Below are 57,671 nucleotides of genomic sequence, written 5' to 3' on the forward strand. Positions count from 1 at the left end.
ACCGACCGGGAACGCACCGAGCTGTACCGGGCCCGCGCCGGGCGGGAGCGGTTCGCCGCCACGTTCGACTCCGCGGCCGACTACCTGCACGAGCTGAAGTTGCGGGTCAGCGTCCGGGACGTCGACGCGCACAGCCTGCCCCGGGTCGCGCAGCTCGGGCTACGCACCAACCAGTTCACGATGGCCGAACGGGCGCACACCGAGGCGCAGACCCGGGCCCGCGCCGACTCCCCCGACCACCTGGTGCTCACCGTCGAGGTGGCCGACCGGTTCGGCGCGGAAGGGCTGGTCGGCGGCCTGTGGCTGGACCGGACCGATCCGGACGCCTGGGTGATCGAGAACTTCGTGCTGAGCTGCCGGGTGTTCTCCCGGGGCGTTGAGCAGGCGGCCCTGCACCGGGTGACGGAGCTGGCCCGCTCGGCCGGCGCGACCCGGCTGGAGGCGCTGTTCCGGCCCACCGCCCGCAACAAGCCCGGCGGGGCCGTCTGGCCGTCCGCCGGCTTCACCGTGGCCTCCGTCGAGGACGGCACCACCCGGCACGTGCTGCCACTGCACCCCCCGCCCCGGCTGCTGCCGGCGTGGATCGCCCTGGAGGAGGGAGACATCCGTGCCTGACCTGTTCACCACCGTCGCGGGCCTCATCGAGCAGGTCGCGGACGTACCGGCCGAGGAGATCACGCCCGACGTCCGGTTCGCGTCGTTGGCCCACTGGACCAGCCTGGAGGCGCTGCGGCTGCTCTCCGCGCTGGAGGACGACCTCGGCGTACGCCTGGACCTGCGGGCGTACCTGGCGGTGACCGCCGTCGGCGAGCTGGTCGACCTGGTCGCCGCCGAGCGGGACGGGGTCGTCCGGTGACCGCCACCCGCACCGAGGTGGCGCCCACCGCGCCGACCCGGCTCACCGACGCCGACCTGGACCTGCTGCTGCTCATCCGGCACTTCGAGCTGGCGCTGCTGGACATGTTCGGCCGGGGCGAGCTGCACGGCACCACGCACACCTGCCTGGGCCAGGAGTACGTGCCGGTGGCGCTGCGCCCGCTGCTCGACGACGACGACTTCGTGTTCAGCAACCACCGGGGCCACGGCCACTACCTGGCCCGGTTCGACGACCCGCACGGCCTGCTCGCCGAGGTGATGGGCCGCGACGGCGCGGTGTGCCACGGTGTCGGCGGCAGCCAGCACATCCTGCGCGAGCGCTACCTGTCGACCGGGGTGCAGGGCGAGAGCGCGCCGGTGGCCGCCGGGGTCGCGCTGCACCTCAAGCGCACCGAACCCGGCCGCCTGGCGCTGGTCTACCTGGGCGACGGCACGTGGGGCGAGGGCGCCGTCTACGAGGCGCTGAACATGGCCGCGCTGTGGGGCCTGCCGCTGGTGCTGGTCGTAGAGAACAACGGCATCGCCCAGTCCACGCCGACGACCGCGCAGCTCGCCGGCAGCATCGGCGGCCGGGCGCGGGCCTTCGGGGTGGACCACCTCCGGATCACCTCCACCGACACCGAGGTCGTCCGCGCCGCGCTGACACCGGCGCTGCGCCGGGTCCGCGAGCGGTCCACGCCGTACGTGGTGGAGCTGCTCACCCACCGGGTGGGGCCGCACAGCAAGGGGGACGACAGCCGTCGCCCCGAGGAGATCGCGCACGCGCGGGCGCACGACTGGTACGCGCGTTACGCGCGGGCGTACCCGGAGGAGTTCGACGCGCGCGACGAACGCCAACGGGCGTACGTGGCCCAGGTCGTCGCCGACGTCGCCGGCCGCCCGGCGAGCCGCTGGACGGAGGAGAACCGTGGCTGAGCGGGTGGTGGAGAACCTCAACCAGGCCCTGCACGCGCTGCTGGCCGACGACCCCACGCTGAGCGTGCTCGGCGAGGACCTCGTCGACCCGTACGGCGGGGCGTTCAAGGTGACCCGGGGACTGTCGGCGCGCTGGCCGGATCGGGTGCTGTCCACCCCGCTGAGCGAGGGCGGGATCGTCGGCGTGGCCGGTGGGCTGGCCCTGGCCGGGCAGAGCGCGATCGTCGAGATCATGTTCAGTGACTTCGTGGCGCTGGCGTTCGACCAGATCCTCAACTTCGCCAGCAAGTCCACCGCCATGTACGGCCGGCGGGTGCCGATGCGGCTCGTGGTGCGCTGCCCCAGCGGTGGCAACCGCGGGTACGGCCCGACGCACAGCCAGAGCCCGCTGAAGCACTTCATCGGCATCCCCGGCCTGAGCGTGCACGAGGTGTCGCCCTTCCACGACAACCGGGCGGTGCTCGCCGGGATGCTCGCCTCCGGCCGGCCGGGACTGCTCTTCGAGGACAAGGTCCTCTACACCACCCGCATGTACGCCGACGGCGTCGTGGACGAGCTGTTCCGCTACGACCTGATCGGCCCGGACGCCGACGTCGCCCGGGTTCGGGTGGACGAGGAGGAGCAGGCCGACTGCGTGCTTGTCGTACCCGGCGGGTTGGCCGCCCGGGCCGTGTCGGTGGCCCGGGAGCTGCTGCTGCGCGACGACGTCGTCTGCCAGGTGCTGGTGCCCTCGCGGCTCTGGCCGCTGGACACCGACGCCCTGCTGCCGCCGATCGCGCGGGCCGGACGGGTCGTGGTGGCCGAGGAGAGCACCGCCGGCGGCACCTGGGGCGCGGAACTGGCGCAGGTCGTGCACCGGCGGCTCTGGGGATCGCTGCGCGCGCCGGTACGTCTCGTGCACTCCGCGGACAGCGTCATCCCGACCGCCGCGCACCTCGAACGCACCGTGCTGGTGCAGGACGCCGACATCCACCAGGCCGTGAAGGAGGTCGTCAGTGGTGACTGACCTGGTCGTCCCCAAGCTCAACAACAACGACACGACGTACGTCCTGCTCGACTGGCTGGCCGAGGACGGCGAGCGGATCCGCGCCGGCGAGCCGGTCGCCGAGGTGGAGACGTCCAAGGCGGCCGAGGAGCTGCTCAGCGACGGCGACGGCGTGCTGCACCGGCTCGTCGAGGTCAACCAGGAGTGCGCCCCGGGCGACGTCATCGGGCACGTCTTCGACGACGAGGAGGCGCGGCAGCGGTTCCTCGCCGCAGCGGTCACCGCGGCCGCCCCGACGCCCGACACCCGACCGGGTGGGCCCGTACTCACCGACTCGGCCCGGGAACTCGCCACCGCGCACGGCCTGGGCGACGACGAGTTGCGCGGGCTCGGCAAGGCGGTCGTGCGGCGTACCGACGTGGAACGCCTGCTGGCCGACCGGTCGGCGGCGCCCACGGCCGCGACCGAGCCGGTGGTGGTGGCCGCGGCCGCCGCGCTGGCGGCCGGCGACGGCCCGGAGCCGGACGACCCGCGCCCGGTGCACACGCTCTCCCGCGCCCAGCGCGCGGTGGCCGCCGTGGTCACCGAGTCGCACCGCGAGGTGCCGGCGGCGCTCGCGGTGATCAAGGTACGGGCCGACGCCGCCCTCGCGGTCGCCCGGCAGCTCACCCGCGCCACCCGCACCCTGGTCGGCCTGCCGGAACTGCTGGTCAAGGTGATCGGCGGGCTGCGCGAGGACCACCCGTTGCTGTTCGCCTCCCCCGGCGACGGCAGCAGCGTACGGCTGGCCGAGGCGGCCCACGTCGGCGTCACCATCGACGTCGGGACGGGCCTGTTCATCCCGGTGGTCCGCGACGTCGAGGAGCTGACCTGCGCGGAGATCGCCGAGACGCTGATGGACTTCCGCAGCCGGGCCGGCGGCGAGGGCTTCCGGGCCGGCGAGCTGGCCGGCGGGACCATCGTCGTGTCCCTGCACACCGATCCCGACGTGGTGCTCGCCGGGCCGATCGTCTTTCCCGGTCAGACCTGCGTGGTGGCGATCGGCGGGACCCAGGACGAGCTGGCGCTGGACGCGGACGGTCGGGTGGTGACCCGCCGGTTCGTCAACCTGAGCGCCGTCTACGACCACCGGGTCGTCAACGGACGGGAGGCGGTCGCCTTCCTGCAGGCGGTGAAGGCCGCCCTGGAGTCCCCCGACCACCTCGCCGAGGAGTGACGCGCCGGTCAGCCGAAGAGCTTCTCGTCGCACACCTGCCAGCCGACCTCCGACTCCAGCCGTAGGTCGAGCCGCAAGGTCTGACCGTTCCGGCCGGTCAGTTCGACGGTCACCGAGGCGCTGTTGCCGGCCTCGTTGGTGAAGGCGGCCCGGCCCATGGTGTGCGACACGGGCCGGCCGAGGCGCTGCACCGCCGAGGTGAACGCCGCCAGGTCGGTCCGCTCCCTGATCTCCTGGCACAGGGATTCGTGGGCGGCGGCGTCGTCGTTGCGCTCCAGCCGATGGACGAACTGGTCGGCCGCCGCGCGCGGCTCGTCCACGTCCGGTCCGGCGTACATCCACAGGAGAAAGCCGCCGACCGGCACGGCGAGCGCCGCCAGGCACCCGAAGATGATGGCGCCCGCGACGATCCATCCCGTACGCGAGGCCCTGGGCGGTGGGTCAACCGACGGGGGGTGCGGTGACAGGGCTGGGCGCATGGCGAAAGGCTAATTCCGGCGGGTACCTGACCGACGACGGTACGGCCACGAATCGATCTCGCTGTCCGTGGAGCCCGCCGGTCAGCCGGTCACGCAGGTCTGCCGGTCGTGATCGTTGGCCGCCGAGCAGCGGCGTGGACGGCGTGTCGTGATGCTGAGCCGCCAACGATTACGAGCGGCGGCGGCGGTGGCAAGCACGCACAGCGCGGCGGCGCCGAGCAGGGGTGGACGTCCGCCCAGGTGGACGGCCGCCGAGCCGAGCGGGATCGCCAGGACGAGCGGCCCGAACATCGCGGTGTTGGCCGTCGCGGCGACCCGGCCGAGCAGCGCCGCAGGGGTGTGCGTCTGCACGGCGGTCACCGCCGCGACCACGGTCCACGGCAGTCCGACGCCGACGGTCGCCGCGCCCGCCACCGTGACCGGCCACCAGGGCAGACACCGGGCCAGACAACCCGTCGCGAACAGCACCGTTCCAGCGACCCCGACGGCCACGGGACCCCGTCGGGTGAGGAGCCGACCGACGACGAGTCCGCCCAGGATGGAGCCGGCGCCCTGGGCGCTGGCGAGCACCCCCAGAAAGCTCGTTGGCAGGCGCAGTTCCGTGACGACGATCGCGTAGAGAGCGGCGGTCACGAAGCCGGACATGGCGATCGACACTCCGGCGAGCAGGACCGGAACGCGGATGGTCCGCTGTCCGGCCAGGACTGCCAGTCCGGTACGGAGGCTGTGAGCCCGCCTCGTCGGTCGCCCGGATGGCGGCCGGTTCAGGCGGACCACCAGGTAGAGGAGGGCGACCAGAATCGGCATCACCGCGCTCAGCGCGGCCACCGCGTGCCCGCCCTGCCAGGCGTAGAGGCCCGCGCCGACCAGCGGCGCGACGAGCTTCATGCCCTCCTGGGCGCTGGAGCGCCACCCGTTGACGTCGCCGAGTTCCGCTGCCGACAGCGCGGACGGCAGCAGCGCAGTCTCGCCCGCGTCGATGAGTACGTAGCTGACACCGTAGGCGCACGAGACGGCGAAGACGAGCCAGGTCTGCCCCGGCCCACGGACGGCGAGGAGCGAGAACAGGGCGGCGGCCAGCGCGAGGTTGACGGCGATCACCAGTGGTCGCCGGGACGCCCGGTCGAGTAGGCCGCCGAGCCACGGGCCGGCGAGGACCGGGGCGTACACGCAGAGCCCGGTGAGCGCGGCGACGGCGGTCGAGCCGGTGAGGTCGAGGACCCAGAGGCCGGCCACCAGCGACATGGCGCTGCTGCCGAAGCCGGACAGCATGGAGATCGCCACGAACAGGTAGGCGTTGCGCCGCATTCAACCCTCCAGGTTGAGCCGAGTTCACTCACATCCTGTTGGGTTGAGCCTCGATCAGGCAATGCTGGCAGTGCGGTGTCAATGCAACATTGACAAGGCGGTGTCGAGGGCGTCCGCCACCGTGTGCACCGGCTGCGGCAGTCGGTCGCCCGCCTGGTCGAGGTCGGCGCGCAGATGCAGGGCCAGCGCGTAGAGCGACCCCGGGTCGGCGTCCAGAGCCGCGTCGACCGTGCTCCGCACCAGTGTCGCCCGACGGAAGCGGGAGTCCCACCGCCGGTCCGTCGCGATCCACCGCCCCAACTCGGCCACCGCGGCCCGCAACGCCACAATCCGCGGCGAGTAGCCCCGGTCCAGGTCCTGCCGCCGCGCACGCCGTGCCACGGCCAGGCGCTGCCGGCGCTGCTCGGCCGCCTGCCGGCTGCCGAGGCCCAGGGCCGTCGCGATCTGCGCCCAGGTGACGCCATCGTGGCGGGCCCGGTCGATCAGCTCGGCCTCGCGCTCATCCAGACGGGTACGAGCGGCACGGACCTCAGCCAGACCGGCCAGCGGCGTCGTCACCGTGTCAACATTACATTGACAGCTCGACGTTGCGAGGGTGCGGCAGTGCAGGGCTCAGGCGAGTCGCGGTCTGCGATCTGCGGTCCCGGCCGGACAGCTGCCTGTTGCCACGGTTTCCCGGCGGGCGGGGTGGCCCCCACTATCCGACGACGCTGTCGAGCTGCCCCATCTCTGGGATGGCCGAACGCTGGCGAGCTGCCCCACCCACAGGACGACCGAACGCTGGCCGGCTGCCCTACTTCTGGTACCACATGGGGCTGTGGGGCTGCCCCACTTCTGGGGCAGCTCGACAGGCAGCACGGACACTTACCTCCGTCGACCGGGCTCACCGCCCAGGCCGGGCCCAGACCAACGCCGAGACTGAGCCAGCGCTGAGGCCGGGCCAGCGTCGGGCTGGCGGACGGCTTCGCGCGGCGAGGCGGTGACCGGCCGTCAGCTCGCGGCGAGGTGTTCGCGGACGCTGCGGGGGCGCATGTCGGTCCAGGTGCGCGTGACGAAGTCCAGGCACTCCTGGCGGCTGCCGGCGCAGCCCGCGTCGCGCCATCCGTCCGGCGCCTCCCGGTGCCGGGGCCACAGGGCGTACTGCTCCTCGTCGTTGACCACCACGCGGTGTTCGTCAGCCATCAGGGTTGCCTTCCTCGTGTCGGGCCAGGTGCAGCTCACGGGCGAGACTCTCGGGCGAGAGCGCCCGGATCTCCGCGAGCAGGTCGGTGAGGTCCCCGTCCGGTACGGCGGGAGCCGGCCGGGCCAGGTCGGCGACGGTACGCGCCAGCGCGGCGGGGGTGGGTGACTCGAAGATCGCGGCGGGCGGCAGGTCGACGCCGAACGCGTCGCGCAGCCGCGCCACCACCCGGGTGCCGAGCAGCGAGTGGCCGCCCAGCTCGAAGAAGTCGTCGTCGGGACCGACCTCGTCCACCCCGAGCAGGTCCACCCAGATCCGCCGCACCACCTCGTACGGATCGTCGGTTGGCGCGACGGCAGTGTCCGGGGTGGTCGGTGGTGGGGCGGCGGTGACCGGCGCGCTCTCGCCGAGAGTGACCGGACCGGGCCGGTACGCGTCGACCCAGTGCCGCTCGCGGGCGAACGGGTACGTGGGCAGGGGCACCCGCCGTCGTCCGGTGGGCCAGTCGACGGGCGCCCCGGCGAGCCAGAGCCGACCGACGGCCAGCGCGACCGTCTCGTCCTCCCCGGCCGGGGTGCGGTCGGCGGGCAGGCTGGTCAGCACCGTCGTACCGCGGGCCGCCCCGTGCTGACGGACGAGGGTGGCCAGGGTGCGGCCCGGTCCGGCCTCCAGCAGCGCGTACCGCTCGCCCAGCAGCAGTTCGGCGGTGGCGGCGAAGTTGACCGGGCGGCGGAGCTGCCGCACCCAGTAGGCGGGGTCGGTGGCCTCGTCGTCGGTGAGCCAGCGTCCGGTCACGTTCGACACGATCGGCACGGCGGGCGGGCTGAGCGGAACCTCGCGCAGGTGCGCGGCGAAGCCGGCCAGGGCGGGCTCCATCATGGCCGAGTGGAACGCGTGCGAGGTACGCACCTCGCGGCAGGCCACTCCGCGCCCCCGCAGGTCGGCGGCGAACGCGGCGACGGCGGCCGTCGCGCCGGAGACGGTGACGAGGCGCGGCGCGTTGGCGGCGGCCACCTCCACGCCGTCGGGCAGCAGCGCCGTCACCTCGTCGACGCCGAGCGCCACCGACAGCATCGAGCCGGGGCTCTGCGCCTGCATGAGCCGACCGCGTACGGCGACGGTGGCGAGCGCGTCGGGCAGCGTGAAAACGCCGGCCAGGCAGGCGGCCACGTACTCGCCGAGGCTGTGTCCCGCCATCGCGACCGGACGTACGCCACGGTGCCGCAGCAACTCGGCGAGGGCGTACTCGACGGCGAACAGGGCCGGCTGGGTGAGTCGGGTCTCGTCCAGCTCCGGTACGGGCGGGACCGGTTCGCCGGGTGGGCAGAGCAGCGTGCGCAGGTCCACGTCGAGGTGCGGGCGCAGCAGTTCGGCGCAGCGGTCGAAGGCCGCCCGGTAGACCGGCTCGGCGCGGTACAGGGTGCGGCCCATCCCCGCGTACTGCGCGCCCTGGCCGGGGAAGATCAGCGCCACACCGGCCGGCGTACCGGTGGCAACGCCGGTGCGGACCAGCGACGAGCCGTGGTCGGCGAGCCGGGCGGCGGCGGTGCGGGCGTCCGGGGCAACGGCGACCAGGCGGTGACCGAACGCCCGTCGCGTGTGGGCCAGGGTGTACGCGGCGTCGGCCAGCGGCACGTCCGGGTTCGCCTCCAGGTGGGTGGCGAGCTGGCTACGGGCCTCAGCGAGCCCGTCGGCGTCCCGGGCGGAGAGCACCAGCACGTGCGCGGACCGCTCGTCGTCGGGGAGTTGCCGCGCCGGTTCGGCGGCCTGGAGCACGACGTGGGCGTTGGTGCCCCCGATGCCGAAGGAGCTGACCGCCGCGCGGGGCGGTCCGCCCAGGTCGGGCCAGGGCTGCGGCGCGGTGGGCACCCGGAACGGGCCGCCGGCCAGCTCGGGGTGCGGCTCGGTGCAGTACGGGCTGGGTGGTACCACCCGGTGGTGCAGCGCCAACGCGGCCTTGATCAGCCCGGTGACGCCGGCGGCGACGTCGAGGTGACCGACGATCGACTTGACCGAGCCGAGCGCACACCGACCCCCGCCAGCGCCCCGACCCTCAGCGCCCCGACCCCCGACCGCGTGCTGGAACGCCTCGGTCAGGGCGCGTAGCTCGATCTGGTCGCCCAGCTCGGTGCCGGTGCCGTGCGCCTCGACGTAGCCGATGGTGGCGGGGTCGACCTCGGCCACCTCCTGGGCGGCCCGGATCGCGGCCAGCTGACCGTCCACCCCGGGCGCGGTGAACCCGACCTTCACCCGGCCGTCGTTGTTGATGGCGGAGCCCCGGATGACGGCGTACACCGTGTCGCCGTCGTCGCGGGCGTCCGCCAGCCGGCGCAGGACGACCACGGCGGCGCCGTCGCCTCCCACGGTTCCGGTGGCGCGTACGTCGAAGGGCCGGCAGTGCCCGTCGCGGGACATGATGCCGCCGACCTCGTGGCGGTAGCCGGTGCCGGTGGGCAGCAGGATGTGCGCCGCGCCGGCGAGCGCGACGTCGCATTCGCGGGCGAGCAGCGCCTGCGCGGCGAGGTGTACGGCGACGAGCGACGACGAGCAGGCCGTCTGCACGGCCACGGCGGGTCCCCGCAGGTCCAGGTGGTACGCCACCCGGGTGGGCAGCGAGTCCTTGTCGTTGGCGAGCATCAGCTCGTACTCGGAGACCGAGTCGAGCCGTGGATTGCGGAACAGGTGGTGCAGGAGGTAGCCGCTGGCCGCCGCGGCGGCGTACACGCCGACCAGCCGGTCGGGGTCCCCGGCGAGGTGACCGGCGCGTTCCAGGGCGGTCCAGGCCGTTTGGAGGAAGAGCCGCTGTTGCGGGTCGAGCAGCCGTGCGTCGCGGGGCGAGTAGCCGAAGAAGCCGGCGTCGAAGCGGTCGACGTCCGGCAGCGCGCCGTGCGCCGGCACGTGGTCGGGGTGCCGCCGCTCCTGTTCGCTCAGCCCGTTGGCGGCCAACTCCGCGTCCGTGAACCGGGTGATGGTCTCCTGTCCGGCGAGGACCCGACGCCACAGTTCGTCGACGTCGGCCGCGCCCGGAAAGCGGCCGGCCATCCCGACGATGGCGATCTCCAGTCCGGTCTCCTGCTCGCTCACGCTCGTCCCTCCCCCGCCGGCACCGGGCGGGCCCGGCGGGCCCGGTCGGCCAGCGCCTGCTTGCGTTCGTCCCGTCGGCGGCCGCCGGTCGGCGTCGCCGTGGGCGCGGACCCGCCGTCGAGGAAGCGGGCCAGCTGCGCGACGGTCGGGTAGCGGAACAGCTCCACCGCCGGAACCGGTCGGCCCAGCCGGTCGGCGAGGCGGGTCTGCACCCGTGCCAGCAGCAGGGACGTGCCCCCGAGGTCGAAGAAGTTGTCGTCCGCACCGACGTCGTCCAGCCCGAGCACCTGTCGCCAGGTGTCGGCGATGGCCCGTTCGACGGCCCCGTCGGGCGCCACGTACGCGGCGCCGAGATCGGCGCGGGCCACGGCGGGGGCCGGCAGGCGGGACGCGTCGAGTTTGCCGCTGGACGTGAACGGCAGGTCGGGCACCACCACGAACGCGCTCGGCACGAGGTAGCGGGGCAGCCGCCGGAGCAGGCTCTGGCGTAGCTCGTCCACCGCCAACCCGTCGCCCACGAGGTAGCCGACGAGTCGTCGGCCACCGGGCGAGTCGGTCCGCACCACGGCGGCGGCGCGGCGTACGCCCGGGTGCTGCCGCAGGTGGGCTTCCACCTCACCCAGCTCGATCCGGAAACCGTTGATCTTGACTTGGTTGTCCGCCCGGCCGAGGAAGACGAGTTGTCCGTCGGCACGCCAGCGGACCAGGTCACCGGTGGCGTACATGCGCGCCCCCGGCGTCGGCGCGTACGGGTCGGGCAGGAAGCGTCCGGCCGTGAGCGCGGCGTCGCCGTGGTAGCCGCGGGCCACGCCGAGGCCGCCGAGATGCAGCTCGCCGGGCACCCCGGGCGGTACCGGCCGCAGCTCGGTGTCGAGGACGTAGGCGCGTACCCCGGTCAGCGGGCGACCGATCGGCAGCTCGCTGTCGGTGGGCGCGCAGTGGGCGGCCGTGGCGGTGACGGTGGCCTCGGTGGGGCCGTACCCGTTGATCAGGAGCCGGCCGCGCGACCAGGCGGCGGCGACGTCCGGCGCGCAGGGTTCCCCACCCACGGTGAGTACCCGCAGGTCGGGCAGGGCGGTGGGGTCCAACGCGTCGAGGACCACCGGCGGCAGGTCGGCGACCGTGACGCGGTGCCGGACGAGCGCGGCGGCCAGGTCGGGGCCGGGTGTGCGCTCGTCCGGGCCGAGCAGGCGCAGGGTCGCGCCGACGGTGAGCGTGGTGACCACGTCGGACAGCGCGACGTCGAACCCGATCGAGTGGAACTGCAGGACCCGGTCGCCGGCCTGGACGCCGACCAGCCGGGCCTGCGCCTCGGCGAGGTTGGCCAGCCCCCGGTGGGTGCCGATGACGCCCTTCGGCAGCCCGGTCGAACCGGACGTGTAGATCAGGTAGGCGGCGGCGTCGGGGTGGACGGCCGCCGGGAGCGTGGCGTCGACGGCCGGCGGTTGCTCGTCGAGGCGCAGCAGCGGCACGTCGGTGGTCGGCAGCGCCAACTGCGCGTCGGCGGTGGTGACCACCAGCGCGGCGACCGAGTCGGCGAGCAGGTGCGCCAGCCGGGCCGCCGGTAGCTGCGGGTCCAGGGGCAGGTACATCCCACCCGATCGGAGTACGGCCAAGAAGGTGACCACCCAGTCGGGGCCGGCGGGCAGGCAGACGCCGACGGTCGTCTCGTCCCGCACACCCCGGGCGGCGAAGGTCCGGGCCAGGCGGTCGGCCCGGGCGTCCAGGTCCCGGTAGGTGACAGCCTGATCGCGGTACGCCACCGCCACCGCGTCCGGGTTCGTCCTCGCCTGGCGGGCGACCAGTTCGCCCAGGCTCGGCTGCTCGGGTGACGCGGGCGCGGCGGCGGCCCAGCGGTCGACCAGGTCCCGACCGGCGGCCGGGTCGAGCAGCGGCAGCCGGTCGACCGGGGTGTCCGGGGCGGCGAGCGCGGCCATGAGCAGGGTGTCGAGCTGGTCGGCGAGCGCGCGGGCGGTGGACTCGTCGAAGAGTCTCATCCGGTACTCGATCCGCCCGTCGATTCGCCCCTCGTGTGCGACGACGGTCAACGTCAGGTCGAACATGGACGTACCGGTGTGCGTCTCGCCGCTGGTCAGCACGGTCACCCCGGGCAACGTCAGCCGCTGTTCCCAGCCGTCCTCGACGGCGAACATGACCTGAGCGAGGGGATGACGGCCGGGATCGCGGACCGGGCGCAGCTCCTGCACCAGGGCGTCGAAGGGCACCGGATCGGTCAGCGCGGTCAGCGCCGAGTCGCGGAGCCGGTCCAGCAGCGCGGCGAACGTCAGTCCACCGTCGACCCGACTGCGCAGCACCAGCGTGTTGACGAAGAAACCGACGGCGGTCTCGCTGTCGATCGTCTGACGGTTGGCCACCGGCGTGGCGATGAGCAGGTCCGACTGCTGGCTGCGCCGGTGCAGCAACGCCGCCCAGGCCGCCGCGAAGATCATGTACGGGGTCGCGCCGGTGCGTCGTTGCGCCTCGGCCACCCGGTCGGCCAACGCGGGAGGCCAGGAGAATTCGATCTCGTGGCCGGCGTCCTCCAGCTCCACCGGACGGGGCCGGTCGGTGGGCAGGTCGAGACCGGGCGGCGCGCCGGCCAGCGCGTCACGCCACCAGTCGAGCCGCCGGGCCAGCTCGGTCGGGCCGAGCAGCCGGTCCTGGGCCAGCGCCGCCGGCACGTCCCGGGGGACCGTCGGCAACGCCACGGCACGGCCGTCCCGCAGGGCCGCGTACGCCGCCGACAACTCCTCGAAGAGCAGACCCATGCTCCAGCCGTCGCAGACCACGTGGTGCAGGGTGAGCAGCAGCGAGAAGTCATCCGGGCCGGTGCGGCACAGGGTGGCGCGCACCAGTGGCCCCCGGGACAGGTCGAACGGGCGTACCGCCTCGGCGGCGGCGTACCCGTCGATCCGCTCCGGCGCGACGTCCACCACCGTGAGCGGCAGACCGGTCGCCGGCAGGACCAGCTGGTACGACTGGCCGTCCAGCGGCACGAAGACCGTGCGCAGCGCCTCGTGCCGCGCCACGATCTCGTCGAGCGCGCCGCGTAACGCGGCCACGTCCAGGTCACCGCGCAGGTCCACCCGGTACGGCACGTGGTAGGCGGGGCTGTCCGGTCGGAGCTGGGCCAGCAGGAGCATCCACTCCTGGGCGGCGGTGAGCGGGTGGATGCCGTACCGGTCGCCGTCCGCGCGGATCGCCGCGAGGAACGTCCGCCGCCGCTCGGGTGGCAGGGCCTCCACGCGCTGGCGCAACTGGGCGGGGGTGAGCGCGCCGATCATCGGGCGGCGTCCTGTTCGAGCTGGTCGAGCAGGCCCGCGAGATCGGCGGGGGGCGGCCCGTCCAGCACGACCGGCGCGACCGGATCGGCGGACTCGGCGGGCGTGCCACCGATCTCGTCCAACGCGGCGGCCAGCGCGGCAACCGTCGGGTGGTCGAAGATCAGCCGCAACGGCACCTCCGCGCCGATCGCGGCGGCGAGCCGGGAGCGGACCCGGGTCGCCTTGAGGGACCGTCCACCCAGGTCGAAGAAGTCGTCGGCGCGGCGGCGCACCGGCACGCCGAGGACGTCCTGCCAGATCTCGGTCACCGCCCGCTCGGTGGGCGTACGGGGAGCGTCGTCGTCGGCTGCCGGGGTGGCGTCGGGGGCGGGCAGCGCCGCGACGTCCACCTTGCCGTTGCGGTTGAGCGGCAGCCGGGGCAGCACCACGAACACGGCCGGCACCAGGTGGTCGGGCAGTTGCTCGCGGGCCCGTTCCCGGATCGCCTCGACGCCCACTTCCTCGTCGGGCACGACGTACGCGACCAGCCGGGCGTCACCGGCGGCGTCGCGATCGGCGCGCACGATCGCGTCGCGAACCAGCCCGCCGCGGCGCAGCGCCTCGGTCACCTCCCCCGGCTCGACCCGGTACCCACGAATCTTCACCTGGTGGTCGGACCGGCCGACGAACTCGATCAACCCGTCCGGGCGCTGCCGGACCACGTCCCCGGTGCGGTAGAGCCGGCCCCCGGCGCGGGGGCCGAACGGGTCGGGCACGAACGTCTCGGCCGTCGCGTCGGGGCGGCCGAGGTAGCCTCGGGCCACCCCGTCGCCGCCGATGCACAGCTCGCCCAGCACGCCGGGCGGTACCGGTCGCAGGAGACGGTCCAGCACGTACACCCGGGTGTTGGCGATCGGACCGCCGATCGGCACGACCGGGTCCGCGGCGGTGAGCCGGGCGCAGTCGTACGTGGTGCTGTAGGTGGTCGCCTCGGTCGGGCCGTACCCGTTGACGAGCGTCGTGTCCGGGCACGCCGCCCGCAGCCGCTCCACGGCGGTCCGGTCGGCCTGTTCGCCACCGAAGGTCAGGTAGCGCAGCGCGGCCAGGGCGTCCGGCGCCTCGGTCGCCACCTGCCGGGCCACGGAGGTGGCCAGGAACATCATCGTCACGCCGGTGTCGCGCAGCCGGGCGCGGAGCCGGTCCGGCACGATCACGTCGTTGATGTCCAGGTCCGCGAGGCAGGCGCCGTTGAGCAGCGCGCCCCAGACCTCCAGCGTGGCCGCGTCGAACGACATCGTGGCGGCCTGCCCCATCACGTCGTCGGGGCGCACGTCGATGAAGGTGGTGTCGCGGACCAGCCGGACGATGTTGCGGTGGCTGACGCCGGTGCCCTTGGGGCGGCCGGTGGATCCCGACGTGTACATGACGTACGCGAGTTGGTCGGGGTGAACCGTCACCGCCGGGGGCTGGGCCGGGCCGTCGTCGGTCGGCAGGCGGTCCACAGCGATCCGGGGCGTGCCGTCGTCGGGAAGCCGGTCGGCCAGCGCGGCGGCGTGCAGGATGACGCCCGGCGCGGCGTCCTGGCACATCAGCGCCAGCCGCTCCGGCGGGTAACCCGGGTCCAGCGGCAGGTACGCGGCGCCCACCTTGAGCGTCGCCAGGGCGGCGACCACCCAGGTCGTGGTGTCGGCGAGGCAGATCCCGACGATCGTCTCGGCGCCGATGCCGCGCCGGAGCAGACGCCCGGCCAGGTGGTTGGCGCGCCGGTCCACCTCGCGGTAGTCGAGCCTCTGGTTGTCGTCGCGCAGCGCGGGCGCGTCCGGGGTTCGCCGGGCCCACTCGGCGAACAGCGCGGGCACCGACGACTCGCGCGGATAGGCGGTGTCGGTGGCGTTCCAGTCACGCACCACCCGCCGTTCGGTCGCCGGGTCGAGCAGCGGTAGGTCGGACAGCCGCGCCCCGGGGCGTTCCCGCGCCCGGTCGAGCAGGACGGCAAGGGCCGCCGCGATCGACGCGACGTGCGGGTGTCCGGCCACCGTGGCCGTCGGCCGTTCGTCGGCGTCGTCGATCAGCAGCCGCAACACACCACGATTACCGGGCGGCGGTTGATCGGAGCCAATCGATACCACCGGCCGATAGCCGAGAGGAGTTTCGGGCAATTCCCTGTCATGCGCCCGGGCTTCACGTAGCGCCGTTCGGACCAGGTCCCGCAGCTCGGTCCAGGTGGGATCCTCGGGCAGCCGAACCCGGACCGGCAGCCAGCGTCCACCGTCGGTCGGGGCGGCCGGCGTCGCGGCGAGCAGATCCCGACCACCGACCCAGCGGTGCAGCAGCGCGAACAGGCCGGCCAACACGCTGACCTGCGGCTCGACCTCCTCGCCCAGGTCAACTCGGGCGTCGCCGGGCGGGTCTGCCGTCGGCGGGAAGGGCAGGTCCGGCGGGTCCGGGAGGGCGGCGAGCTGCCGCTCCCAGAAGGCGGAAAGGACAGGAAGAATTGTCTGTTCGGTCATCGGATCTCAGCTCCGATCGGCGGGTGACACGCAATGACCGAGAGTCTGGCCCGCGCCCGTGCCAGTTGCTTGTACGGACAGTTCGGGTGCCGTTGCGGCGACCTGAGGGAAACCTGAGCGCGGCTTTATGCCGATAGCGCATTGCAGTCAGTAAGTACACCGACTCTTTTGGTTATGGCGATGCCGCTCGATGAAGGCAATGATCGTGCCGGGGGGAAGCCACGCCGGGTGACGACTCGCAGGGCCCGGTTGTCTCTTCGCTCGCCTGAGCCTCCACGAGAGAACACAGGAGCGGTGCATGTCCGGAGACCTTGTCAACCATGCCTGGCGCGCGTCGCCGCCGGCTCGCAGCGAAGGTGGAGGCGACGCATCGACAGCAGAACGACAACCCACGAGTGGTGATCCGGGGCGGACGCTGCGCCACCTCGCCGCCGCCGGTGACCGCAGGGCGGCGCACCTGTGGCTCGCCACCCAGACCGACCTGCTCGCCGTACGCCCTGAAGACGCCGACGTCCCGGTCGCCCAGATCTGGCGCACGGCGCTGCGGCACCACCTCGCCGGGGAACCACACCTGGCGACAGCCCTCCTGGCGACCGCGCCGATCGGCGCGACCGGGCCGCACGCCGTGCAGATGTACTGCCACGCCGCGGTGCACCACCTGCTCGACGACGACATCGAGCGGGCCAGCGCCGACGTCGAGGAGGCGGCCCGCGCCGCCCACGCGTGCGGCGTACCGACCGCCCACCAGGCGTACGCCCGGGTGGTCGTGCTGCTCGCCGCCGCCACCGGCGACCCGACGGCGACCCTCGGGCGGGCGGAGGCGACCGACGGGCTGCGCCGCGCCGACGCCAACCTGTTCCGGCTGATGGTCCACCTGGACCTGGCCGGCCACCTGCTGCGGGCCGGCGACGCCGCCGACGCGCTGCGGCAGGCCGAGGCCGCCGTACGACTGACCGAGGTGGCGGGTGACTCCGGCTACGAGCCGTACGCGCTGACCCTGGCCGCCGTGGCGAAGTGCCAGCTCGGACGGTTGGAGGAGGCGCTCGCCGACGGCGCCGCCGGGCTTCGCCTGCGGGAGCTGGCGGGCGTCACCGCCGACGAGGCGTTCTCGCTGGCCGCCCTCGGCATGGTGCACCGCCGACGGCGCGAGCCACGCCAGGCCCGGCAGGCGTTGGAGGGCGCCCTGAGCGCCATGGCCACGTCTCCGTCACGCCCCACCTCGCCGGCCTGGGTGCTCGCCGAGCTGGCGCGGATCCGCGCCGCCGACGACCTGGCCGCCGCGCAGGACCTCGCCGACCGGGCGGTCACCCTGGCCCGGGAGCTCGAACGGCCGTACGCCCTGCTGGCGCGCGGCTGGGTGGCGCTGCTGCGGGGCGACACCGCCGCCGCCCACTTCGACGCCGCCGAAGCCCGTACCGGGGCCACCGTCGGGCGGCGACGCGCCACCCTCATCGAGGCGCTTCAGCTCACCGTGCTCGCGGCGGACGACCCACGCGCGTCCGCCGGGCTGCTCGACGACGCGGCGGCGCTCTGCCGAGAGCTGGGCGACCCGGCCGAGGAGGCCACCGTCCGGCTGATCGCCGCACGCCTGCAGGGTCGGCAGGCCCGTCGCGGCGCCGAGGGCGCCGAACAGAAACTGCGCCGCTGCGGGGTACGCCTCGACCCGGGCGTCGCCGACGGGCTCAGCGCGATCACACTGCGCGTACCGGCGGTGGTCATCCACACCCTCGGCGACTTCCGGGTGTTCCGGGCCGGCGCCGTCGTCCCGTACGGCGAGTGGCAGTCCAAGAAGGCCCGGGACCTGCTGAAGATCCTCGTCGCGCACCGGGGCCGCGCCGTGCCCCGGGCCCGGCTGATGGAGCTGCTCTGGCCGGACGAGTCACCGTCGCGCACCGCGAACCGACTGTCGGTGCTGCTGTCCACGCTGCGTCGGGTGCTCAGCACCGGGCATCGCACCAGCGGTCGGGGGGCAGTCCTGGCCGACCGGGGTTCGGTGGCGATCGACCTCGACGTGATCGACGTGGACGTCGAGACGTTCCTCACCGCGGCCGAGGAGGCACAGGCCGCCCTACGGGCCGGGCACCCCGACACGTCCCGCGCGCTGATGCGCGCCGACGAGTTGTACGGCGGGGACTTCCTCTCCGACGACCCGTACGAGGACTGGGCCCAGCCGCTGCGGGAGGAGGCGCAGGCCGCCCACACCAGTGTGCTGCGGGCCCTGGCCCAGCACACCCCGGACACCGACCAGAAGCTCGTCTACCTGATGCGGCTGGTGCACCGCGACCCGTACGACGAGGACGCCCACCTGGAGTTGGTGCAGGTGCTGCGCTCGGCCGGGCGGCACGGCGAGGCGCAACGCCGCTACCGCACGTACGTCGAGCGGATGCGGGAGCTGGGCATCGCCCCGGCGGGCTGCCCGGGGACGGGCGCCGACACCGGGCAGCACGCGGACTCGGCGGCTGCGCCGGAGGCGCGGGTCGCCCGGTGGCGGACTCCCGACGCGCAGCCCCCGTGGACGGCAGAGGTGGACGCGGGCCGTCCGGCCGGTGTCCCGGCGCAGCGGACGTCGAGGAGGCTCATCGAGCATCCAGCCTGACCGGCGCTCGTGGGTGACCCTGCGGGCTCACCGCGAGCAGGTCCAGGCGGGTTCCGGCGATGACACGTATGGGGGTCCCTTCTCCGTGATGTCACCTGTCACAGAGTGGGATGCCCCGACCCGGTGGCGGTTCGCGGATCGGGGCAGACCCGATCAGTGGCGGGGCTGGTAGCTCTTGGGCAGGCGCATGCCACGCTCGGCCATGATCGCCCGCACCCGGTTGGGATAGTTGGTGATGATCCCGTCGACACCCATGTCCATCAGCGCGGACACGGTGGCCGGGTCGTCGCAGGTCCACGGGATGACCTTCAGGCCACGGGCGTGCGCCTCCGCGATCATGGTGGCGTCGGGGTAGAAGCGGAAGTTCGGGTCGGCGATGGTGCCGTTCTGCGGGAAACCGTAGTTCGGCGACAGGGCGGTGACGCCGGGGATGGCGGCGGCCGCCTTGACGAAGTCACCGTCGTAGTCGTCGGCGTCGATCCCACCGAGCCAGGGGGACGCGCCGGGCTTGCCGACCTGGAGGAAGTCGTAGTTCGTCAGGGCCACCAGCGGCCACTTCGGCGCGAGCCGGTGCATTTCCTTCAACGCGCCCCAGTCGAACGACTGGATGGTGACCTGCTTCTCGAGGCCGGAGGCGTGGATCTCCTCGAAGACGCGCCGGACGAACAGCTCTCGGGGCGCGGTCTGCTCGGGTGCTCCCGCCTCGACCTTCGTCTCGATGTTGAGGGTGACCTGCTTCGCCCGGTAGCTCTTGACGAGGTCGAGGACGTCCCTCAACTCGACCATCCGGAAGCCCTTGACCTGCTCCTGCTCGGGAAAGCCCGGGAGCTGCTGGTAGCCGCAGTCCATGGTCTTGACCTGGGCGAGGGTGAGGTCCTTGAGGTACTTGCCGACGTACGGGTACATCGGGTCGCCGGCCGTGACCGGCGCGGTGTCGGCGCACTTCTGCGCGCTGACCTGGCGGTCGTGGTTGACCACGACCTTCTGGTCCTTGGTGATCTGGGTGTCCATCTCCAGGGTGGTGACACCGAGGCGCAGGGCCTTGGCGAAGCCCTCCAGCGACTCCTCGGTGGTCATGCCGATGCCACCGCGGTGCGCCTGGAGGTCGAAGTGGGTCTTCTGCGGGAGCAGCGCGTTGGCACTGTCGACGGTCGACGCGTGCGCGGCCACCGGAACGGCGAGCGCGGGCAGGACGACGAGGCCCGCCAGAATGTGACGCAGGGACATGGTACGAGAACCTCAGCTCTTCAGGTGCAGATGCGCCGGCCACGCTAGGTGGGAGACGGTCGGCCCCGATGACCTCGCCGCGTGCGGAACGTGAACGCTCGCCGAACCTCAGAAGCATCTGCCGTTCGCCGACGGCCACCCTGTCGATGCGGTGACCGTCGGCGAACGCCCCACGGCTAACCGCCGAGGGTGACGTGCAGGACGCGCTCGTTGCTGTTGTTCGGGGTGCTGTCCTTGTCACCGGTGTTGGTGGTGGTCAGCCACAGACCCCCGCCCGGGGCCGGCTCCACGGTGCGCAGCCGACCGTAGGTGCCGCTGAAGTACGTCTGCACATTCGTCAGGCTGCTGCCGCTGATCACGGCGCGGTACATCCGCGCGCCACGAGCGCAGGCGACGTAGAGGGCGTCGCGCACGATCGTGATGCCGGAGCAGGAGCCCTCGGCGGTCGGGTAGGTGCGCGCCGGCGCGAGGTAACCGGCGGTGCCGCAGGTGCCGCTGGTGCCCTCGCAGGCCGGCCAGCCGTAGTTCCCACCCTTGGTGATCAGGTTCGTCTCGTCCATGATCGAGTTACCGAACTCCTGCTCCCACAGGCGGCCCTGCGAGTCGAACGCGAGCCCCTGCGGATTGCGGTGCCCGTAGCTCCACACGTGGTTGCCGAACGGGTTGTCACTCGGGACGCTGCCGTCCGGGTTGAGGCGAAGGATCTTGCCCTCCAGAGCGGCACGATCCTGGGCGTACGCGCCGTTCTGCGCGTCGCCGGTGCTCGCGTAGAGCTTGCCGTCCGGGCCGAACCGCAGCCGACCACCGTTGTGGTACTTGTTACGCCGGATCCCGCTCAGCAGGACCTGTTCGCCGGAGGTGGTGAGCCTGCCGTTCTCCAGCTTGATCCGCACGATCCGGTTGTCGCTCGGCGAGGTGTGCATGATGTAGAGCCACCGGTCGCTGGCGAAGCTCGACGAGATCGCGAGGCCCATCAGTCCACCCTCGCCGTCGGTGCTCTGCACGTTCGGCACGGTGCCGACGGTGGTCTTCGCCCCCGTGGCCGGGTCGAGCTGGATGATGTCGTGCGCGTCGCGACGGTTGTACAGGACGGTCCCGTCCGGCAGCGTCACCAGCCCCCACGGAACGTCGCTGTCGGTCGTGACCTGGCGCACCGTGCACACCGGGTTGGCGCAGGTGGCACCGGTGCTCACCGCGACGGAGGCGCTGCGCGAGGAGGCGTTGTCCTGCCCGTCGCGGGCCGCTACCTGGTACTGGTAGGTGGTGTTCGCCGCCAGGCCGCTGTCGGTGAAGGTGGTCACCGGCGGAGCGCCCGTCACGGCGCCGATCTTCACGCCACCGCGGTAGATGTCGTACGCCCGGACCCCGACGTTGTCGCTGGACGCGGTCCAGCGCAGGGTGACGGTGGTGCCCGAGGCGCTGCCCGTGAGCTGCGTCGGCGTGCTCGGCGGCACCGTGTCGGCCTGGCACTGCGGCGGGGTGATCGTCACGGTGGAGCTGGCCTGCGACACGTTGCCGGCGGCGTCCCGCGCGTTGACGTAGAGGCCCCAGGTCGCGCCGGGCACGACGGTGAGGTTGGCGGACAGGGTGCTTGCGCTCACCGACGTCATCAGCTGGCCGTCGTGGTAGATGTCGTAGTACGCCACCGCCACGTTGTCCGTCGAGGCGTTCCAGGCGAACGTCACCGAGTTGCAGGTCAGACCGCTGACCCGGGCGTTGCCGGGCGGCGTGGGTGGCTGACTGTCGGCGCTGCCGAACGACGACGTCCAGCGCTGGTTGGCCTGCCCGTTACAGGTCCAGAGGCCGACCATCGTGCTGTTGGCGGTGCCGCCACCCGTCACGTCCAGGCAGAGTCCCGACTGGACGCCGACGATGGTCCCGTTGGTGTTGATCTGCCAGCGCTGGTTCGCCCCGCCGGTGCAGCCGTAGATCTGCACGGCAGCCGGCGCGGTGGTGTCCTGCCCGACGACGTCCAGGCACATCGTCGCGTCGTAGACCCGCAACTCGCCGGCCGCGGTGAGGGTCCACGCCTGGTTGGCCTGTCCGCCGCAGTCATAGATATTGATCCCGGTGCCGGCGGTCCGGCCGCCGCCCACCACGTCCAGGCATCGGCCGGACGCCGCGCCGACGATCGTCGACGGACCGGCCGCCGACGCCGGCACGCCGAGCGTCACGGCCACCAGCACCGCCACGGTCACCGGCGGCAGGAGCCGTCGTGGTCTGAGCCGCGCGAAAATGCTCATCCGTCCTCCAAGGTCGGGGCATCGACCGGCCCGACCCGACGCCGGGCGACCCAGCGCCCGACCAGACCGACGAGAAGGCAACATCGACCATCAAAGATGGATTCCCGACACATGTCAACGATCTCGTTCGATCGAGGACAAACCGCGTCAACAAAGCCGGCTCTCCACGGATCGGCCTTCATGCGGCGTAATGGTGTAGCGACACGGTGTGGCGAGGCCCGTGCGGCGGTGCGGCGTGGCGGGGCCTGCTCGCGGCGGCGTGGTGTGGTGGGCCGGCATGGCGGCGCGGCGTGGCGCGGCGGCCCAGCAACCGCCGCGCCACCAGCGCCTGTCGGCGCCGAGCCGGACCGCCCGGTCCGCCGCTCCGGGCGGCCCCGCAGCGCAGTCTCCACCCGACCGGGCGGGCCTCCCGGCGGATGGATCCCTGCGCGTACCGACGTCGTGCGCCGCGATGGCGTCGGCCGACCCGCCCCGCCAACAGCGGCCGGCGCTCGGGTCGCCGTGGACGACCTTGATCGACGCTCATCGAGGTCCGTCGGTGGCGAAAGTATTGGTACGGCGGAACTGCGATGTCAACGTTTCTCGGAAAGTTTGCGAAAGGTCAGACGGCACGCGGGTGCCAACCAATAGCCGTCTTCGCTGGCCCTGACACTGGCCAGGAGATTGAACTCACAACCGACGTTGCAGAACCTCGCCAGGCGATCTGATTGACGCCGATAGTTCCGATGAATTTCCGGATCACCGTGATCGACGCTCGGCCTTCGGCAGCCGACGCGCCTGCGGTCCGCGCATCGCCGCAGGTGGATCGCCACTGCTCGGCACCAGGATGACCGCGCTGCGACGGCCCTGCGGCGCTATCGGAGGACTTCCGGAACTTATTGACGGCCTCGAATTTGCGCTGCGATACTCCGATCCACCGTGATCGATGCACCCGGTGTCCGTGGGGTAGCCGTCGATCTCCCACCCACCACCAACCACGTCCGGACCGTGCTCTCCTTCCACACCGGGACGGGACCGGGCCGGTAGAAGGGGCACAGATGAGCACTGTCTCCGCTGGCACGCTCGTACGGTCCAGGCCACTACGGGCGGCGCTGTCCATCCTCGTCACCGCCGCCGCGGCGTGCGCCGTCGTCGCGGCCACCGCCACCCCGTCGAACGCCGCCACCTGCAACGGCTACGTCGGCCTCACCTTCGATGACGGCCCGACCGGCAGCACCAGCGCTCTGCTGAATGTGCTGCGGGCCAACGGCGTACGGGCCACCATGTTCAACGTCGGGCAGAACGTGCAGAACAACCGGTCGGCGGCGCAGGCGCAGGTGTCCGCCGGCATGTGGGTCGGTAACCACAGCTGGAACCACGCCCACATGACGTCGATGAGTCAGTCCCAGATGCAGTCCGACCTGTCCCAGACGAGTTCGGCCATCCAGTCGGCGACCGGCGTCCGACCCCAGTTGTTCCGGCCTCCGTACGGGGAGACCAACTCCACCCTTCAGTCGGTCGCCTCCTCGCTCGGGATGCGGCAGGTGATCTGGGACGTCGACTCCCAGGACTGGAACGGCGCCAGCGTCAGCCAGATCGTGTCGAACGCCAGCCGCCTCCAGGCTGGTCAGGTCATCCTCATGCACGACGGCATCCAGAACACCCGGGACGCCATCGGGCAGATCATGGCCAACCTGACCAGCCGCAACCTCTGCCCGGGCATGATCTCGCCGTCCACCGGCCGGGCGGTCGCGCCCGACGGGGCCACCCCGCCGCCGAGCGGCACCACGCCGCCCCCCAGCGCGACGACCCCACCGCCCAGCGGCGGATCCTGCACCGCCACCGCGTCGACCCCCAACGTGTGGGGCGACCGGTACAACACCTCGGTGACGGTCAGCGGCAGCAACACCTGGACCGTGGTCATCGCCCTCACCTCGCCGCAGCGCGTCTCCACCGTCTGGAACGGCAACGCCAGCTGGGACAGCAGCGGCACGGTGATGACCGTGCGGTCCAACGGCAGCGGCAACACCTTCGGCTTCACCACGATGTTCAACGGCAACAGCAGCGCCCGACCACAGATCCGCTCCTGTAGCGCCGGCTGACACCCCGGACGCGTCCCGCGTGGCGGCCACGGCAGCGCCACGCGGGACACGTCCCCTGACCGCGGCCCACGCCGCCGCCGCGACCCCGGTCCGATCCGGAAGTGGCGGGAACCACACCGGCCGATGTCGCGACTACCAGACATGTCACTGACCGAGCTGTCCGGCACGCCGACGCCGGAGGAGTCCATCCCGGCGGAACCCCCGACCCAGCCGACCCGGCGCACCTCGCCGTTCGGTGCGCTGCTGGTCCGGCTGCACTTCTACGCCGGCATCCTCGTCGCGCCGTTCCTCGTGGTCGCCGCGCTGACCGGGCTCGCCTACACGGTCGCGCCGCAACTGGACGGCGCGCTCTACGGCGACCAGTTGACCGTGGCCGCGCGGGGTGACCGTCCACTCCCCCTCGCCGACCAGATCGCCGCCGCCCGCGCCGCGCACCCCACCGGCACCATCGCCACCGTCCAGCCCGGGGACGGCGACCGGACCACCCGGGTGGCGTTCTCCCTGCCCGAGCTCGGCGAGAAGGTGCACACCGTCTACGTCGACCCGTACACCGCCGAGGTCCGAGGTCAGCTCACCACCTGGTTCGGCTCCACGCCGGCCACCACCTGGCTGGACGACCTGCACCGCAACCTGCACCTCGGCGTGGTGGGCCGGCACTACTCGGAGCTGGCGGCGAGTTGGCTCTGGGTGCTGGCCCTCGGCGGCCTGCTCCTGTGGTGGCGACGACGCAGCGCCTCCCGGTCCGCCGCCCGGCACCTGTTCGTGCCGAACCTGTCCACCGGCAGGGGTGTCCGCCGTACCCGGGGATGGCACGCCACGACCGGCGTCTGGCTGGTCGTCGGCCTGCTGTTCCTCTCGGTGACCGGCCTGACCTGGTCCCGCTACGCCGGAGCCAACTTCGGCGCCGGCCTCGACGCCCTCGACGCCCGCTCCCCCGAGATCTCCACCAGCCTCACCGCCGTCCCCGCCGAGAGCGGCGGCGGCCACCACCACGGGGACGCCCCGGCGGAAGGGGTCGTCGACCCGGCGGCCTTCGACCGGGTCCTGACGGCTGCTCGTACGGCCGACCTCTCCGGCCCGGTCGAGATGACCCCGGCAGAGGCGGGCACCGCGTGGACCGTCACGCAGATCGACAACACCTGGCCGGTCGCGAAGGACCGGGTCGCCGTCGACCCCACCAGCGCGATGATCACCGCCCGCAGCGACTTCGCCGACTGGCCTCTCCTGGCGAAACTGAGCGGCCTCGGCACCCAGGCCCACATGGGTGTCCTCTTCGGCCCGGTCAACCAGATCCTGCTCGCCGCGCTGGCCCTCGGGCTGCTCTGCGTCGTCGTCTGGGGTTACCGCATGTGGTGGCAGCGCCGGCCGACCCGCGCCGACCGTCGCGCGCTCGTCGGCGCACCGCCGGCCCGTGGAGGCGTACGCCGGCTGCCCTGGTGGGCGGTGCTGCTCGGCGCGGCGGCGACCGTGGCGGTGGGTTGGGCCCTACCCCTGTTCGGCCTCAGCCTGCTCGCCTTCGGAGTCGTCGACGTCGTCGCGGGCGTGGTGTCCCGGCGTCGGCGTCCCGACGCCATGCCCGTCTCCCCGGCGCCGGCCGGGAGCTGACCCGTCGGACCCGAGTGGGTCGGGCCGGCCCCGGCCTCCGGGGGCCTTCAGCCTTCGGTGTCGTCGCCGCCGTTCGGAAGGGCCGCCAGGCTGCCGCGCAGGGCGGTGCGGAACTCCGCGTACCGGTCGGGGCCGAGCGCGTCGGAGAGCTGCCGTTCGATCGCCGCCACGAAGTCGTCGGACGCCTCCATGAGCCGGAGCCCCCGCTCGGTCGGCACGATCAGTTTCGCCCGGCGGTCGGCCGGGTCTGGCGTACGTCGCACGTAGCCGAGCCGTTCCAGCTCGTCGAGGATCGCGCCCATCGTCTGCTTGTTCCGCCCGGCCAGTCGCGCCAGCTCGCCGGGGCGCGTCCCCTCCGGATCCAGGTAGGCCAGGACGGCGCCGTGGCGGGGTCGCACGTCGTCGAAGCCGTCCTCGGCGGCGCGCGTGAAGATCTCCCGCTGGACGCGCCCGGAGAGCTGCACGGCCAGGATGCCGAGGTCGGGATCCTGCTCCTTACGTGTGCTGCGCTTCATATTTTGGTCCAATCATTGGACGGTACAAGTTTTGGACTATAACGTCTCACCGGTGACCAGCGGGCCCGTCCGGGTCCGCGCGAATCCGGAGGACGACCATGACCATTCTGATCACCGGAGCGACCGGCACGGTCTCGCGGGAGGTGCTGCGCGAACTCGCCGGCAGCGAGCAGGTACGGGCGCTCGTGCGGGACCCGTCGCGAGCATCCGCGCTCGACGGCGTCGAGTACGTCGTCGGCGACCTGGACCGCCCCTCGACGCTGACGCCGGCGTTCGAGGGCGTACGCACCCTGTGGCTGCTCACTCCGATGGGTCCGATCGCGCCCAGTCAGAGCATGAACGCGGTCTGGGCCGCGCGGCAGGCCGGCGTGCAGCACATCGTCCGGCTCTCCGCGATCGGCGCCGCGCACGACGCCCCCACCCGCAACGGCCGCCTGCACGCGCTGTCCGACGCCGAGGTACAGGCGTCCGGCATCCCCTGGACGATCCTGCGACCGAGTTACTTCATGCAGAACCTGCTTGGGTCGCTGGCCGGCGAGCAGCTCTACGGACTCTTCGGCGCGGCGCGGGTCGGCCTCGTGGACGCGCGGGACATCGCCGCCGTCGGGGCCGCGATCCTCGCCGCGCCGCGGCCGCACGAGGGCATGATCTACACGCCCACCGGCCCGGAGAGCATCACGCTGGACCAGGCGGCGCAGGACATCAGCCGGACGATCGACCGCCCGGTCCGGTACCTCCCGCAGAGCCCCGAGCAGACGCGTGACGGGCTCCTCGCGGCCGGTCTGGACCAGTGGTCGGCGGAGGTCCTCACCGAGTACCGGGTCGCCTACGGCAGCGGCTGGGGCGACTTCACCAACGACCACGTCGCCCGGGTGACCGGCCGACCGCCGCGAACCTTCGCCGAGTTCGCGCACGACCACCGCGAGCGGCTCGCGGCGGCCTGAGCCGTCGCGCCGGCGCGCTGCGGCCGGCACGGCTCCGCGACCCGGACGCCGCAGCGGGGCGATGCGCTCTCCGGTGGCCGTGCCGGAGAGCGCATCGGCGGTGGCCACCCCGTCGGTGTCGCGCGAAGCACATCATCGGTTCGGCGATTTGTCCGGTTCAGCCGCTCGAACCGACAAATTGGTGGAACGATGACTGTCGTGGGAACTGCCAATACCGCCATGCCTGCCATCTCGCCCCTCGCCGGTGAGCCGATCAAGCGCGCCGACGCCGAACGGCTCGCCGGGGTGCTGAAGGCGTTCGCCGATCCGGCCCGACTGCGCCTGCTCAGCCTGATCCAGGCCGCCCCGGAGGGCGAGGCCTCGGTCACCGACCTCACCGCGCCGCTCAACCTCTCTCAGCCGACCGTGAGCCATCACCTGCGGATTCTCACCGAGGCCGGCCTGATCGAGCGGGAGAAGCGTGGGGTCTGGGCCTATTACCGCATCGTGCCCTCGGCGATCGCGGCGATAGCCGACCTGCTGACCCCGCCCCGCAAGAGGCCGACCAAAAAGACCCGCTGAGCGGTCGCCTCGTCGGCGACGGTGACGCTGGCCGTCAGCGGACGCGGGCGACCGCGCCGTTGAACGACACGTCCTGCGCGGACGGACGCGGCTGCGGCGCGTCGTCGGCGTGCCACCGCGCCACCGAGACGATGCCCGGCTCGACGAGTTCCAGCCCGTCCAACAGGGCCGCGAACTGCTCGGTGCTGCGCGCCTGGAAGCGGCCGTCGCGATTGTTGGCGGCCAACCCGGCGGTGACCGCAGGCGGCAGATGCTCCCAGGTGACGTGTGAGGCGACCACGTAGCTGCCGGACGGCAGCGCGGCAACGAGCTGATCCAGGATGCCCTTGGGGTCCTCGTCGTCGCGGACGAAGTGCAGGATGGCCACCAGCATCAACGCGACGGGCTGCGCCAGGTCCAACGTCGCGCGCAGGTCGGGATGGGCGAGGATCCCGGCCGGCGCGCGCAGGTCGGCGTCGAGGTACGCCGTCCGCCCCTCGGGCGTGCTGGACAACAGCGCGCGGGCGTGGGCGAGGACGATCGGGTCATTGTCGACGTAGACGACACGCGCCGACGGGTCGACGGCCTGCGCGACCTCGTGGGTGTTGTCGGCGGTCGGGATGCCGGTCCCGATGTCCAGGAACTGCCGGACACCGCGCTGGGCCAGGAAGCGCACCGCGCGTTGCAGGAACATCCGATTCTCGATCGCGGCGAGCCGGATGGTGGGCATCGCCGCCGCGAGGGCGTCACCGGACGCCCGGTCGGCAGCGAAGTTGTCCTTGCCGCCCAGCAGGTAGTTGTACCTGCGCGCCGGGTGCGCGACCGAGGTGTCGATCCGGTCGGTGGCCGCCGGGTGTCCGCCGTGCGATGTCATCCGGCCTCCCCCATCGCTGCGCATCCTCCACAAGGTACACACCTCGGCGGCGAGGCGAATGCCCGCCGACGCCGCGCTCAGGAGGCGCAGCCCTCGCCTGCCTCGGCCGGCTCGACGCCGCGTACCCCGGCGAGGATGTCGGCGGCGGTGTGCGCCCGGATGCCGGACTGCGCCTCCTCGGCGAACCGGGCGACGACCGCTCGGACGTGCCGCTCGGCGGGCGCGGCGAGGCCGTCGTAGATGGCCTCGAAGAGTTCCCGCGCCGGCCGCCGGAGCCATCCGGCCGGCAGGAGGTCCAGGGGCAGCCGCGGGTCGAGGGTCGGAAAGCGGCGGAAGGTGTCCATGACCTCGGTACGCGTTCGCACGGCCGCCGCGCCGTCGACGCGCTCCGACCGCGCCTGCGGCACCAGAGGCGTCCACCGCCGAAGGAACTCCTCGTAGTGCCGGCCGATCGCCTCGATGTCCCAGGCGTCGATCGGAGAGCGCTGGGCGATGGCGTCAAGGTCGGCCTGCCGTCCCCGGAACACCGTGACGGCGCCCCGGGTGAACCGGGCGATCTGGGCTCTGCCCTGCGGGCTCAGCTCGTACGGCGAGATCCACAGCCCGTCGTACAGGGGCGCGTACCCGAGCCAGCGGAGTTGGCCGCGCAGGGCCCGCCGCTGCGCGCCACGGTCCTGGGGCAGGGAGAAGGCGACGATGGTCCAGCAGCCGTCCCACGCGACCACCTCGGTGGTCGCGGCCAGGATCCAACTCCCGCCGCTGGACAGGTTCGCGGCGGCGGCCCGGCTGAGCCGGTAGGAGCTGCGTCGACCCTCCCGGCTGCCCTCCAGCACACCGCGCCGGGCCAACCGGCTGATCGCGGCACGCGCGCCGGCCGTACTCACACCGGACTCGGCGAGCAGCGCGACGAGGGCTGCGGACGGAACCCGCGCACGGGTCCGCAGCGTGTAGTCGGCCAGCAGGGTCACCGCGAGGTCCTGCGGGGAGCTGCCGGCCTGCCGCCGGGGCAGTCGCGGCGGCTCGTCCCCGTCGTCGGGATAGATCTCCTCGATCGGGAAGGGGTTTGCCACAGGCGCTCCCGGCTCGACTCAGGGACGGTGCACCGACTGTAGACGCCGCCACCCGGGCGGCGGCGTCGGCACCAACGCCATTCGATCGAGGTGCATCGATTGACACTTCAGCGACCGCGAGGAACACTATCTGCTACGCGACGCCGTACGCAGCCGGGCACAGGGCGAGCACACGTAGTGGGCGAGGCGCGATCACCACGGGAGTCGGGCGCACCCGTGACCGCACAGCGCGCGACCCCACACCCACCCCGCACAGGTGATCGAAGGAGCCATCCCCGTGAAAATCCGAAGGAAACTGCTGCTCGGCCTGGTCACGTCACTGGTGGCGGCCGGCCTGGTGGCCCCCGCGCTCCAACCCGCGTACGCCGCCTCCCTCACCGAGGTGACCACGTTCGGCGACAACCCGGGCCGGATGCGCATGCACGTCTACGTGCCGGACACCCGCCCGACCAGGCCGGCGATCGTCGTGGCCATGCACGGCTGCGGCGGGTCGGGCCCCGGCTTCTACTCCGGGAGCGAGTTCGCCGCCCAGGCCGACCGGTACGGGTTCATCGTGATCTACCCGTCGGCGACCCAGCAGGCCGGCTTCGGCAACTGCTTCGACACCTGGTCGGACGCCGCCAAGCGCCGTGGCGGTGGCAGCGACCCCGTGTCGATCATCTCGATGATCCGCTACGCGCAGCAGCAGTACGGCGGCGACCCCGACCGGGTGTACGCCACCGGCAGCTCGTCCGGCGGCATGATGACCAACCACATGCTGGCCCTCTACCCTGACGTCTTCAAGGCCGGCGCGGCGTTCATGGGTGTCCCCTACAACTGCTTCGCCAACGCGGCCGACTACCCGCCGGGCAGCAGCCAGTGCACCGGCGGGAACATGAACCGGACCCCGCAGCAGTGGGGTGACGCGGTGCGCGGGGCGTACCCCGGCTACACCGGCCCCCGCCCACGGGTGCAGTTGTGGCACGGCACCAGCGACACGCTCGTTCCGTTCTCGCTGCTGCAGGAGACGATCGAGCAGTGGACCAACGTGTTCGGGCTCAGCCAGACACCCACCTCCACCGACACGCCGCAGACCAACTGGAACCGCCGCCGGTACGCCGACGCCAGCGGGACCGTCCAGGTCGAGGCGTACAGCATCCAGGGCGCGGGGCACAGCCTGCCGGCCGGTGGCATGGCCGCCGCCGCCGTCGCGTTCTTCGGCCTGACCGCCCCGCCGAACCCGACGACCCCGCCGCCCAACCCGACGACCCCGCCGCCCAACCCGACCACCCCGCCGCCCAACCCGACCACCCCGCCGCCGAACCCGACCACCCCGCCGCCGAGTTCGGGCGCGTGCCGGGTGGGCGTCGCGATCAACGCCTGGAACAACGGGCTGACCGAGAACATCACCATCACCAACACCGGAACCAGCGCCGTCAACGGCTGGTCGCTCGTCTTCACCCTGCCCGGCGGGCAGAGCATCACCTCGGGCTGGAACGCGACCTACTCGCCCACGTCCGGCCAGGTGACAGCCCGCAACGCCGCCTACAACGCCAGCATCCCGCCGAACGGATCGTTAACCATCGGCTTCCAGGCCACGCACACCGGCAACACCGCCCGGCCAGGTGCGTTCACCCTCAACGGCGCGACCTGCGCGATCGCCTGACCGACAGCGAGCCGTTCCGACCAGATCGAGCGGGCCCCGTCGCCCACGGCGGCGGGGCCGGCCCGATTCAGTTCCCGGACGGCACCTGGTCGACGACCTCGTCGTAGCCGACCGCGCCGGGCGCCGCCGTCGGCGCGTAGATCACGCGGAGCACGCCCGTCGGGAACACCTCGGTCGCGGTAACCCGCAGGTGGTACGGCGTGTCGCCGTCGTCGAAGAGCCGGCGCCCCTTGCGGGCCGCCACCGGGTGTACCAGCAGACGCAGCTCGTCGACCAGCCCGGCGGCGAGGAGCTGCTGGACGACCGAGATCGACCCGGGGATGAGGATGCCCTTGATCCCGGGGTCGGCCTTGAGCGCGGCGACGGCCTCGGGGAGATCGCCGGCGACGAGCTCCGAGTTGCGCCACGCGAAGTCCACCGGCTGGCGGGAGACGACGACCTTACGGACGTCACCGAGCTGCTTGGCGAACCCGGCGTCCTCGCCGCCGGCGGCCTCCCGGTCGGGCCAGGCCCCGGCGAAGCTGTCGTAGGTCACCCGGCCGATCAGCAGCACGTCGGACGTGTCGTAGTCCTCGGTGACGGCGCGACCCATGTTCTCGTCGAAGTACGGGAAGTGCCAGTCCGGGTCGATCTCGGCCACGCCGTCGGCCGAGATGAACAGCGTGGAGATGACCTTCGCCATCGCGGTGCTCCTTCACGTGAGGTGCTGTCGGGCTCATAGACGGGCACAGCATCGCAAACTCGTACGACGGTTACCGCCCTCTGCGGCCGGAAAACGCGGACGAGCCCCAGCCACCGGTCCCCGGGGCTCACCGGCCGTCAGGGCAAAGAAGGCGGCGCCGGGTCACATCCTCCACGGGGAATGGAGATCCCAGGGCGGGCGGTGCGGCTATCACGGAGCCTCGACGATGGGCTTACGGAACGGGCCCCAGCCGACGAACCGGTCGAACAGGGCGCGCGGGCTCGGCCCGTCGTGCGGGTTCAGGTGGTACAGGTCGCGCATCGCCTCGTACAGCAGCCCGGCCAGGTAGATCGACAGGCTCGGCATTGAGTTTTCGTACTCGGCCTTCAACATGAGCCGCGCCGTCGCGCACGGCCACGGCTGACCGTCGGCGCGGCACGCCCAGTGCGGCCGTAACGGCGTGTGCGGCGGGCCCTGGCGGTGCTGACGCGGACGGTCCGCGACCGGTCCCCGCTCAGGGACGGAAACCTGCGTAGATATCACTTCCGACCCCCGCTCGCCCGGAACTCCTGCGCCGGGGTCAGGTGACCTATTCGCCCGATCTCGTCCAAGCGGAACGCCTCGGTGTGCGACGTGACCCAGGCCGGAAGTCGCGGGGCAGGCCGCGGGGCAGGGCCACGCACAGACAATTTCGGAGCGGGTTCGCTGCGCCGGAACGTGAAGCGCACGGTGCCTCCTTCGCGCTTTCGTCGGAGGGGGCCGCCCCCGTGTTTACTCGCCGGACAGGGGCGGCCCCGGGTACGAACGCGTCCGCCGGGTTCGGGTCCTCCACCGGCCGCGCCGTCTGGTGACACTCTGTTCCGTGACCGCCTAGTGTCGGAAGGTGTTCGACCACGTTGGAGAGACCCCGACGGTCAACGATTGCCCTGGTGAGGGGACTTGGGGGGCGCGAGGGCTGGAGGTGGGGAGGAGTTGGGGACATGAGCATGACCGCAGCCGAAATCCTGCTTGACGAGTTGCGTCACGCCCGAATGGCACGGGGACTGAATCAAGACGACTTCGGCAGACTCATCAGCTACTCCGGCACCCATGTGAGCGCCGTTGAGACCGGCACTCGCCCGCCGACCAGTGACTACGCGACGGCAATCGACAGGGCGCTGACGACCGGTGGCATGTTCGCGAGGCTGGTAGAGCGGCTGGCGGCGCTCGACACGGCCCCGGTCTGGCTCCGCGAATGGATCAAGTTCGAGGAACAAGCTCGGGCGTTGCGTTGGTACGAACCGGCCTTCGTGCCGGGCCTGTTACAAACCGAGGCGTACGCACGGGCGACGCTTCAAGCGAGCGGATTGCTGACCACCGAGCAGATATCGCAGCGGGTACGGTCGCGAATGGAGCGGCAAGCAATCCTCACCCGCGACGATCCTCCCCACGTAATGATCGTGCTCGACGTCGCGGTGCTGCGCCGGACGGTGGACGACGACCGCACGCTGATGCGGGAACAGGTCGAGCACCTCGCGGCGGTCGCCGACCTTCCGCACGTCCACATTCATGTCGTGCCGGACGACGCAGGGCTCTACCCTGGCCTACAGGGCGGGTTCATCATCGCCACGATGCCGGATGGCTCTGTCGTCGGGCACACGGACTACCAGGTGCGGTCTCAGACCGTCAGCGGCACGGCCGAGATTGTTACGCTTCAAAAGACGTGGGAAGCGATCCTCCGCGACGCCCTCCCGCGCAGATCCTCCCGAGACGTGATCAAGGAAACGGCGAAGACATGGACATGACCCACGCCCGTTGGCGTAAGTCGACGAAGTCCGGGACGAACGGCGGCAACTGCGTGGAGGTCTCCGACAACCTGCCCGGCGTCGTTGGCGTCCGGGACTCGAAGGACCAGGCAGGTCCCGCACTGGTCTTCAGCCCGACGGCTTGGCGGGCGTTCGTCGACATGGCGAAGACTCACCCCGCGACCTGACCAGTACTACGCAGAGGCCACCGGTCCGCTGCGGGTTCTAGCGATCCCCGCAACTCCCTGAATTCTAGGGAGTTGCGGGGATCGTGGGTTTTGCGGACTTGGCGGTGGATTCGCCACGCGAGGCCCTGCGGCGCGGAACGCGGACGAGCCCCGGCCGATCGGCCGGGGCTCGTCGGGTCAAGCGGGATCAGGCGATGTCGAACCGGTCGAGCTCCATGACCTTCGTCCAGGCGGCCACGAAGTCACGCACGAACTTCTCGCGCGCGTCCTGGCTGGCGTAGACCTCGGCGAGGGCGCGCAGCTGGGAGTTCGAGCCGAAGATGAGGTCGACCGCGGTGGCGGTCCACTTCACCTCGTCGGTGGCCAGGTCGCGGATCTCGTACACGTGCTCGTCGGTCTCCGACGCCTTCCACCGGGTGCCCGGGGAGAGCAGGTTGGCGAAGAAGTCACCGGTGAGCACGCCCGGCCGGTCGGTGAGGACGCCGTGCGACGCGCCTCCGACGTTGTTCCCGAGGGCGCGCAGGCCGCCGACGAGGACGGTCATCTCCGGCGCGCTCAGGTTCAGCATGTAGGCGCGGTCGATGAGCAGCACCTCCGGCTGGGTCTTCTCGCCGGCGCGCAGGTAGTTACGGAAACCGTCCGCGCGCGGCTCGAGGACCCGGAAGGAGTCGACGTCGGTCTGCTCCTGGGTGGCGTCGGTGCGGCCCGGCCGGAACGGCACGGTCACCTCGACGCCCCCGTCGCGCGCCGCCTTCTCGACGGCGGCCGAACCGGCCAGCACGATCAGGTCGGCGAGCGAGATCTTCGCCCCACCGGCGGCGTTGAACTCCTGCTGGATGCCCTCCAGCGCGCTCAGCACCGTCGCGAGCTGCTCGGGTTGGTTGACCTCCCAGTTGCGCTGCGGCTCCAGGCGGATGCGCGCGCCGTTGGCGCCACCGCGCTTGTCGGTGTTGCGGAAGCTCGCGGCGGAGGCCCAGGCGGTGGAGACGAGCTGCTCGACCGTGAGGCCCGAGTCGAGGACCTTCGCCTTGAGAGCGGCGATGTCGGCGTCACCCACCAGCGCGTGGTCGACGGCCGGCACCGGGTCCTGCCACAGCTGCGGCTCGGCGACCCACGGCCCGAGGAAGCGCTCGATCGGACCCATGTCGCGGTGCAGCAGCTTGTACCAGGCCTTGGCGAAGGCCAGCGCGAACTGGTCGGGGTTCTCCAGGAAACGGCGCGAGATCTTCTCGTACGCCGGGTCGACGCGCAGCGACAGGTCGGTCGTGAGCATCGTCGGCCGGTACTTCTTCGACGGGTCGAACGGGTCCGGGATGATCTCCTCGGCGTCCTTCGCGACCCACTGCTTCGCGCCACCCGGGCTGGTGGTCAGCTCCCACTCGTAGCCGAACAGGATCTCGAAGAAGCGGTTGCTCCACTGCGTCGGCACGTCGGTCCAGGTCACCTCGAGACCGCTGGTGATCGTGTCGCTGCCCTTGCCGCTGCCGTGGGTGCTCAGCCAGCCGAGGCCCTGCGCCTCGATCGGGGCGCCCTCGGGCTCCGGGCCCACGTGGTTGTCCGCGACACCGGCGCCGTGGGTCTTGCCGAAGGTGTGGCCACCGGCGATGAGGGCGACGGTCTCCTCGTCGTTCATCGCCATCCGGCCGAAGGTCTCCCGGATGAAGTGCGCCGCAGCGGCCGGGTCCGCGTTGCCGCGGGGGCCCTCCGGGTTGACGTAGATGAGGCCCATCTCGGTCGAGCCGACGCCGGCCGCCATCTCCTTCTCGGAGGCGTAGCGCTCGTCGCCGAGCCAGGTGTCCTCCGGGCCCCAGAAGATCTCCTCGGGCTCCCACACGTCCTCACGACCGAAGCCGAAGCCGAAGGTCTTGAACCCCATCGACTCCAGGGCCACGTTACCGGCGAGCACCAGCAGGTCCGCCCAGGAGATCTGCTGGCCGTACTTCTGCTTGACCGGCCACAGCAGGCGGCGGGCCTTGTCCAGGTTGGCGTTGTCCGGCCAGCTGTTGAGCGGGGCGAACCGCTGACCACCGTCACCGGCGCCGCCACGGCCGTCCTCGATGCGGTAGGTGCCCGCGGCGTGCCAGCTCATGCGGATCATCAGGCCGCCGTAGTGGCCGAAGTCGGCCGGCCACCAGTCCTGCGAGGTGGTGAGGACCTCGGTGATGTCCCGCTTGAGGGCCTCGACGTCGAGCTTGGCGAACTCCTTGGCGTAGCTGAAGTCCGGCCCGAGCGGGTTGCCCTTGTGCGAGTGGGCGTGCAGCACCGAGAGGTCGAGCTGGTTCGGCCACCAGTCCCGGTTGGTGCGCGGACGACCACCGGTCTTCGGGGTCGGCGAGTCGATCGCCGGGTTCTCGCTCTCGCTGCCCTGGGCGGTCACCGAGTCGTGCGCGACCGGGCAACCGGCCGCAGCCTTCTGGTCCACGCCCTGCGCGCTGGTGGGGACGTTGTCCTGGGTGTCGCTCATGTACTTCCTTCCGAACTGGCGGATCGCTGGGAGATGCGGTCGGCCGCGCAACCGGGGCAGGTGCCCCAGTAGACGACCTCCGCCTCGTCGACCACGAAGCCGTGGTCGTTCGAGGCGGTGAGACAGGGTGCGTGGCCGACGGCGCACTCGACGTCGGCGATGGCGCCGCAGGAGCGGCACACGACGTGGTGGTGGTTGTCCCCCACCCGTGACTCGTAGCGGGCGGTCGCGCGGGCCGGCTGGATGCGCCGCACCAGACCCGCGTCGGTGAGCGCGCGCAGCACGTCGTACACCGCCTGGTGGGAGATGGTGGGGTGGTCCGCCCGGACCAGCGCGATCACCGTGTCGGTGTCGACGTGGGGGTGATCCCGCAGCACCGCGAGCACGGCCAGCCGGGGTCGCGTCACTCGTAACGAGACCCCTCTCAGCTGCGCTTCGAGGTCGGACATCACGCGCTGCACACTAGCTCACTTTTTTGGAACGAATCAAGTTTTCCCCGATCGCGCGCCTCGGCGTGCCGCCCGAGGGTCCGGAAAGTCTCCGGAAGTTCCGGCCGCTATTCGTCGGATGTTGTCCGGCGAACGATCGGTCACCACCCTCGCCGTCGCCACCCCGGATCGATTACTGACCTCGGAAGATGCGCACCCTTTCGAGCATGGCGACGCGCTGGTCGCCGCCGCAGACCTTCCGGAAAATGTTGACAAGTGGACGACCGGCTCAATACCGTCCCCATCGACGACACTCAATTGCCGTCACCACCCGCGCCGCGACTGCCGCCTCCGGTCGTCGTGCGGGACAACCGGTCTACCACCACCACGCGGTACGACTCCGTGGCCGACAGTCCGCCGGGTCGCACCGCACCGCTGGCCCCGTGCCAGCCGTGACGAGGAGGAAACACCTACATGATCGACACCGACCACACTCCCACCGCAGCACCGCGGCGCGGCCGGATACGGCTGCTCCTCGGCGCCGCCTGTGCGGTCGTCCTGGCCGTCACGGGCACGGTCGCGGTCACGGCCACCAGCGCGTACGCCGAGGCCGACCGGACGCTCACCTCGAGCCTGACCGGCACGCACAACGGCTACTACTTCTCCTTCTGGAAGGACGGCGGCAACGCCAGCATGACGCTGCGCGAGAACGGCCGGTACTCCAGCAGTTGGGACCGGAGCACCAACAACTGGGTCGGCGGCAAGGGCTGGGCCACCGGCTCGCGGCGGACGGTCAGCTACTCGGCCAACTACAACCCGGGGAACAACAACACCTACCTCGCCCTGTACGGGTGGACGCGCAACCCGCTCATCGAGTACTACGTGGTGGAGAACTTCGGCAGCTACAACCCGAGCAACGGCGCCCAGCGGCTGGGCACGGTCACCACCGACGGCGGCACCTACGACATCCTGCGCAGCCAGCGGGTCAACGCCCCGTCGATCGACGGCAACCAGACGTTCTACCAGTACTGGAGCGTCCGTCAGAACAAGCGCTCGAGTGGCACCATCACCACGGCCAACCACTTCGACGCCTGGGCCCGCGCCGGCCTGAACCTCGGCACCAACCACGCGTACCAGATCATGGCGACCGAGGGCTACCAGAGCGCCGGCAGCTCCGACGTCACCGTGTCCGAGGGCAGCGGCGGCAACCCGACCTCGGGGCCGACCTCCGGGCCCACCACCGGCAACCCGGGTGGCGGCAACTGCAACGCGACGCTCTCCGCCGGCCAGCAGTGGGGTGACCGGTTCAACCTGAACGTCGCGGTCAGCGGCACCAACAACTGGATCGTCAGCCTCAACCTCAACGGCGGTCAGTCCATCCAGAACAGTTGGAACGCGTCCGTCAGCGGCACCAGCGGGACGGTGACCGCCCGACCGAACGGCAACGGCAACAACTTCGGGATCACGATCATGGCCAACGGCAACTGGACCTGGCCGACGATCAGCTGTCGCACGAGCTGACCCGCACCACCGCACCACGTACCGGCCCCCGCCGCCACGCGACGGGGGCCGGGCCCTGCCCGGGTCCTCACGAGTACACGAGGTGCAGCATCATCCCGGCGTCGGCGTGCCCCAGGTTGTGGCAGTGGTTGGCCCACATCCCCGGGTTGTCGGCCCGGAACGCCACCTCCCACACCTCACCGGGCCGGACGTCGAACGAGTCCAACCAGAGTGGGCTTCCGGTCGCCGGCCGCCGGTCGCGGGACAGCACGAGCACGTGATGGCCGTGCAGATGCCACGGGTGCACGGTCTGCGACCGGTTGACGATCGTGAACCGGACGACGTCGCCGGGGTGGACGACCTGCGGCGGGATGTCCGGATCGGCCGCGCCGTTGACGGTGTGGGCGTAGCGCGGAAGCAGTCCACGCAGGTCGAGACCGCGATCGAGGACGAGCGTGAACGTCCGGTCGAACCGGGACCAGGGCGTCGGGACCGGCCGGCCGTAGCTGAGCGGGTCCAGTACGGGCCACCTGTCGGTCGCCGTCGACTGCGCGCCGGTCGAGTAGACCCGACGTCCGTCGACGTACAGCGCCACCGGTGTGGCCGGGGCGCTGAACACCAGGTCGTAGCGACCTCCGGCCGGGATCAGCACGGCGGTGTCCCGCAGCGGCGTCGGCCCGCCCAGGTCGTAGCCGTCGATCGCGGCGACCCGGAAGTCGGTTCCGGCCAGCGCGTAGCGGTGCGTGGTGCTGTCCGTGTTGATCAACCGCAGCCGGACCGGAACGCCGGCTTCGACCTGCTCCACCCGCGCGTCCGGTAGCGGACGCCCCCCGAGGGTGTGCACCGGCACCGTCACGTCGAGGCCGCTCGTCGGCCCGGGACGCACCACGAGGACGCCGTAGAGGCCCATCCGCACACCGACGTCGGACACCGAGTGGGTGTGGTACCAGTACGTGCCGGCCTGGTCGGCCCGGAACCGGTAGACGAACTCCTGGCCCGGCAGCACCGCCGGCTGCGTCACCCCGGGGACCCCGTCCTGGCTGTTCGGCACGTCATACCCGTGCCAGTGCAGGGTGACACCCCGGCCGATGTCCCGGTTGCGCAGCGTCACCTGCACGACGTCGCCGACGGTGGCGGTCAGCTCCGGCCCGGGTACCTGCCCGTCGAACGCCCACGCCGCGACGTCGTGGCCACCGACGCGCACCGTGGCGGTACCGGCCGTCAGGGTGAACCGCCGGGTGGGCTCGTCGGAGATCCGGGCCTGCGGGTACCGGTGATCATGCGGTGCGGCGGGCGCCGGGCCCGGGGTGACGGCCAACCCGGTGCCGGCCAGCAGCGCCGCCACCGCCACCGCCACCGCCGCCCGGGACACCGCCCGGGACGGGCGCGCGTCGAGCAGACGCCACGAGAGGGCGGTCGCCGCGACGACCCCGGCGACCGCGAGCAGCCCCACCGACGCCGACACCGGGTAGCCGTGCAGGACCGTGACGAGCAGGGCGGCGCTCAGGGCGTACCCCGCGAAGAGGAGCGGCAGCGCGACGGACCGGATGTCGCCCGCGGCCCGCAGCAGCCGCGGCCCGGCGACGACGACCGCCGCGAGCGACAGCGGCGCGGCGACGACGACCTTCTCCGCGGCGAACCACCAGCCGACGCGCGCGAGCGCGAGCACGGTCGTCGCGCGGGCGAGCGTGGCGAGCAGCGCGACGGTGGCCAGCGCGAGCGCCAGCGGCCGCCGCCGGGCGGCCGCCGCGACCCCGCCACCCAGCCAGCCGGCGGCGGCCAGGACCGCCAGCAGGAGGTCCGCCGCGAGCAGCGAGGCGGTGGTCATGCCGGCTCCCCCTGGGGTACGACCACCGGCGCGTCGCCCGATGGCGTCTCGGCGGCCAGCCGGCGCGCTCCCCGGATGACGCCGACCACGACGTGTACCGCGACGATGCCGTTGACCGCGTGCAGCCCGCCGATGACCAGGCCGAACGGCGTGCTGACGCCGACGGCGTCGGTGCCGGCGTTGGCGAGCATGGCGAGCAGCGCCTGCACGACGACCAGGCCCAGCGGCAGGACCGCCAGCCCGACGAGCCGACCGGGCGCCCTGGCCAGCGCCGCGAACAGGACGGTGAGCAGGGTGAGGACGGGGATGACCGCCATGCCGTTCACGCTGTGCAGGGCGTACGCGCCGTCCTCGGCGGGCTTGGTGAACGCGCCGACGGCGGCGAAGACGAACTGGAGGGCGAACGCGGTGAGGAGCACGCCGCTGCTGATGACGAAGGCCTTTCGCATGCTGGGCTCCTTAGAGCTGCGCCGAGGTCAACGCCTGGGCGACGTGGTCGGTGGCGGTGATCGCGCCGTACGCGACGATCCGGACGAGGTCGGCGTCGGCGGGGTGCGACAGCCGCCAGAGGGCGACGTCGCCCGGGCTGACCGCGCTGGGCGAGAACGCCGCCAGCAACGCGATCCGCGTTCCGACCCGGTCCCGGCCGGGCACGTCCCGGACCAGGTCGACGGCCCAGTCCGCGGGCCGGGTCGGGAACCGCCCGTCCTCCCAGCGCACGGTGGCCGTCACGGTCTGGCGGGCGACGTCACCCAGCAGCTCGCCGCCCCGGGTGGCGGCGTCCCGCAACGACGCGTACGCGACCCCGACCGGGCTGTCCCCCGCCCAGGCCGGCGGCGGGGTCGTACCGGTGGGCAGCAGCCCGAGGCTGCGTCCGGGCGCCTTCGGTTCCCGAGCGGATCTGGCGTACAGCCGGCCACCGACCGACCGCACCAGCGGGGCGCGTTGCAGGCCGCCGGGGAGCAGGTCGGGGTCGAGCAGCGCCGAGACGACCCGGTTGACGAAATGGAACGCGAGCAGGGTGCCGGTGACCTCGGGGCCGTACGGGCTGGTCCAGTCGCCGGTGCGGGGGCTGCGACTGGCCCGGGCCCAGCGGTCGAGTTCGGCGTGCCTCGGGTCGGCGGGTGTCTCGCCCCGGGCGACGACCTCGGCCAACCCGTGCTCGCCCAGGGCGTGCAGCAGCAGCACGTGGGCGTCGAGGCAGAACTGACAGCCGTTGGCCCGGGACACCACCGCCGCGACGAGTTCGCGGTCGACCCGGGACGTGTCGCCGGCGAGCAGGGCCTCGCGCATCAGCGACCAGGTCGCGGCCAGCACCTCGGGCACGGCCGAGAGCGCCTGAAAGGTGGGCAGCGGTCCGAGGAAGTCCTCGCGTAGCTGCTGGTAGACCTCCGCGGTGCGGCCGGTGGCCGCCCTCGTGGGTACGGGGGTGAAGAAGCGGTATGTCATGCGGTCGATGCTCGTGGCGACGGCCGCCAAAGACGTCGTGCCGGCGCAGACACTTCGCGCCGCCGGGATACCACGACCGTGGTACGCCGGATCTACCGCGCGCGCGGGATGCTCCACCAACGACGGCCGTTCTACAGTGCGACCATGCGCCGCGACCTGCCGTACGTCCTCAGCGGCCTCGCCCTCGGCGGTCTCCTGCTCGGCAACGCCGCGCTCGCACCGGACGCCGCGACGGTCGGGGCGCTCGACGTCGCTCTGGTCCTCGTCATGGCCGCGGCGCTCGGGGTGTGCCGGCGGCATCCGGTGCTCGCGCTGGGCGTGGTGACCGTCGCCATGCTGGCCCTGCACGTCCGGGTGCACTCGGGGGTGTCGGCCGCCTTCCCCGTCCTCGGCGTGGTCTACGTGACCGCCTGGCGGGGGCACCGGGCGGCGGCCGCCGTGGCCAGCGTCGTCTTCCTCGGTGGCTTTCTGGCCCGCGACGTCTCGGTGGCCCCGGTCGACCGTCCCAACCAGTTGATCGCCGAGCGGACGGCCCTGCTGCTGGGATGGTTCGTGGCGGCGAACGTGGCCGGGCTGGTCGGCCGGCAACGCCGCGCCTACCTGGAGCAGGTCGAGCAGCGGGCCGTCGAGGCCGAACGCACCCGCGAGGAGATGGCGTTGCGGCGGGCCGGCGAAGAGCGGCTGCGCATCGCCCGCGACCTGCACGACTCCCTGACGCACAGCATCTCGGTGATCAAGGTGCAGGCCGGGATCGCCGTGCACCTGGCCCGCAAGCAGGGCGACGAGCCCTCGGCCACGCTACTGGCGATCCAGGAGGCCAGCGCCGCCGCGATGCGCGAACTGCGCACCACCCTCGACGTCCTGCGCGCGCCCGACGACGACCGTGTCGGGCTGGCCCGCGTCGACGAACTCGCCGAACGGACCCGTGCGGTCGGCGTGCCGGTCCAGGTGACCGTCACCGGCCGGCCACGGCGTCTGCCGGACGAGGTCGACCAGGCCGGTTACCGGGTCGTCCAGGAGGCCCTGACCAACGTGGCCCGTCACGCCGGTGCCGCGACCGCACGCGTGCACGTCGAGTACGCGCCGGCCGGACTGACCGTCGCGGTGAGCGACGACGGGCAGGCGTCGCCGGCCCGTCCCCCGACGCCGGGGGTGGGACTGCGCGGGATGCGTGAGCGGGTCACCGGACTGGGCGGCACCCTGCTGGCCGCCGCCAACGACGACCAGGGGTTCACGGTGCGGGCCACGTTCCCGCTGGACGAGCCGGCATGACCGGACGGTCGCACCGATGATCCGGGTTCTGCTCGCCGACGACCAGGCGCTGATGCGGGCCGGCTTCCGGGCCCTGCTGGCCGCCGAGGACGACCTGGAGGTCGTGGGCGAGGCCACCGACGGCGCCTCGGCCGTGCAGCTCGCCCGACGTCTCCGCCCGGACGTCGTGTTGATGGACGTGCAGATGCCCGGCCTCGACGGGATCGAGGCGACCCGGCGCATCGCCGCCGATCCGGACCTCGCCGCCACCCGCGTGCTCATCCTCACCAACTACGGGCTCGACTCGTACGTCTTCGCCGCCCTGCGCGCGGGCGCGAGCGGTTTCCTCCTCAAGGACGCCGACCCCGCCGACCTGTTGCAGGCCGTCGCCGTCGTGGCCGGTGGCGACGCGCTGCTCGCGCCGGCCGTGACCCGCACGCTGATCAGCGAGTTCGCGGCCGGGCCACCGCCGGCCGTGCCGACGGCCGGTCGGGATGTGCTGACCGCCCGGGAGCAGGAGATCGTCGAGCTGGTGGCGCGAGGGCTGACCAACGACGAGATCGCCCAGCGCATGGTGATCAGCCCGTTGACCGCCAAGACGCACGTGAACCGGGCCATGACGAAGCTGCACTGCCGGGACCGCGCCCAGCTGGTCGTGTGGGCGTACGAGTCGGGACTTGTCACGCCGCGCCGCCGGTGACCGTGCCGTCACCGGCGGCGCGACGCGAGCTGAGTGTCAGGACCCGATCGCGATGGCGAAGACGTGCATCGTCGGCACGTTCGCCGCCGCCCGTGCGCTGATGTTGGGCAGCACGACCTGGGTCACCGCCTTGTTCTGCAGCGCGACGCCCACGTAGTAGACGCACGCCGCCGTGGCCTGTCGGCCGTTGTTGGGCCGGTTCTGGTACGCGGATACGATGGCGGCGGTCGCGCCGGACGCCGGGCCGCCGTACCAGTCGGGCGTGCTCAGGGTGAACGTCTGGCGGGTCCCGTCCGCGTACACCACCGTGCCGGTCCCCGAGACCGCGCCGTAGGTGCCGGTAATCAGGAAGCCGAGCGTGCTGCCGGTGCCGCTGATACCGAGGGTCTGACCCGAGGCGATGGCGTTGTCGGCCGTGCCGGGACTGACGTTGGGCCAGCGGAAGTTCACCCCGTTGCGGCTCACCGTGCCGCCCGGGCTCGCGCCGGCCTGCGCCAGGGCCTGCGCCGACAGGGTGGCCCCGTTGCCGTCGAAGTTGCCGACGTTGGTGTTGCTGTCGTTGGTGATGCCGGCGTTGGTGAAGCTCTGCTCCAACGTCGGCGTGGTGGCGCCCGTGCTGGTGACCCGGTAGGTGCGCCCGGCCTGCACGGTGACCTCGACCAGGTCGGACTCGACCCGGGTGACCCGGGGCGACGTGCCGTCGGCGGTGTCGACGACGCTGACGGTGCCGGTCAGGAACCGCGACCGCAGGCGGACGGTGCCGGCGCGGTCGGGTCGCACCAGCACCTCGGTGGCGGCGCCGCTGGCCCAGGTGATGCTGACCGTGTGCCCACCGCGACCCCGCAGGCCGGTCACCCGGCCGCTGGGCCAGGCCGGCGGCAGCGCGGGCAGGATGTGCAGCTCACCGATGTGGCTCTGGAGCAGCATCTCGGCGATGCCGGCGGTGGCGCCGAAGTTGCCGTCGATCTGGAAGGGCGGGTGCAGGTCGAACATGTTCGGGGCGAGCCGGGCGGTGGTGGCGAGGTAGCGGATCAGGTCGTGAGCCCGCTTGCCCTCCTCCATCCGAGCCCAGAAGTTGATTTTCCAGGCCAGCGACCAGCCGGTGCCGTCGTCGCCGCGCAGCGCCAGGGTCCGCCGGGCGGCCTCGAACAACTGAGGGGTGCCGCGCTTGGTGATCTGGTTGCTGGGGGCCAGCCCGTACAGGTGCGAGATGTGCCGGTGGTTGGGCTCGGTCTCCACCCAGTCGTAGAGCCACTCCATGATGTTGCCGCGCGAGCCGACCTTCATCGGTGGAAGGCGGTCCCGGGTGGCGCGTACCTGCGCCCGGAAGGTGCTGTCCACGTCGAGGATCTCGCTCGCGCGGGCGACGCCGTCGAAGAGGTCCCGCAGGATCTGGTTGTCCATCGTGGGACCGGCGCAGACGCTGGCGTTCGAGTGGTGGCTGAGTTCCGGTGAGTTCGACGGGTTGGTCACCAGGTAACCGAGGGTCGGCTCGGTCACCAGGGTGTTGAGGAAGAACTGCGCCGCGCCCTTCATGGCCGGGTAGTTCGTCCGCAGGAACTCGATGTCGCCGTTGAACTGGTAGTGGTCCCAGATCAACGTGGACAGCCAGGCGCCGCCGGTCTGCCACATGCCCCAGAACGCGCCGTCCACGACCGCGGTGGCCCGCCACGCGTCGGTGTTGTGGTGGGTAACCCAGCCACTCGCGGAGCCGTACTGCACCTGGGCGGTGCGCGCGCCGGTGACGGCGAGTTCCCGGACCATGTCGAAGACCGGGTTGTGGCACTCGGCCAGGTTGGTCGTGTTGGCCGGCCAGTAGTTCATCGGCAGGTTGGCGTTGATCGTGTACTTCGAGTCCCAGGAGGGGGTCAGCGAGTCGTTCCAGATGCCCTGCAGGTTCGCCGGTTGGGTGCCGGGCCGCGACGACGAGATCAGCAGGTACCGCCCGAACTGGAACAGCAGCGCGGAGAACTGCGGGTCGTTGACGCTGTTGTGCTGGGCGATGCGTACGTCGGTCGTCTGGTCGGCGGCGGAGGTGCGGCCCAGGTCGAGGGTCACCCGTCCGAACAGCGCCTGGTAGTCGGCGACGTGCCGGGTGCGCAACTGGTCGTAGCTGTAGGCGCGCGCCGCGCTGAGGCGCTGCCGGGCGATGCCCCCGTAGTCGCCACCGACGTTGCGGTAGTTGACGTAGCTGGAGCCGATCGAGATCAGCAGGACGACGCTGGTGGCGTTGGTGACCCGCAGGGTGCCGCCCGAGCTGGACACGCTGCCGCCGGTGACGGTGGCGTTGGCCAGGGCGAGGAAGCGGACCTGCCCGGTGACGCCCTCCTGGTTGCCGGACACGCCGTCGAGGCCGATCGTCGTGCCGTCCGGGCTGGACACCGTCGTCCGCTGCGGGCTGTCGAAGGTGGCGGTGAAGCTGATCGAGGTGGCGCGGTCGGCGGTCAGCCGCATCGCGATGACCTGGTCCGGCGCGCTGGCGAAGACCTCACGCTGGTAGCGGATGCCGTTCAGGACGTACGAGGTCGTGGCCGTCGCGGTGGTGAGGTCGAGCGTGCGGTTGTGCTGGGACGCTCCGCTGGCCGACCCGAAGGCGAGCCGGAGGTTGCCGACGGTCTGGTACGCCAACTGCCCGCCGGGGTTGCCCATCATGGTCTGGTTGATCAGGTCCTGGGCCTGGGTCCACTGGTTGGCGTTGACCAGCCGCCGGATCTCCGGCAGGGCCGCCGCGCCCCGGGTGTTGCTGGGGTCGTGCGGGCCGCCGGCCCAGACGGTGTCCTCGTTGAGCTGAAGTCGCTCGGTGTCGACGTTGCCGAACACCATGGCGCCGAGCCGGCCGTTGCCGATCGGTAGGGCCCGCAGCCAGTCCGTGCCGGCGCCCTCGTCGTACCAGAGGGCGAGGTCGTTGGCCGCGAGCACCTGCGGCGGCGCGACGGAGTCGGCGTTGGCGGTCGCCGTCCACGGCAGCGGCAGCAGGGCGCCACCCGCGCCGGCCGCACCGATCTTGAGGGCCTGCCGCCGGGTCAGGTCTGACATCGATCCTCCAAACGGTGACCGATGCGGCCACCCAAGCGCGACAACGACGACCCCCGATGGTGGATCCGCGCGGTGACACCGACCATGCTGCGCAGGTCGTAGGCAGACCCGGTGGACGACCAAACGTCCGATGTGTTTCGGGAAGATTACTCCGGTGTCACGCAATAGGCAACGGTCGATTGCTTGCGCGATCATCGCTGCCGCCCTGCGCACCGACCATGATCGACGCCAGTGCGGCCATGTGAGGGCATCCCGCCGCCCGGTCAGCCCCATATCAGCGATGTCGTGTCGATCACCGGTGGTCGTGGCGCGGATCGGCGCGCATGACGACGGTGCGGGTCAGGCCACCCGCCGCGTATACATCGGATGATTGCAGCAGCCGCGCCCGCGTCGGCCTCAGTGGACCGGCGGGCGCGGCTGGGTGTCGCTCACTCGGGCAGCGTCGCCCCGGACTTCTCGGCCACCAGGTACCTCGCGTACCAGTCGGGCCAGTTGTCGTCCCGCTGGCCGGTGCGCTTCTCGTGCTCGTCGTGGGCCGCCGCCGCGCGCCGCAGCGCGTCCGCCAGGTCGGTCGCCGACCGATACGACGTCAGATCGCCCTCACCGGCGTTCGGACTCATCGCGACCTCCTGGGTTACTCGCCCCACCGTCGACGACCACGCTACGTCCTACGCGCCGGTGAGGTGCGGCGTTCGGGGCATCAGCCCGGCGCCGCCCTCGTCGCCCGGCGCAGCCCGAACAGGGCGACAAGCGCGAGCAGGATGACGGCGACGGAGTACTCGTCGGCGGTCCGCGGGAGGCCCCCGGCGTACACCACGAGGAAGCCGGCGATCACGGTGGGAAGGCCGAAACCGACGTAGCAGACGACGTAGAGCAGCGACAGCACGCTGGCGCGTTCGTGCGCCTCGACCAGCGGCATGATCGTCTTGAGGCTGCCCTGGAACCCGCCGCCGAAGCCGACGCCGCCGAGCGCGAGACCGAGGAAGAACCCGGGTACGGAGTCGGCCATGACCGAGACCACCGTGACGACCATGCCCAGGATGAGGGCGACGATCCCGGTCAGGATGACCGTCCGCGCGGCGGTGTCGCGCAACAGCAGGACGGCGACCGACCCGAAGAGCGCGAAGACGAAGAGCACCAGACCGGCGACCACGATCGACGTGTCCATGAGGCTGCGCACGAGCGCCGGGCCGAGCGCGCCGAAGAAGCCGGCCAGCGCCCAGACCGCGAACAGCACCGGAGCGACGACCAGCACCGGCCCGCGTACCGGGCGCGGCAGCCTGATCTCCGGTCGCAGGCTGCGCCGCGCGCCGGGCATCCGGGTGACGGTCTCCGGCATCAGCGCGACCCCGACGGCCTGGATCAGCAGGATCGCGACGAGGACGACGTACACCAGGCGGGTCGGCGCGGGCAGGTAGCGGATGAACAGCGCCGAGAGCAGCGCCCCGCTGCCGGTGCCGAGGCCGGGTGCGATCGAGTTGGCGAGCGTCCCGCGAGCGCGGTCGATGTCCAGCATGGCCGCGCCGACGGCGCCCGTCGCCGCGCCCGCCGCGAGCCCCTGCACGAGGCGGGCGGCCAGCAGCGCGGGTACGCCGTTGGCGAGGATGAACACCAGCAGCGACAGGATCTGTACGGCGATCGCGGCGGCCAGGACCGGACGCCGGCCGACGTGGTCGGAGAGCTTGCCGAAGGTGAGCAGCGATGCCAGCACCGCGAGCGCGTAGACCGCGAACACCACGGTGGTCGTGACCGACGAGAAGTGCCAGCGCTCCTGGTAGATCCCGTAGAGCGGAGTCGGGGCCGCCGAGGCGGCCAGGAACGACACGAGGATCGACGCCAGCAGCACCAGGGAGACGTTCGGCGCGAGTCGTACCCGCCCCGCGATCGACATGTCCTGCTCCTCGGGCTGCGCGGCGCTCGTCGGACTCGACGGCCGCAGGCGCGTACCCGATGTGCCGCTCTCCATGCGCCGACTACTCGTCGGCGCGCGGCCCGAGATGCTCGCGCAGCGCCCGCGCGATGTCGCCGGCCGCGCGGAGCTGGTCCGGCGTGAGAGCGTCGACGAACAGCTCCCGGATGGTGCGCAGGTGCGGATAGGTGGCCCGCTGGAACGCCGCGGCCCCGGCCGGGGTGAGGATCACCTCCGCCCCGCGCGGGACGGTCGCGCACTCCTCGCGACGGATCAGCCCGCGTCGTTCCATGCGTCCCAGGTGGTGCGAGAGTCGACTCCGCTCCCACCCGATCTGCGCGGCCAGGGCGGAGGAGCGCATCCGCCGCTCCTTAGCCTCGCTGAGGGCGAGCAGGACGGCGTAGTCACCCGGCGAGAGGGAAGAGTCGACCTGGAGACGCGACCCGACCCGGGAGGTGAGCGCCTCTGTCGTCTCGACGAAGTCCCGCCAGATCCGCAGCTCCTCCGCCGTCGGCAACTGCCGGCCCCCGCGCCGTTCGGGTGTGGTGTCGACCATCGAACCCTCCCGGGAATTGACGTGTCAATTCGCAGGTTAGCATCATTGACACGTCAACCGGGAAGGCCACTTCCCGCGTGTCGACGGCGAAGAACGCCGAGGAGGAGACATGTCCGCCGCACCCTTCGAACTGGGGCTCAACTCGTTCGGCGAGGTGGCCACGGACGGCGACCGGATCCTGAGTGACGCCGAGACCGTCCAGCTGCTGGTGGACGAGGCCCGGCTCGCCGAGTCGGTCGGGCTCGACGTGTTCAGCCTGGGCGAGCACTACCGGGAGGGGCACAACGACTCGGCCACCCCCGTCCTGCTCGCGGCCATGGCCACGGCGACCGACGGGATCAAGCTCGGCACCTCGGTCACCGTCCTGAGCACGAACGACCCGGTACGGCTCTACCACGAGTTCGCCACCCTGGACGCGGTCAGCGACGGCCGGGCCCAACTGGTCCTCGGACGGGCATCCGCGACGGAGTCGTTCCCCCTGTTCGGCTACGACCTGGCGGACTACGAGCGGTTGTTCGAGGAGAAGCTGGACCTCTTCCTCCAGCTCCAACGCGACGAAACGGTCACCTGGTCGGGAACCGTACGCACTCCCCTGGTCGCGCAACGGCTCCATCCGCGCATGCGCCCGGGTGGAATCCCCACCTGGATCGGCGTCGGAGGAAGCCCCAACTCGGTTATCCGCGCCGCCCGGCACGGGCTCCCGCTCCTGCTGGCGATCATCGGTGGACGACCGCAGCGGTTCGCCGGCCACGTCGACCTCTACCATCGGGCGCTCGAACAGTTCGGGCAGGCCGCGCAACCCGTCGGGCAACACTCGCTCGGCCTCGTCGCGGACACCGACGAGGAGGCCGTCGAGACGTGGTGGCGGTACTGGCAGCCCACGGTGGCGCGGCTCGCCGAGGAGCGCGGCTTCTACAAGCCGGACCGCGCGCGCTACGAGGCCGAGATCGACCACGGCGCGCTGTTCGTGGGGTCACCGGAGACGGTGGCCCGCAAGATCGCAACCATGGCCCGCGACCTGCGGCTGAGTCGGTTCGACCTGAAGTACGACATCATGCACCTGCCTCGCGAGGCGCGGGCGCGCACCATCGAGCTGCTCGGCAGCGAGGTCGCGCCACGGGTCCGGGAGCTGTTGGCGAAGGAGCCCACCAATGTCTGATCTCGTGTTCGGCCTCGACACCTTCGGTGACGTACCGGAGGACGACTCCGGCAAGCCCGTCTCCCACGCCGCCGCCATCCGGCAGGTCGTCGACGAGGCGGTGCTGGCCGACGACCTCGGCGTCGACGTCATCGCCCTGGGCGAGCACCACCGACCCGAGTACTCGGTGTCGACGCCGGAGACGGTGCTGGCGGGCATCGCCACCCGTACCTCGCGGATCCGGCTCTCCTCCGGCGTCACCGTACTGAGCTCGGACGACCCGGTCCGCGTCTTCCAGCGTTTCGCCACGGTCGACGCGCTGTCGAACGGTCGGGCCGAGGTCATCCTCGGCCGGGGCTCGTTCACCGAGTCCTTCCCGCTGTTCGGCTACGACCTGGCCGACTACGACGTGCTGTTCGAGGAGCGGATCGAGCTGTTCGCGAAGCTGCTCGACGAACAGCCGGTCACCTGGAGCGGCACCACCCGCGCCCCGCTCACCGACGCCGACGTGTTTCCCAAGACGGAGTCGGGACGCCTCACCACCTGGGTGGGCGTCGGCGGCTCGCCGCAGTCGGTGGTGCGGACCGCCCGGTACGGCCTGCCGCTCATGCTCGCCATCATCGGCGGCGCTCCGGAGCGCTTCGCACCCTACATCGACCTCTACCGCCGGGCCGCCGACCAGCTCGGCACCACCGCGCACCCGGTCGGGATGCACTCGCCCGGCTTCGTCGCCGACACCGACGAGGAGGCGAAGGAGCTGTTCTGGCCGTACTACCGGGTGATGCGCGACCGGATCGGCGCGCTGCGCGGCTGGCCACCGATCCGCCGCCAGGAGTTCGACTCGGAGGTGGAGCACGGCTCGCTCTACATCGGCTCGCCGGAGACGGTCGCCCGCCGGATGGCCGCCGCCATCAAGGGTCTCGGTGTCGGCCGTTTCGACCTCATCTACACCGCCGGGGCGCAACCCGTGAGCGCCCGGATGCGCGCCGTGGAGCTGTACGGCTCGCGGGTGATCCCGATGGTCCGCGACATCCTGGCCGGCTGACCACCGGCCGATCATCCTTGGAGAGGGAGACATGAACGACAGCGGTACCGACCGACCACGGACCCTCGCCATCCTCGGCGCCGGCAAGGTGGGCACCGTCCTCGCCCGGCTCGCGCTCGCCGCCGGCTACCGGGTGCTCGTCGCCGGCTCCGGCGATCCGGCGAAGATCGCCCTGACCGTCGAGGTGCTGACGCCCGGAGCGGTGGCGACCACCGCCGTCGACGCCGTGGCGGACGCCGACATCGTCGTCCTCGCCCTGCCGCTGGGCAAGTACCGCGCGCTGCCCGCCGAGGCGCTGCGGGGCAAGCTCGTCGTCGACGCGATGAACTACTGGTGGGAGGTCGACGGCATCCGCGACGACCTGACCGATCCGCGCACCTCGTCCAGTGAGATCGTCCAGGCGTTCCTGGCCGGGTCGCGGGTCGTCAAGGCGTTCAACCACATGGGCTACCACGATCTCGAGGACGGCGCCCGTCCGGCGGGCACGGCCGGCCGCAAGGCCATCGCGATCGCCGGCGACGACGAGGCCGACCTCGCTCCGGTGGCCTCGCTGGTGGACGCCCTCGGCTTCGATCCGGTCGTCGCCGGCCCGCTCGCCGAGGGCGTACGCCTCGAACCGGGTAGCGAGTTGTTCGGCGCCAACGTCAGCGCCGACGAGGTGCGGGCCATGCTCCGGCGCTTCCCCGAATCGGAGCGCGGCCAGGCCGTCGCCGCCGCCCGGTCGGCCTGACCCGCTGGTCCTCTCAGTGCTCGTCGTCGAACGCCGTACGAGGATCGAGGTGCCGACCCCGCTCCTGCGCGGCGGCGTAGGCGGCGGGGCCGAGCGCCCCGACCGCGGCGTCGCGCACGGCGGCGAGGTCGGCCGCGTCGTCCGGGTCCGGCACCTGGCCGATCGCCGCGAACGCCGCGTCCGCGAGGCCGACCATGAGCGCCGCCCGCGAATGGTCACCCTCGGCGGACGCGAGCGCCGCACCCGCCACGCAGACGTACGGCACGAAGTCGTCCCAGCCGTGCTGGAACACCCGGGTACGGCTGAGGGTGAACAGCTTGCGCGCCTCGGCGAGGTTACCGAGACCCAGCTCGCAGAAGGCCAGGTTGTGCGTCTCGGAATTCACCGTCTCCGGTCGGCCCAGCGACTCGTTCAGCGCGATGCTCTCGCGATACAGGTCCCGCGCCCGGTCCAGGTCGCCGGCCATCCGCGCCACCGCCGCCAGCACGTGCCTCGGCCGCTCCTGGAGCGCGCGGTCACCCGAGCGAACCGCGACGTCGAGGGCCTCGCGCGCCCGGGTCTCCCCGAGCGCCAGGTCGCCGCCACGAATCGCCACCCGGGCCAGGCTGTAGCGGGCCTCCACCTCGCCCGCCACGTCGCCGACGGCACGAGCACGCTCGATCTCGGCCGTGCTCATCCGTACCACCGCGTCGCTCTCCCCCCGACGGAAGGCCGAGCGGACGTCGTCACTGAAGCTCACGGTTACTTTCCCCCTCGTGCGTCGCGGCTCCGGCCCTGGCGGTGGCCCTCAGGCATGGAAGGCGATCCAGTTCTCCTGGAAACGGAAGCCCATCGACTCGTACAGCGGCCGGCCGAGCGCGCTGGACTGCAGGTACGCCGCGTCCGCGCCGGCCGCGACGCCGTCACGTACCACCTTCTCGGTGATCGCGCGGCCCAGGCCGCGACCACGCGCGTCCGGGACGACGGCGATGTTGAACACGCCGACCACACCGCGGGTGCGCATCCCGAGACCGGTGCCGAGGACCTGGCCGGCCTCCTCGTACAGGTATCCGTCGATCCGCTCGGCGTCGAGCACCGCGCCCCCCATCAGCGACCCGAACAGACCGTCCGGCACCTCGAAGCCCCTGGTCAGGACGTCCGTGTACCGATCGCTGTCCGCCGCGCCGACCTGCCGTACGCGCTCGCGCTGCGCCTCGTCCGCCCGGAACACCAGCTCGTCCACCCCGCAGGCCAGCAGGGGCAGCTCGCTGCGCGCGGCGAGCCTGTGCCGGGTGGCGAGATCGGCCACCGCGCCGTCGACACCGCCCCGGACCACGATCGACCAGGCCTCGACCTGCCCGGACACCTCGGTGGCCAGCTCGTGCAGGGCGTCGAGATCCGGCTCGCGCGACAGGTCGTACGCCACGTTCAGCGTCGCCGCTCCCGCGTGGGTCACCGCCGCACGGGCGGTGCCCCGCCGCGCGTAGTAGCCCTTCGGTGTCGCTCCGCACAGATCCTCGATGGCGTCGTCGTACGCCGCCGCCATCCGATCACCGATGATGTTCATGTCCCTGTCCCCCTGACGCTCCCCCGAGCGTGCGCAAACATAGCCGCAACGCCGCGAGCTGCGCGAACCGAGGTGCGGCGGGGTCAGCGTCGGTGGGTGGCGCGCCCCGGCCACCACCGCCCGGAGCGGAGCCCCTGACTGGTGGCGCCGTGGAAGATGATCATCACGACCACGCCGATCAGGCCGAGGAACGGGTTCACCAGCCAGCCAAGCAGACCGGTCAGGCCGTAGAGGACCAGGCCGACGATCGGGCGGAACTCCTGCACCCGTACCTGGTCCTGGCCGATGGTGTCGGCCCGCAGCGCCGGGTGGCGGCGGACATAGGAGAAGAGCACCCACCAGGGCGCCGACATCAGCGAGGCGGCGAACGCGTACAGGACGACGGCGACCCGGAGGTCGTCGGTGTTGCCGTCGGCCAGCGCCGACGCCAGAACTGCGGTGGGAAAGGGAATGATCACCACGCCGAAGAGAATGCCGAGATTGATCGAGCTGAACGCCGGGGTGGTGCCCCGCACCAACTGGAGCACGGCGTGATGGTTCATCCAGAGAACCCCGACGTAGATGAACGACACGACGAAGGCCAGGTATGACGGCCCTTCACCGAGAAGCCCCTCGGCCAGCCCGCCCTCGTGGAAATCCGGTGCCCGCAGGTCGAGCACCAGCAGGGTGATGACGATGGCGAACACGCCGTCGCTGAACGCCGCCAGGCGACCCGCGTCGGTCACCGCGGGATCACCGTCGCCTGCCTGGATCCCCCGTTGACCTGCGGACATTGCCGCATGCTAACAGTGACGCCGCGACAACCGAACGTGATTGCGGATCGCGGCACCGGCCTGAGCCGGTCGTCGCTCTTCACCACGGCCACGGGCCGTTGCCGGGCGCGCCATGGCGACGGGTTGAAGAGCGGCATTCCTCAGGGTCATCTTCATACCTCTGCGGAATACCGCTCCTCACCGCGTGCCCGACGCGCCCGCCACCGGATGGTCAGCTGGCGTACGTCTCGAACTCGCCGACCCGGGGCGTACCGCTGGAGCTGTTGATCTTAAAAGTGATCTTGCTCAGCGTCGTCGCGGCGAACGTGATCGCACCCGCACCCGCACCGGAGGCCAGGACGGCGCCGGTGTCGTGATTGACGAGCTGCCAGGACCCGATGGAGCCCTGGGTGCCGGAGGGCTCCCGGATGGTCACGCGGGACACCCGTGTAGCGGATCCCCACTTGATCGAGATCGAACCGGTCGAGCCGGCCGGCGACCAGTAGGTGGCGATGTCGCCGTCGCGCACGTTGCCGTAGCTGGTCCCGCTGGCCTTGCTGGAACCGTCCGCGCCGGCACCCAGGCTGAGATTCGTCCCGCTGGGTGGCGGCGTGGTCGGCGCTGGCGTGGTGGGCGCTGGCGTGGTGGGCGCTGGCGTCTGCGGCGAGCAACTTCCGTCGGACACCCGCAGGCCCGTGTTGGCGCCCGCCGTCTGGCCGACGACGTTCGGCACGCAGCTCGCGCCGTCCAGCCGGTAGGCGTACGGAATGCTGACGGTGGTGATGGACGTCGGATTGGGGCCAGCCGGGTAGTTGTCGCTGCCCGGGTTGGACCAGGTGACGTTGTCGAAGATGTTGCCGCTGACCTGCCAGTAGCCGCGCTCGTCGGTGTAGAACGTGCCCAGGACATCCTTCGAGTCGCGGAAGTGGTTGTTCTCGACCTTGGCTCGGGCCCCGGCCCGGGAGTTGATACCGGACTCGTTCAGGCTCACGTAGCTGTTGTTGTAGACGTGGGCGACGCCGCCGCGCAGCAACGGCGTACGGGAATCGATGTTCTGGTACAGGTTGTGGTGGAACGTGACGAAGCCGTTCGACAGGTCGCTCTCACTGGACCCGATGAGACCACCGCGCCCCGAGTTGCGCAGGATGCTGTACGACAGGGTCACGTACTGGGTGTCGTTCTTCATGTCGAAGAGGCCGTCGTACCCCTCCGACTCCCCGCCGGACGCTTCCAGCGTGACGTGGTCGACCCAGACGTTGCGGACGGCGCTCTCCATGCCGATGGCGTCCCCGCCGTTGGAGGTCGGCGAACCCGACTTCTTGACGTTCCGGACCGTGACGTTCTGGATGATGATGTTGCGGGAGTCGCGGATGTGGATGCCCACCTGGTCGAAGACGGCTCCACTGCCGACCCCGATGATGGTGACGTTGCTGATCTGCTTCAGCTCGATCACGCCGTCCGCCGTGCTGCAGCTCGATCCCGACACCTTGCTGGTGTTGCCGTGGTTGATCGTCCCGGTGACCTCGATGGTGAGCGGGGTGCTGCTGCTGGCCCGTCCGCACAGGGCCGCGTGGATCGCGGTGCCCGTACTGGCGCGCACCGTCTGTCCTCCCGCGCCACCGGTGGTCCCGCCGTTCTGGGTGGCGTAACCGGTGGCGGCGCCCACCGCCGCCGCCGGCCGGGGACCCTGAAGAGTCACGCCGGCCGCGACCCCGACAGCCACCGTCACGAGTGCCGCCGGAAGACGGCGTACGAGTGTTCGTCTCATCTCGCCTCACTTTCGAAGAATCGGTGTGACGCGTCGATGTCGGAAGGCGTCAGCGGACGGCCGTCACCCGACCCGGAATAGGCGACAATCAATTACGCATCGATCGTCGGCAATGCCGCCACCCTGACGTCCGAGGCGGAGCCGCTGGCCAAGCGGCACACAACCGACAGCGCCCGAGGCGCACCCACTCGATCCGGGGACGAAACATCGACGTGACACGATCGTAGGAAAGCGTTTTCCGTGAAGCAACACCTACCGCTTGCAGGTTTGTTGCAGCGCACCCCCCGGGCTCCGGTGATCATGAAGTTATCGCCACGACACGCCGACAACCACGGCAACGACTTCATGATCACCGGGGGGGGCGGGGAGAGAGGAGCGAGGGCGGGGTGGTGTGGCGTTGACAAGGGGGCATTGAACGAAATAAATTCCTGGCTACGAGAAACTGTTTCGCGCGCTCGCTGTGCGGCACTCACCCGCGAGCCGCGAATGAGCAGAGCGGCCGCCCGCCCCACGAGCCGGTCGACAAAGGAGGGTGCCGCAGCCCCGCCGGACCCGCTCGTCGCATCGTCACTCGTCGCGCCCCACAGCACCGCCGGCGCGAGGGCCGATCCGGCGTCGACTCCCGGCCGCCGCACCGGCGTTCCCCCGGTGACCCCCTCCGCGAATCGTCGCGGCGTGGGGCTCGGCGACCGGCAGGTCGAGGGTGACCGGCCCGGCTGATCCGGACAGCAGATCCGACAGCCCCCGCCTCGCGCGCTTGGGAGCGCTCCCGGCGACGCCGGGCGTACCGACGCTCTCCGAACCGACCAGCCCGGACGCGTCGGCCGCCACCACCACCACCTCGGGAGAAGTCTGATGAGAAAACGAAGGGTCACCAACGCCGCCCTGGTGTCGGCGGGCGCCGTCCTGCTGGCATCGACGGCGGTCGCACTGGCCGCGCCAGCCGGCGCCGCAGCCGCCGGCTGTGCCGTGAACTACGCCGTGTCATCGCAGTGGCAGGGCGGCTTCGGCGCGAACGTCACCATCACCAATCTGGGCGACCCGGTCAGCAGTTGGACGCTGAACTGGTCCTACAGCGCCGGACAGACCGTCACGCAGGCCTGGAACACGACGCTGACCCAGAGCGGCGCCGCGGTCACCGCCAAGAACGTCAGCTACAACGGCGCCATCGGGACCAACGGCACCGCGTCGTTCGGCTTCAACGGCTCGTGGACGGGCAGCAACCCCGATCCGTCCAGCTTCGCGCTCAACGGCGTGACGTGCACCGGCGAGCCGACGCCGACGACACCGGCCCCGACGACGCCGCCACCGACCACGCCGCCCCCAACCACGCCGCCGCCGACCACACCGCCACCGACCACCCCACCGCCCACCGGCCCGGCCGACATCACGGTGAACAGCAACACCAGGTACCAGACCGTCGACGGGTTCGGGGCCGCCCAGTCCATCTGGGGTAGCGCCTGGTCGACCACCGACACCCAGACGCTGGTCGGGCTGGGCGCCAACCAGCTCGGCCTGTCCATCGTGCGTACCGGCCTCTCGCCGGAGTCCAGCGAATGGGCGACCCACGTCAACTCGTTGAAGACGGCGAAGGCGTACGGGTCGAACGTGAAGATCCTCGCCTCGCCATGGACCGCACCCGCCGCGTGGAAGACCAACAACAGCCGCACCGGCGGCGGCAAGCTGAAGACCGACTACTACGACGACTACGCGAACCATCTGAACAGCTATGTGCAGTACATGCGGGGTCAGGGTGTGACC

Annotated in this window: 47 protein-coding genes (2 of these 47 running past the window's edge); 20 read left to right on the plus strand and 27 right to left on the minus strand. The window is 71.9% G+C overall.

Features of this window, described 5'->3' with window-relative positions; translation table 11 throughout:
* The 5 genes in view from ACQP03_RS19960 to ACQP03_RS19980 are tightly spaced (each overlapping or abutting the next) and all read left to right on the plus strand, a layout consistent with a single transcriptional unit that may run on beyond the window.
* A protein-coding gene (locus ACQP03_RS19960; protein ID WP_357169250.1) for an HAD-IIIC family phosphatase crosses the window boundary here: on the plus strand, window positions 1-615 show its final stretch. It extends 1,269 nt beyond the left edge of the window; only the last 615 of its 1,884 coding nucleotides appear in the window; the start codon falls outside the window, past its left edge; the stop codon is at window positions 613-615.
* Window positions 608-856 (plus strand): acyl carrier protein, encoded by a 249-nt coding sequence (locus ACQP03_RS19965; RefSeq protein ID WP_357125631.1) that lies wholly within the window; start codon window positions 608-610, stop codon window positions 854-856. Before ACQP03_RS19960 ends, ACQP03_RS19965 begins: the two co-directional genes overlap by 8 nt.
* Window positions 853-1,791, plus strand: a complete 939-nt coding sequence (locus tag ACQP03_RS19970; RefSeq protein WP_357397990.1) for a thiamine pyrophosphate-dependent dehydrogenase E1 component subunit alpha — start codon at window positions 853-855, stop codon at window positions 1,789-1,791. Before ACQP03_RS19965 ends, ACQP03_RS19970 begins: the two co-directional genes overlap by 4 nt.
* Window positions 1,784-2,797 (plus strand): alpha-ketoacid dehydrogenase subunit beta, encoded by a 1,014-nt coding sequence (locus ACQP03_RS19975; protein WP_357125625.1) that lies wholly within the window; start codon window positions 1,784-1,786, stop codon window positions 2,795-2,797. The genes ACQP03_RS19970 and ACQP03_RS19975 overlap by 8 nt, the downstream gene beginning before the upstream one ends.
* The gene (locus ACQP03_RS19980; protein ID WP_433457913.1) at window positions 2,790-3,992 is read left to right on the plus strand and encodes a 2-oxo acid dehydrogenase subunit E2; all 1,203 of its coding nucleotides are present in this window, start codon (window positions 2,790-2,792) and stop codon (window positions 3,990-3,992) included. Before ACQP03_RS19975 ends, ACQP03_RS19980 begins: the two co-directional genes overlap by 8 nt.
* A gap of 8 nt (window positions 3,993-4,000) precedes the next feature.
* Here ACQP03_RS19980 and ACQP03_RS19985 read toward each other — a convergent pair whose 3' ends face one another.
* The 7 genes from ACQP03_RS19985 to ACQP03_RS20015 form a co-directional block, all read right to left on the minus strand.
* Complete coding sequence (locus ACQP03_RS19985; protein ID WP_357125619.1) at window positions 4,001-4,471, minus strand: Rv0361 family membrane protein; 471 nt, start codon at window positions 4,469-4,471, stop codon at window positions 4,001-4,003.
* Between the two features lie 81 nt (window positions 4,472-4,552).
* On the minus strand, window positions 4,553-5,779 hold the full coding sequence (locus ACQP03_RS19990) for an MFS transporter (RefSeq protein ID WP_433457916.1): 1,227 nt from the start codon (window positions 5,777-5,779) through the stop codon (window positions 4,553-4,555).
* A 78-nt stretch (window positions 5,780-5,857) separates the two neighbouring features.
* Complete coding sequence (locus tag ACQP03_RS19995) at window positions 5,858-6,337, minus strand: hypothetical protein (RefSeq protein ID WP_357169235.1); 480 nt, start codon at window positions 6,335-6,337, stop codon at window positions 5,858-5,860.
* A 432-nt stretch (window positions 6,338-6,769) separates the two neighbouring features.
* The gene (locus ACQP03_RS20000) at window positions 6,770-6,961 is read right to left on the minus strand and encodes an MbtH family protein (protein ID WP_355048249.1); all 192 of its coding nucleotides are present in this window, start codon (window positions 6,959-6,961) and stop codon (window positions 6,770-6,772) included.
* Complete coding sequence (locus tag ACQP03_RS20005) at window positions 6,954-10,043, minus strand: type I polyketide synthase (protein ID WP_433457918.1); 3,090 nt, start codon at window positions 10,041-10,043, stop codon at window positions 6,954-6,956. The genes ACQP03_RS20000 and ACQP03_RS20005 overlap by 8 nt, the downstream gene beginning before the upstream one ends.
* A complete protein-coding gene (locus ACQP03_RS20010; RefSeq protein ID WP_433457920.1) occupies window positions 10,040-13,327 on the minus strand; it encodes an amino acid adenylation domain-containing protein in 3,288 nt (1,095 codons plus the stop codon). The genes ACQP03_RS20005 and ACQP03_RS20010 overlap by 4 nt, the downstream gene beginning before the upstream one ends.
* A complete protein-coding gene (locus ACQP03_RS20015) occupies window positions 13,324-15,816 on the minus strand; it encodes a non-ribosomal peptide synthetase (RefSeq protein ID WP_433457922.1) in 2,493 nt (830 codons plus the stop codon). Before ACQP03_RS20015 ends, ACQP03_RS20010 begins: the two co-directional genes overlap by 4 nt.
* A gap of 298 nt (window positions 15,817-16,114) precedes the next feature.
* Here ACQP03_RS20015 and ACQP03_RS20020 point away from each other — a divergent pair, with 298 nt between their 5' ends.
* A complete protein-coding gene (locus ACQP03_RS20020; RefSeq protein ID WP_357394509.1) occupies window positions 16,115-18,412 on the plus strand; it encodes a BTAD domain-containing putative transcriptional regulator in 2,298 nt (765 codons plus the stop codon).
* 153 nt (window positions 18,413-18,565) lie between these two features.
* Here the strand turns inward: ACQP03_RS20020 and ACQP03_RS20025 are convergent, their stop codons facing one another.
* Window positions 18,566-19,639 (minus strand): glycerophosphodiester phosphodiesterase family protein, encoded by a 1,074-nt coding sequence (locus tag ACQP03_RS20025; protein WP_357125595.1) that lies wholly within the window; start codon window positions 19,637-19,639, stop codon window positions 18,566-18,568.
* A 176-nt stretch (window positions 19,640-19,815) separates the two neighbouring features.
* Window positions 19,816-21,882, minus strand: coding sequence for a PQQ-dependent sugar dehydrogenase (locus ACQP03_RS20030; RefSeq protein WP_433457925.1), 2,067 nt, complete (start codon window positions 21,880-21,882; stop codon window positions 19,816-19,818).
* 1,037 nt (window positions 21,883-22,919) lie between these two features.
* Here ACQP03_RS20030 and ACQP03_RS20035 point away from each other — a divergent pair.
* Entirely contained in the window at window positions 22,920-23,963 is a 1,044-nt protein-coding gene (locus ACQP03_RS20035) for a polysaccharide deacetylase family protein (protein WP_357125589.1), read from the plus strand.
* A gap of 141 nt (window positions 23,964-24,104) precedes the next feature.
* Window positions 24,105-25,568, plus strand: coding sequence for a PepSY-associated TM helix domain-containing protein (locus ACQP03_RS20040; RefSeq protein ID WP_357125586.1), 1,464 nt, complete (start codon window positions 24,105-24,107; stop codon window positions 25,566-25,568).
* Between the two features lie 47 nt (window positions 25,569-25,615).
* Here the strand turns inward: ACQP03_RS20040 and ACQP03_RS20045 are convergent, their stop codons facing one another.
* Complete coding sequence (locus ACQP03_RS20045; RefSeq protein ID WP_363660881.1) at window positions 25,616-26,083, minus strand: MarR family winged helix-turn-helix transcriptional regulator; 468 nt, start codon at window positions 26,081-26,083, stop codon at window positions 25,616-25,618.
* 98 nt (window positions 26,084-26,181) lie between these two features.
* Between ACQP03_RS20045 and ACQP03_RS20050 the strand changes: the two genes are divergently transcribed.
* Together ACQP03_RS20050 and ACQP03_RS20055 are read left to right on the plus strand one after the other, a co-directional pair.
* Window positions 26,182-27,027, plus strand: coding sequence for an SDR family oxidoreductase (locus ACQP03_RS20050; RefSeq protein ID WP_363660880.1), 846 nt, complete (start codon window positions 26,182-26,184; stop codon window positions 27,025-27,027).
* Window positions 27,028-27,216: 189 nt separating this feature from the next.
* Window positions 27,217-27,588 carry an ArsR/SmtB family transcription factor gene (locus ACQP03_RS20055; RefSeq protein ID WP_393220682.1) on the plus strand — a complete coding sequence of 124 codons (372 nt, stop codon included), beginning with the start codon at window positions 27,217-27,219 and terminating at the stop codon, window positions 27,586-27,588.
* A gap of 34 nt (window positions 27,589-27,622) precedes the next feature.
* On the opposite strand, the gene ACQP03_RS20060 is transcribed toward ACQP03_RS20055, so the two are convergent.
* Window positions 27,623-28,441, minus strand: a complete 819-nt coding sequence (locus ACQP03_RS20060; RefSeq protein ID WP_357125577.1) for an SAM-dependent methyltransferase — start codon at window positions 28,439-28,441, stop codon at window positions 27,623-27,625.
* 77 nt (window positions 28,442-28,518) lie between these two features.
* Entirely contained in the window at window positions 28,519-29,511 is a 993-nt protein-coding gene (locus tag ACQP03_RS20065; RefSeq protein ID WP_357169218.1) for a PaaX family transcriptional regulator, read from the minus strand.
* Between the two features lie 277 nt (window positions 29,512-29,788).
* Here ACQP03_RS20065 and ACQP03_RS20070 point away from each other — a divergent pair, with 277 nt between their 5' ends.
* Window positions 29,789-31,156, plus strand: a complete 1,368-nt coding sequence (locus tag ACQP03_RS20070; RefSeq protein WP_357125571.1) for an extracellular catalytic domain type 1 short-chain-length polyhydroxyalkanoate depolymerase — start codon at window positions 29,789-29,791, stop codon at window positions 31,154-31,156.
* A 67-nt stretch (window positions 31,157-31,223) separates the two neighbouring features.
* Here ACQP03_RS20070 and ACQP03_RS20075 read toward each other — a convergent pair whose 3' ends face one another.
* Together ACQP03_RS20075 and ACQP03_RS20080 are read right to left on the minus strand one after the other, a co-directional pair.
* A complete protein-coding gene (locus ACQP03_RS20075) occupies window positions 31,224-31,838 on the minus strand; it encodes a dihydrofolate reductase family protein (protein ID WP_357125568.1) in 615 nt (204 codons plus the stop codon).
* 210 nt (window positions 31,839-32,048) lie between these two features.
* The gene (locus tag ACQP03_RS20080) at window positions 32,049-32,378 is read right to left on the minus strand and encodes a hypothetical protein (protein WP_357125717.1); all 330 of its coding nucleotides are present in this window, start codon (window positions 32,376-32,378) and stop codon (window positions 32,049-32,051) included.
* 440 nt (window positions 32,379-32,818) lie between these two features.
* Between ACQP03_RS20080 and ACQP03_RS20085 the strand changes: the two genes are divergently transcribed.
* A complete protein-coding gene (locus ACQP03_RS20085; protein ID WP_357125565.1) occupies window positions 32,819-33,622 on the plus strand; it encodes a helix-turn-helix domain-containing protein in 804 nt (267 codons plus the stop codon).
* Window positions 33,613-33,810: a DUF397 domain-containing protein gene (locus ACQP03_RS20090; protein ID WP_357125562.1), complete on the plus strand. Its 198-nt coding sequence runs from the start codon at window positions 33,613-33,615 to the stop codon at window positions 33,808-33,810. Before ACQP03_RS20085 ends, ACQP03_RS20090 begins: the two co-directional genes overlap by 10 nt.
* A gap of 187 nt (window positions 33,811-33,997) precedes the next feature.
* On the opposite strand, the gene katG is transcribed toward ACQP03_RS20090, so the two are convergent.
* Window positions 33,998-36,274 carry a catalase/peroxidase HPI gene (gene katG / locus ACQP03_RS20095; protein ID WP_357125559.1) on the minus strand — a complete coding sequence of 759 codons (2,277 nt, stop codon included), beginning with the start codon at window positions 36,272-36,274 and terminating at the stop codon, window positions 33,998-34,000.
* Window positions 36,271-36,723 (minus strand): Fur family transcriptional regulator, encoded by a 453-nt coding sequence (locus ACQP03_RS20100; RefSeq protein WP_396833082.1) that lies wholly within the window; start codon window positions 36,721-36,723, stop codon window positions 36,271-36,273. The genes katG and ACQP03_RS20100 overlap by 4 nt, the downstream gene beginning before the upstream one ends.
* 453 nt (window positions 36,724-37,176) lie before the next feature.
* Between ACQP03_RS20100 and ACQP03_RS20105 the strand changes: the two genes are divergently transcribed.
* Window positions 37,177-38,223 (plus strand): glycoside hydrolase family 11 protein, encoded by a 1,047-nt coding sequence (locus ACQP03_RS20105; protein WP_357125553.1) that lies wholly within the window; start codon window positions 37,177-37,179, stop codon window positions 38,221-38,223.
* Between the two features lie 67 nt (window positions 38,224-38,290).
* Here ACQP03_RS20105 and ACQP03_RS20110 read toward each other — a convergent pair whose 3' ends face one another.
* Genes ACQP03_RS20110 through ACQP03_RS20120 form a run of 3 tightly spaced genes read right to left on the minus strand, consistent with a single transcriptional unit; the run spans window position 38,291 to window position 41,479 of the window.
* The gene (locus ACQP03_RS20110) at window positions 38,291-40,030 is read right to left on the minus strand and encodes a multicopper oxidase family protein (RefSeq protein WP_357394492.1); all 1,740 of its coding nucleotides are present in this window, start codon (window positions 40,028-40,030) and stop codon (window positions 38,291-38,293) included.
* Window positions 40,027-40,479, minus strand: coding sequence for a DUF6220 domain-containing protein (locus ACQP03_RS20115; protein WP_357169209.1), 453 nt, complete (start codon window positions 40,477-40,479; stop codon window positions 40,027-40,029). Before ACQP03_RS20115 ends, ACQP03_RS20110 begins: the two co-directional genes overlap by 4 nt.
* Before the next feature lie 10 nt (window positions 40,480-40,489).
* On the minus strand, window positions 40,490-41,479 hold the full coding sequence (locus tag ACQP03_RS20120) for a carboxymuconolactone decarboxylase family protein (protein ID WP_357169206.1): 990 nt from the start codon (window positions 41,477-41,479) through the stop codon (window positions 40,490-40,492).
* Between the two features lie 144 nt (window positions 41,480-41,623).
* Here ACQP03_RS20120 and ACQP03_RS20125 point away from each other — a divergent pair, with 144 nt between their 5' ends.
* Both ACQP03_RS20125 and ACQP03_RS20130 read left to right on the plus strand, forming a co-directional pair.
* Complete coding sequence (locus tag ACQP03_RS20125; RefSeq protein ID WP_357394489.1) at window positions 41,624-42,751, plus strand: sensor histidine kinase; 1,128 nt, start codon at window positions 41,624-41,626, stop codon at window positions 42,749-42,751.
* A gap of 16 nt (window positions 42,752-42,767) precedes the next feature.
* Window positions 42,768-43,430 (plus strand): response regulator transcription factor, encoded by a 663-nt coding sequence (locus ACQP03_RS20130; protein ID WP_357125538.1) that lies wholly within the window; start codon window positions 42,768-42,770, stop codon window positions 43,428-43,430.
* Between the two features lie 36 nt (window positions 43,431-43,466).
* Here the strand turns inward: ACQP03_RS20130 and ACQP03_RS20135 are convergent, their stop codons facing one another.
* The 4 genes from ACQP03_RS20135 to ACQP03_RS20150 all read right to left on the minus strand — a co-directional run bounded on the left by ACQP03_RS20135 (window position 43,467) and on the right by ACQP03_RS20150 (window position 48,931).
* Entirely contained in the window at window positions 43,467-46,466 is a 3,000-nt protein-coding gene (locus tag ACQP03_RS20135) for a glycoside hydrolase family 95 protein (RefSeq protein ID WP_433457934.1), read from the minus strand.
* Between the two features lie 428 nt (window positions 46,467-46,894).
* Window positions 46,895-47,086: a hypothetical protein gene (locus ACQP03_RS20140; protein ID WP_357125532.1), complete on the minus strand. Its 192-nt coding sequence runs from the start codon at window positions 47,084-47,086 to the stop codon at window positions 46,895-46,897.
* A gap of 80 nt (window positions 47,087-47,166) precedes the next feature.
* Window positions 47,167-48,357, minus strand: a complete 1,191-nt coding sequence (locus ACQP03_RS20145) for an MFS transporter (RefSeq protein WP_433457936.1) — start codon at window positions 48,355-48,357, stop codon at window positions 47,167-47,169.
* Window positions 48,358-48,439: 82 nt separating this feature from the next.
* Window positions 48,440-48,931 (minus strand): MarR family winged helix-turn-helix transcriptional regulator, encoded by a 492-nt coding sequence (locus tag ACQP03_RS20150; protein WP_357125525.1) that lies wholly within the window; start codon window positions 48,929-48,931, stop codon window positions 48,440-48,442.
* Window positions 48,932-49,040: 109 nt separating this feature from the next.
* On the opposite strand from ACQP03_RS20150, the gene ACQP03_RS20155 reads away from it, so the two are divergent.
* From ACQP03_RS20155 to ACQP03_RS20165, 3 genes are read left to right on the plus strand one after another with little or no spacing between them, the layout of a single operon-like run.
* Window positions 49,041-50,090: an LLM class flavin-dependent oxidoreductase gene (locus tag ACQP03_RS20155; RefSeq protein WP_433457938.1), complete on the plus strand. Its 1,050-nt coding sequence runs from the start codon at window positions 49,041-49,043 to the stop codon at window positions 50,088-50,090.
* Window positions 50,083-51,114, plus strand: a complete 1,032-nt coding sequence (locus tag ACQP03_RS20160; RefSeq protein WP_433112853.1) for an LLM class flavin-dependent oxidoreductase — start codon at window positions 50,083-50,085, stop codon at window positions 51,112-51,114. Before ACQP03_RS20155 ends, ACQP03_RS20160 begins: the two co-directional genes overlap by 8 nt.
* 31 nt (window positions 51,115-51,145) lie before the next feature.
* Window positions 51,146-51,844 carry an NADPH-dependent F420 reductase gene (locus ACQP03_RS20165; protein ID WP_355048056.1) on the plus strand — a complete coding sequence of 233 codons (699 nt, stop codon included), beginning with the start codon at window positions 51,146-51,148 and terminating at the stop codon, window positions 51,842-51,844.
* Window positions 51,845-51,857: 13 nt separating this feature from the next.
* Here the strand turns inward: ACQP03_RS20165 and ACQP03_RS20170 are convergent, their stop codons facing one another.
* From ACQP03_RS20170 to ACQP03_RS20185, 4 genes are all read right to left on the minus strand, one after another.
* Window positions 51,858-52,583, minus strand: coding sequence for a tetratricopeptide repeat protein (locus tag ACQP03_RS20170; protein WP_433457941.1), 726 nt, complete (start codon window positions 52,581-52,583; stop codon window positions 51,858-51,860).
* 48 nt (window positions 52,584-52,631) lie between these two features.
* Window positions 52,632-53,390 carry a GNAT family N-acetyltransferase gene (locus ACQP03_RS20175; RefSeq protein ID WP_433457943.1) on the minus strand — a complete coding sequence of 253 codons (759 nt, stop codon included), beginning with the start codon at window positions 53,388-53,390 and terminating at the stop codon, window positions 52,632-52,634.
* A gap of 83 nt (window positions 53,391-53,473) precedes the next feature.
* Window positions 53,474-54,163: a TMEM175 family protein gene (locus ACQP03_RS20180; RefSeq protein WP_357169188.1), complete on the minus strand. Its 690-nt coding sequence runs from the start codon at window positions 54,161-54,163 to the stop codon at window positions 53,474-53,476.
* Window positions 54,164-54,374: 211 nt separating this feature from the next.
* Complete coding sequence (locus tag ACQP03_RS20185; RefSeq protein WP_433457946.1) at window positions 54,375-55,910, minus strand: pectate lyase family protein; 1,536 nt, start codon at window positions 55,908-55,910, stop codon at window positions 54,375-54,377.
* An 855-nt stretch (window positions 55,911-56,765) separates the two neighbouring features.
* Here ACQP03_RS20185 and ACQP03_RS20190 point away from each other — a divergent pair.
* Window positions 56,766-57,671, plus strand: partial view of a cellulose binding domain-containing protein gene (locus ACQP03_RS20190; RefSeq protein ID WP_433457948.1) — the 5' portion only. 843 nt of this gene lie beyond the right edge of the window; 906 of the gene's 1,749 nt are visible here — the first part of the coding sequence; the start codon lies at window positions 56,766-56,768; its stop codon lies off the right edge, out of view.

This window comes from Micromonospora sp. CA-248212 (genome assembly GCF_050948405.1).
Lineage (GTDB): Bacteria > Actinomycetota > Actinomycetes > Mycobacteriales > Micromonosporaceae > Micromonospora.

Coding starts and splice junctions, on each gene's coding strand:
- ACQP03_RS19985 (WP_357125619.1), bottom strand. CDS start 4,471: ATGCGCCCAGCCCTGTCACCGCACCCCCCGTCGGTTGACCCACCGCCC.
- ACQP03_RS19990 (WP_433457916.1), bottom strand. CDS start 5,779: ATGCGGCGCAACGCCTACCTGTTCGTGGCGATCTCCATGCTGTCCGGC.
- ACQP03_RS20000 (WP_355048249.1), bottom strand. CDS start 6,961: ATGGCTGACGAACACCGCGTGGTGGTCAACGACGAGGAGCAGTACGCC.
- ACQP03_RS20010 (WP_433457920.1), bottom strand. CDS start 13,327: ATGATCGGCGCGCTCACCCCCGCCCAGTTGCGCCAGCGCGTGGAGGCC.
- ACQP03_RS20015 (WP_433457922.1), bottom strand. CDS start 15,816: ATGACCGAACAGACAATTCTTCCTGTCCTTTCCGCCTTCTGGGAGCGG.
- ACQP03_RS20020 (WP_357394509.1), top strand. CDS start 16,115: ATGTCCGGAGACCTTGTCAACCATGCCTGGCGCGCGTCGCCGCCGGCT.
- ACQP03_RS20025 (WP_357125595.1), bottom strand. CDS start 19,639: ATGTCCCTGCGTCACATTCTGGCGGGCCTCGTCGTCCTGCCCGCGCTC.
- ACQP03_RS20030 (WP_433457925.1), bottom strand. CDS start 21,882: ATGAGCATTTTCGCGCGGCTCAGACCACGACGGCTCCTGCCGCCGGTG.
- ACQP03_RS20035 (WP_357125589.1), top strand. CDS start 22,920: ATGAGCACTGTCTCCGCTGGCACGCTCGTACGGTCCAGGCCACTACGG.
- ACQP03_RS20040 (WP_357125586.1), top strand. CDS start 24,105: ATGTCACTGACCGAGCTGTCCGGCACGCCGACGCCGGAGGAGTCCATC.
- ACQP03_RS20045 (WP_363660881.1), bottom strand. CDS start 26,083: ATGAAGCGCAGCACACGTAAGGAGCAGGATCCCGACCTCGGCATCCTG.
- ACQP03_RS20050 (WP_363660880.1), top strand. CDS start 26,182: ATGACCATTCTGATCACCGGAGCGACCGGCACGGTCTCGCGGGAGGTG.
- ACQP03_RS20055 (WP_393220682.1), top strand. CDS start 27,217: ATGACTGTCGTGGGAACTGCCAATACCGCCATGCCTGCCATCTCGCCC.
- ACQP03_RS20060 (WP_357125577.1), bottom strand. CDS start 28,441: ATGACATCGCACGGCGGACACCCGGCGGCCACCGACCGGATCGACACC.
- ACQP03_RS20075 (WP_357125568.1), bottom strand. CDS start 31,838: ATGGCGAAGGTCATCTCCACGCTGTTCATCTCGGCCGACGGCGTGGCC.
- ACQP03_RS20085 (WP_357125565.1), top strand. CDS start 32,819: ATGAGCATGACCGCAGCCGAAATCCTGCTTGACGAGTTGCGTCACGCC.
- ACQP03_RS20090 (WP_357125562.1), top strand. CDS start 33,613: ATGGACATGACCCACGCCCGTTGGCGTAAGTCGACGAAGTCCGGGACG.
- katG (WP_357125559.1), bottom strand. CDS start 36,274: ATGAGCGACACCCAGGACAACGTCCCCACCAGCGCGCAGGGCGTGGAC.
- ACQP03_RS20100 (WP_396833082.1), bottom strand. CDS start 36,723: ATGTCCGACCTCGAAGCGCAGCTGAGAGGGGTCTCGTTACGAGTGACG.
- ACQP03_RS20105 (WP_357125553.1), top strand. CDS start 37,177: ATGATCGACACCGACCACACTCCCACCGCAGCACCGCGGCGCGGCCGG.
- ACQP03_RS20110 (WP_357394492.1), bottom strand. CDS start 40,030: ATGACCACCGCCTCGCTGCTCGCGGCGGACCTCCTGCTGGCGGTCCTG.
- ACQP03_RS20115 (WP_357169209.1), bottom strand. CDS start 40,479: ATGCGAAAGGCCTTCGTCATCAGCAGCGGCGTGCTCCTCACCGCGTTC.
- ACQP03_RS20120 (WP_357169206.1), bottom strand. CDS start 41,479: ATGACATACCGCTTCTTCACCCCCGTACCCACGAGGGCGGCCACCGGC.
- ACQP03_RS20125 (WP_357394489.1), top strand. CDS start 41,624: ATGCGCCGCGACCTGCCGTACGTCCTCAGCGGCCTCGCCCTCGGCGGT.
- ACQP03_RS20130 (WP_357125538.1), top strand. CDS start 42,768: ATGATCCGGGTTCTGCTCGCCGACGACCAGGCGCTGATGCGGGCCGGC.
- ACQP03_RS20135 (WP_433457934.1), bottom strand. CDS start 46,466: ATGTCAGACCTGACCCGGCGGCAGGCCCTCAAGATCGGTGCGGCCGGC.
- ACQP03_RS20140 (WP_357125532.1), bottom strand. CDS start 47,086: ATGAGTCCGAACGCCGGTGAGGGCGATCTGACGTCGTATCGGTCGGCG.
- ACQP03_RS20145 (WP_433457936.1), bottom strand. CDS start 48,357: ATGTCGATCGCGGGGCGGGTACGACTCGCGCCGAACGTCTCCCTGGTG.
- ACQP03_RS20150 (WP_357125525.1), bottom strand. CDS start 48,931: ATGGTCGACACCACACCCGAACGGCGCGGGGGCCGGCAGTTGCCGACG.
- ACQP03_RS20155 (WP_433457938.1), top strand. CDS start 49,041: ATGTCCGCCGCACCCTTCGAACTGGGGCTCAACTCGTTCGGCGAGGTG.
- ACQP03_RS20160 (WP_433112853.1), top strand. CDS start 50,083: ATGTCTGATCTCGTGTTCGGCCTCGACACCTTCGGTGACGTACCGGAG.
- ACQP03_RS20165 (WP_355048056.1), top strand. CDS start 51,146: ATGAACGACAGCGGTACCGACCGACCACGGACCCTCGCCATCCTCGGC.
- ACQP03_RS20175 (WP_433457943.1), bottom strand. CDS start 53,390: ATGAACATCATCGGTGATCGGATGGCGGCGGCGTACGACGACGCCATC.
- ACQP03_RS20180 (WP_357169188.1), bottom strand. CDS start 54,163: ATGTCCGCAGGTCAACGGGGGATCCAGGCAGGCGACGGTGATCCCGCG.
- ACQP03_RS20185 (WP_433457946.1), bottom strand. CDS start 55,910: ATGAGACGAACACTCGTACGCCGTCTTCCGGCGGCACTCGTGACGGTG.